This window comes from Micrococcus porci (assembly GCF_020097155.1).
Classification (GTDB): domain Bacteria; phylum Actinomycetota; class Actinomycetes; order Actinomycetales; family Micrococcaceae; genus Micrococcus; species Micrococcus porci.
Window position 1 is genome coordinate 112,890 of record NZ_CP083691.1, and the last position, 57,015, is coordinate 169,904.

The 57,015-nt window shown below is 74.2% G+C and carries 46 protein-coding genes, 1 tRNA gene, 1 other RNA gene, 1 pseudogene and 1 riboswitch (2 of these 50 running past the window's edge); of the genes and pseudogenes, 29 read left to right on the forward strand and 20 right to left on the reverse strand.

From position 1 onward, the window contains the following. Positions 1-475, forward strand: partial view of an L-serine ammonia-lyase gene (locus KW076_RS00505; RefSeq protein WP_224355691.1) — the end only. The gene continues 947 nt to the left of window position 1, outside the view; the window shows 475 of its 1,422 coding nt (coding positions 948-1,422); its start codon lies beyond the left edge, outside the window; its stop codon occupies positions 473-475. A 139-nt stretch (positions 476-614) separates the two neighbouring features. Next, positions 615-1,778 (forward strand): YihY/virulence factor BrkB family protein, encoded by a 1,164-nt coding sequence (locus KW076_RS00510; RefSeq protein ID WP_224355692.1) that lies wholly within the window; start codon positions 615-617, stop codon positions 1,776-1,778. 110 nt (positions 1,779-1,888) lie between these two features. Here the strand turns inward: KW076_RS00510 and KW076_RS00515 are convergent, their stop codons facing one another. From KW076_RS00515 to KW076_RS00525, 3 genes and pseudogenes are all read right to left on the reverse strand, one after another. After that, positions 1,889-3,394, reverse strand: coding sequence for a thermonuclease family protein (locus tag KW076_RS00515; RefSeq protein ID WP_224355693.1), 1,506 nt, complete (start codon positions 3,392-3,394; stop codon positions 1,889-1,891). A gap of 124 nt (positions 3,395-3,518) precedes the next feature. Then, positions 3,519-4,445, reverse strand: a complete 927-nt coding sequence (locus KW076_RS00520) for a TspO/MBR family protein (protein WP_224355694.1) — start codon at positions 4,443-4,445, stop codon at positions 3,519-3,521. Between the two features lie 320 nt (positions 4,446-4,765). After that, a pseudogene (locus KW076_RS00525) lies at positions 4,766-5,008 on the reverse strand (LysR family transcriptional regulator); the annotation flags it as partial. A 119-nt stretch (positions 5,009-5,127) separates the two neighbouring features. Between KW076_RS00525 and KW076_RS00530 the strand changes: the two are divergent. The 3 genes from KW076_RS00530 to poxB all read left to right on the forward strand — a co-directional run bounded on the left by KW076_RS00530 (position 5,128) and on the right by poxB (position 9,048). Next, entirely contained in the window at positions 5,128-6,024 is an 897-nt protein-coding gene (locus KW076_RS00530; RefSeq protein ID WP_224355695.1) for a haloacid dehalogenase, read from the forward strand. 131 nt (positions 6,025-6,155) lie between these two features. After that, on the forward strand, positions 6,156-7,205 hold the full coding sequence (locus tag KW076_RS00535; RefSeq protein ID WP_224355696.1) for an isopenicillin N synthase family dioxygenase: 1,050 nt from the start codon (positions 6,156-6,158) through the stop codon (positions 7,203-7,205). 127 nt (positions 7,206-7,332) lie between these two features. After that, entirely contained in the window at positions 7,333-9,048 is a 1,716-nt protein-coding gene (gene poxB / locus KW076_RS00540; RefSeq protein WP_224355697.1) for a ubiquinone-dependent pyruvate dehydrogenase, read from the forward strand. Between the two features lie 138 nt (positions 9,049-9,186). Here the strand turns inward: poxB and KW076_RS00545 are convergent, their stop codons facing one another. Then, the gene (locus tag KW076_RS00545; protein WP_224355698.1) at positions 9,187-10,764 is read right to left on the reverse strand and encodes an alanine/glycine:cation symporter family protein; all 1,578 of its coding nucleotides are present in this window, start codon (positions 10,762-10,764) and stop codon (positions 9,187-9,189) included. A 231-nt stretch (positions 10,765-10,995) separates the two neighbouring features. Next, positions 10,996-11,081: transfer RNA gene (locus tag KW076_RS00550), tRNA-Ser, on the reverse strand. Between the two features lie 121 nt (positions 11,082-11,202). Here KW076_RS00550 and ffs point away from each other — a divergent pair. Together ffs and gluQRS are read left to right on the forward strand one after the other, a co-directional pair. Continuing rightward, positions 11,203-11,299: signal recognition particle sRNA small type (gene ffs, locus KW076_RS00555), an RNA gene on the forward strand. A gap of 16 nt (positions 11,300-11,315) precedes the next feature. Further along, positions 11,316-12,302 (forward strand): tRNA glutamyl-Q(34) synthetase GluQRS, encoded by a 987-nt coding sequence (gene gluQRS, locus KW076_RS00560; RefSeq protein WP_224355699.1) that lies wholly within the window; start codon positions 11,316-11,318, stop codon positions 12,300-12,302. Between the two features lie 48 nt (positions 12,303-12,350). Here gluQRS and KW076_RS00565 read toward each other — a convergent pair whose 3' ends face one another. Further along, a complete protein-coding gene (locus tag KW076_RS00565; protein WP_224355700.1) occupies positions 12,351-13,016 on the reverse strand; it encodes a malonic semialdehyde reductase in 666 nt (221 codons plus the stop codon). Positions 13,017-13,094: 78 nt separating this feature from the next. Between KW076_RS00565 and KW076_RS00570 the strand changes: the two genes are divergently transcribed. Beyond that, the gene (locus KW076_RS00570) at positions 13,095-16,526 is read left to right on the forward strand and encodes a DNA polymerase III subunit gamma and tau (RefSeq protein WP_224355701.1); all 3,432 of its coding nucleotides are present in this window, start codon (positions 13,095-13,097) and stop codon (positions 16,524-16,526) included. A gap of 52 nt (positions 16,527-16,578) precedes the next feature. Continuing rightward, the gene (gene recR, locus KW076_RS00575) at positions 16,579-17,178 is read left to right on the forward strand and encodes a recombination mediator RecR (RefSeq protein WP_224355702.1); all 600 of its coding nucleotides are present in this window, start codon (positions 16,579-16,581) and stop codon (positions 17,176-17,178) included. Positions 17,179-17,181: 3 nt separating this feature from the next. Here recR and KW076_RS00580 read toward each other — a convergent pair whose 3' ends face one another. Both KW076_RS00580 and KW076_RS00585 read right to left on the reverse strand, forming a co-directional pair. Then, positions 17,182-18,327 carry an ABC transporter permease gene (locus KW076_RS00580; RefSeq protein ID WP_224355703.1) on the reverse strand — a complete coding sequence of 382 codons (1,146 nt, stop codon included), beginning with the start codon at positions 18,325-18,327 and terminating at the stop codon, positions 17,182-17,184. Continuing rightward, on the reverse strand, positions 18,324-19,352 hold the full coding sequence (locus KW076_RS00585) for an ABC transporter ATP-binding protein (protein ID WP_224355704.1): 1,029 nt from the start codon (positions 19,350-19,352) through the stop codon (positions 18,324-18,326). Before KW076_RS00585 ends, KW076_RS00580 begins: the two co-directional genes overlap by 4 nt. Positions 19,353-19,564: 212 nt before the next feature. On the opposite strand from KW076_RS00585, the gene KW076_RS00590 reads away from it, so the two are divergent. Continuing rightward, positions 19,565-20,851, forward strand: coding sequence for an aspartate kinase (locus tag KW076_RS00590; protein WP_224355705.1), 1,287 nt, complete (start codon positions 19,565-19,567; stop codon positions 20,849-20,851). 157 nt (positions 20,852-21,008) lie between these two features. Here the strand turns inward: KW076_RS00590 and KW076_RS00595 are convergent, their stop codons facing one another. Next, positions 21,009-23,960, reverse strand: coding sequence for a S8 family serine peptidase (locus KW076_RS00595; RefSeq protein ID WP_224355706.1), 2,952 nt, complete (start codon positions 23,958-23,960; stop codon positions 21,009-21,011). A 186-nt stretch (positions 23,961-24,146) separates the two neighbouring features. On the opposite strand from KW076_RS00595, the gene KW076_RS00600 reads away from it, so the two are divergent. Together KW076_RS00600 and KW076_RS00605 are read left to right on the forward strand one after the other, a co-directional pair. After that, a complete protein-coding gene (locus KW076_RS00600; RefSeq protein WP_224355707.1) occupies positions 24,147-25,214 on the forward strand; it encodes a 3-methyladenine DNA glycosylase in 1,068 nt (355 codons plus the stop codon). Then, the gene (locus KW076_RS00605; RefSeq protein WP_224355708.1) at positions 25,207-25,356 is read left to right on the forward strand and encodes a hypothetical protein; all 150 of its coding nucleotides are present in this window, start codon (positions 25,207-25,209) and stop codon (positions 25,354-25,356) included. Before KW076_RS00600 ends, KW076_RS00605 begins: the two co-directional genes overlap by 8 nt. A 6-nt stretch (positions 25,357-25,362) precedes the next feature. On the opposite strand, the gene KW076_RS00610 is transcribed toward KW076_RS00605, so the two are convergent. After that, complete coding sequence (locus KW076_RS00610) at positions 25,363-25,827, reverse strand: YchJ family protein (protein ID WP_224355709.1); 465 nt, start codon at positions 25,825-25,827, stop codon at positions 25,363-25,365. Continuing rightward, positions 25,824-26,051 (reverse strand): hypothetical protein, encoded by a 228-nt coding sequence (locus KW076_RS00615; RefSeq protein ID WP_224355710.1) that lies wholly within the window; start codon positions 26,049-26,051, stop codon positions 25,824-25,826. The genes KW076_RS00610 and KW076_RS00615 overlap by 4 nt, the downstream gene beginning before the upstream one ends. 212 nt (positions 26,052-26,263) lie before the next feature. Here KW076_RS00615 and purS point away from each other — a divergent pair, with 212 nt between their 5' ends. The 3 genes from purS to purL are packed head-to-tail and all read left to right on the forward strand — an operon-like array spanning position 26,264 to position 29,621. Next, positions 26,264-26,524 carry a phosphoribosylformylglycinamidine synthase subunit PurS gene (gene purS / locus KW076_RS00620; protein ID WP_224355711.1) on the forward strand — a complete coding sequence of 87 codons (261 nt, stop codon included), beginning with the start codon at positions 26,264-26,266 and terminating at the stop codon, positions 26,522-26,524. Beyond that, positions 26,524-27,318 carry a phosphoribosylformylglycinamidine synthase subunit PurQ gene (gene purQ / locus KW076_RS00625; protein ID WP_224355712.1) on the forward strand — a complete coding sequence of 265 codons (795 nt, stop codon included), beginning with the start codon at positions 26,524-26,526 and terminating at the stop codon, positions 27,316-27,318. The genes purS and purQ overlap by 1 nt, the downstream gene beginning before the upstream one ends. Further along, the gene (purL, locus tag KW076_RS00630) at positions 27,315-29,621 is read left to right on the forward strand and encodes a phosphoribosylformylglycinamidine synthase subunit PurL (protein WP_224355713.1); all 2,307 of its coding nucleotides are present in this window, start codon (positions 27,315-27,317) and stop codon (positions 29,619-29,621) included. Before purQ ends, purL begins: the two co-directional genes overlap by 4 nt. A 79-nt stretch (positions 29,622-29,700) precedes the next feature. On the opposite strand, the gene KW076_RS00635 is transcribed toward purL, so the two are convergent. Continuing rightward, positions 29,701-30,618 carry a hypothetical protein gene (locus KW076_RS00635; RefSeq protein WP_224355714.1) on the reverse strand — a complete coding sequence of 306 codons (918 nt, stop codon included), beginning with the start codon at positions 30,616-30,618 and terminating at the stop codon, positions 29,701-29,703. 196 nt (positions 30,619-30,814) lie between these two features. On the opposite strand from KW076_RS00635, the gene KW076_RS00640 reads away from it, so the two are divergent. Further along, entirely contained in the window at positions 30,815-33,331 is a 2,517-nt protein-coding gene (locus tag KW076_RS00640) for an HAD-IC family P-type ATPase (protein WP_255612617.1), read from the forward strand. Between the two features lie 121 nt (positions 33,332-33,452). Next, positions 33,453-33,812 (forward strand): YtxH domain-containing protein, encoded by a 360-nt coding sequence (locus KW076_RS00645; RefSeq protein WP_224355716.1) that lies wholly within the window; start codon positions 33,453-33,455, stop codon positions 33,810-33,812. 97 nt (positions 33,813-33,909) lie between these two features. Here the strand turns inward: KW076_RS00645 and KW076_RS00650 are convergent, their stop codons facing one another. The 3 genes from KW076_RS00650 to KW076_RS00660 form a co-directional block, all read right to left on the reverse strand. After that, positions 33,910-34,680 (reverse strand): hypothetical protein, encoded by a 771-nt coding sequence (locus KW076_RS00650; RefSeq protein ID WP_224355717.1) that lies wholly within the window; start codon positions 34,678-34,680, stop codon positions 33,910-33,912. Next, positions 34,680-35,381 carry a Tat (twin-arginine translocation) pathway signal sequence gene (locus KW076_RS00655; protein WP_224355718.1) on the reverse strand — a complete coding sequence of 234 codons (702 nt, stop codon included), beginning with the start codon at positions 35,379-35,381 and terminating at the stop codon, positions 34,680-34,682. The genes KW076_RS00650 and KW076_RS00655 overlap by 1 nt, the downstream gene beginning before the upstream one ends. Positions 35,382-35,490: 109 nt before the next feature. Then, the gene (locus KW076_RS00660; protein ID WP_224355719.1) at positions 35,491-36,918 is read right to left on the reverse strand and encodes an LLM class flavin-dependent oxidoreductase; all 1,428 of its coding nucleotides are present in this window, start codon (positions 36,916-36,918) and stop codon (positions 35,491-35,493) included. A gap of 472 nt (positions 36,919-37,390) precedes the next feature. Then, positions 37,391-37,500: riboswitch (SAM riboswitch) on the forward strand. Between the two features lie 162 nt (positions 37,501-37,662). Here KW076_RS00660 and KW076_RS00665 point away from each other — a divergent pair. From KW076_RS00665 to KW076_RS00710, 10 genes are all read left to right on the forward strand, one after another. Next, entirely contained in the window at positions 37,663-38,853 is a 1,191-nt protein-coding gene (locus KW076_RS00665) for an LLM class flavin-dependent oxidoreductase (protein ID WP_224355720.1), read from the forward strand. After that, positions 38,850-39,920 carry an LLM class flavin-dependent oxidoreductase gene (locus KW076_RS00670; RefSeq protein ID WP_224355721.1) on the forward strand — a complete coding sequence of 357 codons (1,071 nt, stop codon included), beginning with the start codon at positions 38,850-38,852 and terminating at the stop codon, positions 39,918-39,920. The genes KW076_RS00665 and KW076_RS00670 overlap by 4 nt, the downstream gene beginning before the upstream one ends. Continuing rightward, the gene (locus KW076_RS00675; RefSeq protein WP_224355722.1) at positions 39,917-41,263 is read left to right on the forward strand and encodes an LLM class flavin-dependent oxidoreductase; all 1,347 of its coding nucleotides are present in this window, start codon (positions 39,917-39,919) and stop codon (positions 41,261-41,263) included. The genes KW076_RS00670 and KW076_RS00675 overlap by 4 nt, the downstream gene beginning before the upstream one ends. Then, on the forward strand, positions 41,260-42,918 hold the full coding sequence (locus KW076_RS00680) for an ABC transporter substrate-binding protein (protein ID WP_224355723.1): 1,659 nt from the start codon (positions 41,260-41,262) through the stop codon (positions 42,916-42,918). The genes KW076_RS00675 and KW076_RS00680 overlap by 4 nt, the downstream gene beginning before the upstream one ends. Before the next feature lies 1 nt (position 42,919). Beyond that, complete coding sequence (locus tag KW076_RS00685; RefSeq protein ID WP_224355724.1) at positions 42,920-43,864, forward strand: ABC transporter permease; 945 nt, start codon at positions 42,920-42,922, stop codon at positions 43,862-43,864. A 33-nt stretch (positions 43,865-43,897) separates the two neighbouring features. After that, a complete protein-coding gene (locus KW076_RS00690; RefSeq protein ID WP_224355725.1) occupies positions 43,898-44,782 on the forward strand; it encodes an ABC transporter permease in 885 nt (294 codons plus the stop codon). Between the two features lie 34 nt (positions 44,783-44,816). Beyond that, complete coding sequence (locus tag KW076_RS00695; RefSeq protein WP_224355726.1) at positions 44,817-46,550, forward strand: dipeptide ABC transporter ATP-binding protein; 1,734 nt, start codon at positions 44,817-44,819, stop codon at positions 46,548-46,550. A gap of 166 nt (positions 46,551-46,716) precedes the next feature. Then, positions 46,717-47,565: an ABC transporter ATP-binding protein gene (locus KW076_RS00700; RefSeq protein ID WP_224355727.1), complete on the forward strand. Its 849-nt coding sequence runs from the start codon at positions 46,717-46,719 to the stop codon at positions 47,563-47,565. Beyond that, complete coding sequence (locus KW076_RS00705; protein ID WP_224355728.1) at positions 47,562-48,581, forward strand: aliphatic sulfonate ABC transporter substrate-binding protein; 1,020 nt, start codon at positions 47,562-47,564, stop codon at positions 48,579-48,581. Before KW076_RS00700 ends, KW076_RS00705 begins: the two co-directional genes overlap by 4 nt. Continuing rightward, entirely contained in the window at positions 48,578-49,444 is an 867-nt protein-coding gene (locus tag KW076_RS00710; RefSeq protein ID WP_224355729.1) for an ABC transporter permease, read from the forward strand. Before KW076_RS00705 ends, KW076_RS00710 begins: the two co-directional genes overlap by 4 nt. 109 nt (positions 49,445-49,553) lie before the next feature. Here the strand turns inward: KW076_RS00710 and KW076_RS00715 are convergent, their stop codons facing one another. Continuing rightward, positions 49,554-49,916 (reverse strand): winged helix-turn-helix transcriptional regulator, encoded by a 363-nt coding sequence (locus KW076_RS00715; RefSeq protein WP_224355730.1) that lies wholly within the window; start codon positions 49,914-49,916, stop codon positions 49,554-49,556. Positions 49,917-50,028: 112 nt separating this feature from the next. Here KW076_RS00715 and KW076_RS00720 point away from each other — a divergent pair, with 112 nt between their 5' ends. Continuing rightward, a complete protein-coding gene (locus tag KW076_RS00720; RefSeq protein WP_224355731.1) occupies positions 50,029-50,430 on the forward strand; it encodes a nuclear transport factor 2 family protein in 402 nt (133 codons plus the stop codon). Here the strand turns inward: KW076_RS00720 and KW076_RS00725 are convergent. Then, complete coding sequence (locus KW076_RS00725) at positions 50,421-51,671, reverse strand: acyl-CoA dehydrogenase family protein (RefSeq protein ID WP_224355732.1); 1,251 nt, start codon at positions 51,669-51,671, stop codon at positions 50,421-50,423. The genes KW076_RS00720 and KW076_RS00725 overlap by 10 nt on opposite strands. 211 nt (positions 51,672-51,882) lie before the next feature. Between KW076_RS00725 and acs the strand changes: the two genes are divergently transcribed. Then, complete coding sequence (gene acs, locus KW076_RS00730) at positions 51,883-54,033, forward strand: acetate--CoA ligase (RefSeq protein WP_224355733.1); 2,151 nt, start codon at positions 51,883-51,885, stop codon at positions 54,031-54,033. 115 nt (positions 54,034-54,148) lie between these two features. Here acs and KW076_RS00735 read toward each other — a convergent pair whose 3' ends face one another. The 3 genes from KW076_RS00735 to KW076_RS00745 form a co-directional block, all read right to left on the reverse strand. Beyond that, a complete protein-coding gene (locus KW076_RS00735; protein WP_224355734.1) occupies positions 54,149-54,928 on the reverse strand; it encodes a hypothetical protein in 780 nt (259 codons plus the stop codon). Positions 54,929-55,068: 140 nt separating this feature from the next. Next, positions 55,069-56,445: an LLM class flavin-dependent oxidoreductase gene (locus KW076_RS00740; RefSeq protein ID WP_224355735.1), complete on the reverse strand. Its 1,377-nt coding sequence runs from the start codon at positions 56,443-56,445 to the stop codon at positions 55,069-55,071. Further along, a protein-coding gene (locus KW076_RS00745; protein WP_224355736.1) for an MFS transporter crosses the window boundary here: on the reverse strand, positions 56,442-57,015 show its end. The gene runs 806 nt beyond the window's last position; only the last 574 of its 1,380 coding nucleotides appear in the window; its start codon lies beyond the right edge, outside the window; it ends in the stop codon at positions 56,442-56,444. The genes KW076_RS00740 and KW076_RS00745 overlap by 4 nt, the downstream gene beginning before the upstream one ends.

Sequence of the window (57,015 nt, forward strand, 5' to 3'; positions counted from 1 at the left end):
CGTGCTCCCCCCCGGCACCCCCGCCGAGGAGCGCCGCGCGAAGATCCTCGACTTCCTGTTCACGGCCGCCGCCATCGGCATCCTGTTCAAACGCAACGCATCCATCTCCGGCGCGGAGGTCGGCTGCCAGGGCGAGGTCGGCTCGGCCTGCTCCATGGCGGCCGGCGCGCTCTGCGCCGTGCTCGGCGGCACGCCGCTGCAGGTGGAGAACGCCGCGGAGATCGGCATCGAGCACAACCTCGGCCTGACCTGCGACCCCGTGGGCGGGCTGGTGCAGGTGCCCTGCATCGAGCGCAACGCCATCGCGTCCGTGAAGGCCATCAACGCGGCCCGGCTCGCCCTGGTGGGCGACGGCGACCACCGCGTCACCCTCGACCAGGCCATCCAGACCATGCGCGAGACCGGCGCGGACATGAAGTCCAAGTACAAGGAGACCTCGCGCGGCGGCCTCGCCGTGAACGTCATCGAGTGCTGACGTGGGGCGAGACGGCGCCGCGGGCTCGGCCGGCGCGGCCGACCCCGCCCCCGGACGGAGCCCCTCGTCCCTCCCCGAGCCTCTCGGGCGTGCGCTAGGTTGTCCCGGAATCACCGCACCCCGCCTCGGAAGGACAACTGTGGCCATTCATCCCGTCGACGCGACCCTCGAGGCCGCGCGCATCGATCCCGAGGAGCGCACCCGGCGCCTCAAGGGCGTGAAGCTGGACGGCGCCGGCTGGAAGTACGCGTTCACCCGCGCGCTCAAGGAGTTCGGCAACGACGGCGGCACCGACCTCGCCGCGAAGCTCACCTACTTCATGGTGCTCTCCTTGGCGCCCGCACTGCTGGCCGTCTTCTCGATCCTCACGCTCGTGCTCTCCTCCAACCGCTCCGCGGTGGACGACGTCGTCCGCCAGCTGACCGAGCTGGTCCCGGCCGACTACCAGGGCGTGGTGGGCGACGTCGTGGACAACCTGCTGGGCCAGGCCGGCGGCGGCGTCCTCGCCCTGATCATCGGCATCCTGACGGCCCTGTGGTCGGCCTCGGCCTACGTCAAGGCGTTCAGCCGCGCCTCGAACCAGGTCTACAACTACTCTGAGGGCCGCGGCTTCGTGAAGCTCACCCTCACCAACCTGGTGACCACCGTGGTGATGCTCGTGGGCATCGTCCTCGTGCTCATCTCCCTGGCCCTGAACCGGTCGCTGGTGGACGGGTTCCTCGCGCCGATCGCCGGCCCGCTGGGCATGACCGACGCGGTGAACTTCCTCTCGGACACCTTCCTGCCGATCTGGGCGTGGCTGAAGTGGCCGGTCGTCGTGGCGCTGCTGCTCGTGCTGATCGCGACCCTGTACTACTTCGCCCCGAACGTGAAGAAGCCGAGCTTCCACATGTTCGGCCCCGGCAACATCTTCGCGCTGGTCGGCATGGCGCTGGCCGCCGTGGCCCTGTACTTCTACTTCACCACGCTCGCCGGCTACTCGGCGTACGGCGCGATCGGCGGCGTCATGGCACTGCTGTTCGCCCTGTGGATCTTCAACATCGTGCTGCTGCTCGGCCTGGAGATCGACACCGAGGTGGAGCGCGCCAAGCAGCTCACCGCCGGCATGCCCGCCGAGGACGCCGTCAAGCTGCCCCCGAAGGACGTCTCCGCCCTCGAAAAGAAGGTCGAGAAGCAGGAGGAGCTCGAGGAGAAGGGCTACGAGCTCCGCGCCCTCCACGACGACGGCTCCGACTCGGACTCCGATGAGGGGAAGGGCGTCTCCCGCGCTCCGCGCCACGCGGCCGGCAGCCACGGGGCCTGACCTCACAAGAGACGCCGCGGGGGCGGTTCCCGACGGGATCTCCGTCGGGAACCGCCCCCGCCGTGTTCCCCGGGCGTGCTCCCAGGACCCGGAGGTCAGCGCCGGAAAGATCAGCGCTTCGACGCGACGGCTCCGTCCGCCGCCGCCGCGGCGGTGGAGGCGTAGCAGCGCTTGGCGCTGGTGTCGTCGTAGTACTGGCCGCCCGGGACGTGGTACTTGCCCGAGCTGCTGACCTTGACCGGGTAGCCGGCCGGGCAGACGCCGTCGGCGCCGGAGACGGGACCGCCGGCCCCGCCGGACGAGGTCCCGGCGCCGCTGGAGGAGGCGCCCGCGGAGGCGCTCGAGGAGCTGCCGCCGGAGGACGATCCGGTGGACCCCTCGCCGCAGTAGACGAACGTCTCCCCGCCCGGGGCGTAACAGCGGTTCGGGGCCTTCTGCGACGTGCCGCCCGAGGACGACGGCGAGCCCGAGGAGGTGTCCCGGGCGGAGGTGTCCGCGAAGCCCTTCGCGGTGGACGAGCCGGAAGAGGCCCCCTTCTGCTTCTCACGCGCGGATGCGGCGGCCTCCGCCTCACGGGACGCCTGGGCGGCGCGCTCCCGGGCCTGCACCTGCTCCTGCGCCTGGGCCTGCCTCTGGGCCTCGGCACGCGCCTCCGCCTGGCGCTTGCGCTCGGCGCGGTCCGCGGCGGCCTGCGCCTCGGCAGCCCGCTGCCGGTCCCGCTCGGCGGCGTCGGATCCGGCGCCGACGGCCGGCGCCTGCGGTGCCGCCGGCACAGCGGGGGCCGTGCTCGCCCGCGGCGCCACGGACGCGGCGCCCGCCGAGGGCACGTCCGCACGACCGCCGTGCTGCTGGACGAGGCTCACGGCCAGCGGGATGACGGCGGCGTAGTGGACCTTCATCCACTCCTGGCCCTCGGCCTCGACGGCCTCCAGGGCTTGGGCCAGCTCGGAGACGGCCGCCGGAGCGGGATCCTGGGCGACGGACTCCTGCAGGGTCTGCAGGGAGCACTCCAAGCCCGGCTGGTTCAGGCCGGCCCCCTCACGCTGGGCCTCGGCCCACGCGGCCTCCACCGGAGGCAGGAACCTGCGGTTCGGCTCGAACACCACCGGCACGCCGAGCCCGGCGCGGACGATCTCCGCGTTCACCAGGGTCTCCCCCTCGACGACGCCCGCGAGGGTGCGGCCGTAGCGGTCGAAGCGCTCCTCGTCGTACTGGAGCACGACCTCGTCGCCCGGGCGCAGCAGCTCCTCGAGCTTCCGGGTGGCCTCCGGGCCGAGGCACTCCACGGGCCTGCTCGGATGCTTGGTCTCCGGGGTGTCGATGTTGAGCAGCCGGACGCGGACGTCCTCCGCGCCGCGGCGGACGTCCACGGTGTCGCCGTCGACCACGCGGACCACAGTGGCGGCGTCGCCCTCGACCGCGGCCGCGGAGGACGCGCCGGAGGCCGGCGGGGAGGCCGACGCGGCCAGGGCGGCGGGGGCCGCGGACGACGTGGACGACGTGGACGAGGACGTCGCCGGGGAGGCGGTGCAGCCGGTGGCGGCGAGCAGCACGAGGGCGGCGGACACGAGCAGGCGGGTGCGCACGCGCGGCGCAGGAGGGCGCGAAGAGGGCATGGAGGCTCCAGGTCACGAGGGCGGAGATGACGACGGCCCCGCCCGAGGGGCGGGGCCGTCATCCATCCTGGCCTGGATTCAGCTCAGAGCAAATTCATGCGTGAACCAGCGCCGACCAGCGCGCTCAGCGGACGCCGTCGACGGGATCGCCGCCGCCGTCGAGGGCGTCCAGGACGAGGTCGCGCGCCTCGCCGGTGGCGGAGCGGGAGGAGAGCCACAGGGAGACCAGCCAGCACAGCATGACGATGGCGGCCGCGCCCCACGCCGTCAGGGCCACGGCACCGGAGAGCAGGCCGGAGCCGTCGGAGCGGCCCACGCCGACCCACAGCAGGCCCCAGGCGAGCGCGGCGGCCGGGGCGAACCGCCCGCCCGAGTAGACGGCCGTGAACGCGCCGACCAGCACGGCCACCACGATCATGATCTGCGCCCAGCGGGTGGGCTCCAGCGGTGCGCCGAACCAGCCCAGCGAGGCCAGCCACGCCGCCACGTTCGTCACCGCCGCGATGGACACCCAGCCGAGGTGCAGGCCCTGGACGCCGTCCAGCAGGATCCGGGCGGCCCACCCGCGCGGGCGGCCGGTCTCCAGCAGCACGAGGATCCGGCACAGCACGGCCAGGAGCAGGAAGATCACGACGACGCTCAGGCCCAGCCAGCCGACCTGCACCACCCAGAGCCAGGCCACGTTCAGCACGATCGAGGCCATGATCCACGTGCGCAGCGCGTCATGCCGCGCGGACTGCGCGGAGCCGGCCAGCTGCCACACGCCGTAGGCCAGCAGGCCCAGGTAGATCACGGACCAGATCCGGAACGCCGGCGTGGCCGGGGCGATCCACGTGGAGTCGGCGCCGAGCCAGCCGCCGGCCGCGTCGCTCGTGGGCGTCATGCCCGGCAGGACGCCGGCACCGAGGAAGGCGCCCACCAGCCCCAGCACCACGACGGCGAGCATGGCCCAGCGCCCGCCCGGGGAGGCCAGGCCGCGGCCGGAGCTCGGTGCCTGCGCGGCGTCGATCGGGACCGTGCCCTGCGGGCCGGCGTCGATGGCGGTGCTCATGGGACCTCCCAGGTCGGGGTCGGGTGCCCGCCGCCCGCGGGCGCGGACGGCGTCGTTGCGCCCAGCGTAGTCAACGCGGCGCCGGACACGGCGGGACCCCGCCCGGAGATGGCCTCCGGGCGGGGTCCCGCGGGCGGACGCCGGGGCGTCCGGGAGCACGACGCGCGGGCGCCGGGCCGGGGCGATCAGTCGCGGATCGCGGTGGGGTGGGTCTTCTCGGAGACCGGGTCCAGGACGAAGTCGTAGACGGTGGAGTTGCCGTCCGCGCCCTGCTGGACGTCCAGCAGCAGCTCCGGCTTCACGGCCGAGGCGATGTCGTCGTCGTGCTCGAGGGAGGCGAGGTCCGCGAGGAGGCTGCGGGTGCGCTCCAGCATGAGGCGGCCGGCCTCGGTGAGGTCCACGCGGCGGGTGGTGCGGTCCAGCAGGCGGACGCCGAGCTCGGCCTCCAGCTGCTTGATCTGCTGGGACAGCGGGGGCTGGGCGATGTGGAGGCGCTCGGCGGCCCGGCCGAAGTGCCGCTCCTCGGCGACGGCCACGAACGAGCGCAGGTGTCGGATCTCCACCCGGCCAGAGTAGTGACGCGGCGCACGGCAGGGGAAAGACCGCAGACACCCCGATTGAGAGCGTGGGCGCCTGGATCCCCCGTGGTCCAGACGACGAGGGCGCCGCCTAGGCTGGAGCCATGACCTCCCCCTCCCCCATCGGACTCCTGCTGGACGTGGACGGCCCCGTGGCCTCCACCGAGACCCGGGCGGTGCCGGAGGGGATCGTCACCACCCTCGTGCGCCTGGCCGCGGCGCGCGTGCCGGTGGGCTTCAACACCGGCCGCTCCGCCGACTTCCTCCTGCACAGCGTGATCGGCCCGCTGCGCGCCGCCGGCCTCCCCGAGGACGCCCCGTTCTTCGCGATCTGCGAGAAGGGCGCCGTCTGGTTCCCCTTCTCCGACGTCCCCGCCGGGGACCTCCCGGCGGTCACCGTGGACGCCCCGACGCCGGGCTGGGTCCGCACCGACCCGGCCATGGCCGTCGACGCCGACGTGCGGGACGCGATCTGGGAGATCAACGGCGAGCGGGCCGGCGACCTGCAGTTCGTCGACCGGACGAAGCTGCTCATGGTCTCCCTGGAGAAGACCGTGGGCGCCGACCAGGACGCATACGTGCAGGTGCGCGACGACGTCGCAGCAGGCATCGAGGACCTCCTCCGCGAGCGCGGGCTCGCCGAGGACGTCCGCGTGGACCCGACGGTCATCTCGATCGACGTGGAGCACCGCACCTCGGGCAAGGACCTGGGCGTGGACCGCTGCCTGGGCATGCTCGCCGAGGTCGGCGTCGCGGTCCCGGAGCGTTGGTTCACCGCCGGCGACTCCCGCACGGACTACGCGATGGCGGACGCGCTGCATGCGATGGGCGCCCCGGTCGAACACATGGACGTCCGGCCCGCGGACGGGATCCCGGAGCGCCCCTACCGGGTGCTGACCGCCGCGGACCTCGCGGAGCGCGGGGTCGGGCAGGCGGAGGACGTCCACGAGCGGGCCGGCGAGTCGCTGCTGCGCTGGGTCGAGCGAGACCTCCTCGCCTGAGCCCGGGGCATCTTACGCGCCTCCCCCGCCTGCGTCACGCCGATGACGCCACGGCGTCACGGGGCGTCACGCGGGTCCATCCGGCGACACCGGAAGTGGCGGGCGGAGCGGTTCACGGGTGAACTGGACGGATGACCGCTCCGAGCCCTGACTCCGCCACCCCCGCACGGGTCGTCCCCGTCCTGGACCTGTCCATCATGCGCCGCCCGGACGGGTCCTTCGACCCGGACTTCCTGGACGCGCTGCGTCACGCCGCCCACCACGTCGGGTTCTTCCAGATCGTGGACTACGGCGCCGCCCCCGGCCAGGTGGACGAGCTGTTCCGCGCGACCGCCGAGTTCTTCGCCCTCCCGGAGGAGCAGAAGCAGGCGCTGCACAATCAGAACTCCCCGCACTACCGCGGCTGGTCGGCGATCGCCGCGGAGCGCACGCAGGGCCGTCCGGACTCCCGCGAGCAGCTGGACTTCTCCCCGGACCGCGAGCCCGTCCCCGTCGAGCGGATCGGCGAGGGGCAGGAGTACTGGCACCTGCAGGGCCGCAACCAGTGGCCTGCGCAGATGCCGGAGCTCGAGCGCATCGCCATGGACTGGACTGCCCTCATGGACCGCGTGGGCGAGGACCTCCTCAAGGCCCTCAGCGTGTCCATCGGCCTGGACGAGGACCACTTCTCCGCGGCCTTCGACGGCGACCGCGCCTGGATGGCCAAGCTCGCCCACTACGTGGGCGGCGTCGCGGAGGCGGGCGCCCAGGGTGTCGGCCTGCACGCCGACTACGGCTTCATCACCCTGCTCCTGCAGGACCAGGTGGGCGGCCTCGAGGTGCGCCCCTACGGCCAGGACGAGTGGCTGCCCGTCGAGCCGATCCCGGGGGCGCTCGTCGTGAACCTGGGCGAGATGCTCGAGGTGGCCACGGACGGCTACCTGATGGCCACCATCCACCGGGTGCAGTCCCCGCCGGAGGGCGTGGACCGCTACTCGGTGCCGTTCTTCTTCTCGCCCCGGCTGGACGCGGTGATCGAGGAGGTGACGCTGCCGGACGAGTACGCCGCCGAGGCCCGGGGCGTCTCCGACGACCCCACGAACCCGATGCTCGCCTCCTTCGGCTCCAACATGCTCAAGGGCTTCGCCCGCGCGCACCCGACGGTGACGAAGAAGTTCCACCCCGAGCTGCTCCCGCGCTGACAGGGGCGGCCCCCGCGCAGGCCGCGCGTGACTGCTGTCCCTCCCGTCCTCAACGGGCCTACCGTGGTGGACGACGCCGCGCCCGGCGGATCGGTCCGGGCGCAATCGAGACCGAAGAGGTACCCCCGTGGCGACCGTCGCCAAGCACATCGTCGAGACCCTGTCCGCCTCCGGCGTGCGCCGTATGTACGGCGTGCCCGGCGACTCCCTGAACGCCCTGACCGAGGCCCTGCGCCAGCACACCGACATGGAGTGGGTGCACACCCGGCACGAGGAGGCAGCGGCCTTCGCCGCCTCGGCGGAGTCCCAGCTGACGGGCGAGCTCGCCGTCTGCGCGGGCTCGTGCGGTCCCGGCAACCTGCACCTGATCAACGGCCTGTTCGACGCGCAGCGCTCCCGCACCCCGGTCCTGGCGATCGCCGCGCACATCCCCTCGGAGGAGATCGGGTCGGGCTACTTCCAGGAGACCCACCCGCAGGAGCTGTTCCGCGAGTGCTCGGTGTTCGTGGAGCACGTCTCCGACGTGTCCCAGATGCCGCAGCTGCTGCGCATCGCCATGCGCGCCGCCGTCGAGCAGCGCGGCGTGGCCGTCCTGGTGATCCCCGGCGACGTCGCCCTGCAGGACCTCGATGCGAAGCCCGAGGTCATCCGCGCCACGCGCTCCCACGTGGTTCCGGACGAGGACTCCCTCCGCGAGGCCGCCGAGGCGCTGAACTCATGCAAGCGCATCACCATCCTGGCCGGCTCCGGCGCGGCCGGGGCGCACGACGAGGTCGTCGCCCTCGCCGACAGGCTCCAGGCGCCGGTCGTCCATGCGCTGCGCGGCAAGGACCACATCGAGTACGACAACCCGTTCGACGTGGGCCTGACCGGCCTGCTCGGCTTCGCGTCCGGCTATCACGCGATGAAGGAGGCCGAGACGCTGCTGATCCTCGGCTCGTCCCTGCCCTACCGGCAGTTCTACCCGGAGGACGCCACCGTCATCCAGGTGGACGTGCGCGGCGAGCAGATCGGCCGCCGCGTCAGCGTGGACATCCCGCTCGTGGGCGGCGTCCGGGAGACCGCCCAGGCCCTGATGCCGCTGCTCAAGGGCAACTCGTCGTCGGCGTTCCTGAAGAAGGCCCTCAAGCACTACGACAAGTCCCGCAAGGGCCTCGACTCGCTGGCGACCCCGAGCCGGGGCACCATCCATCCGCAGTACGTGGCGCGCCTGCTGGACGAGGCCGCGGATGACGACGCCGTGTTCATCCCGGACGTGGGCTCCCCCGTGATCTGGGCGTCCCGCTACCTGACGATGAACGGCCGCCGCCGGATCATCGGCTCGATGGTGCACGGCTCGATGGCGAACGGGATCACCCAGGCCCTCGGCGCGCAGGCGATCGACCGCAGTCGCCAGGTCGTGGTGATGGCCGGTGACGGCGGCCTGGCCATGATGCTGGGCGAGCTGCTGAGCTTCGTCCAGAACCGGCTCCCGGTGAAGACGGTGGTGTTCGACAACGACTCCCTGAACTTCGTGGAGCTGGAGATGAAGGCCGCCGGGTTCGTCCCCTTCGGCACGGGCCTGCAGAACCCGGACTTCGCGCAGGTGGCCGAGGCGATCGGCATCAAGGGATTCCGCGTGGACCGCGCCAAGGACCTGCCGGACGTGATGCGCGAGTTCCTGGCCCACGACGGCCCGGCCCTGCTGCTGGTCAAGACCGAGCCGCAGGAGCTGACCATTCCGCCGAGCATCGAGCTCGAGCAGGCCAAGGGCTTCGCCCTCTACGCGCTGCGCACCGTGCTGGACGGCAAGGGCACCCAGCTGATCGACCTGGCCAAGGCGAACCTCCGTCAGCTGTTCTGAGCGCGGGCCGGGGCCGCGTTGCGCCGCGGCTCGGCCCCCGGTGAGGCTGCGCACCTGGCCCGGCGACGACGGCGGCCCGGACGCGTGTGCGTCCGGGCCGTCGTCGTGGGTCAGATGCGGGGTGGCCGCCGAACGGGCTCAGGCCCGATGCGAGCCGGCCCCGTCCGCGGTGTCGGCGCGGACGTCGGTGGAGAGGCCGCCGACGCCCTGCGTGATCAGGCCGTCCGCGCGGTGCTCCCAGAAGTCGGCGTTCTTGATGCCGAGCGGGCGCGGGTCGAACTGCGGGTCCAGGCCCTGCTTCTTCTGGGCGCGGTAGTCCTTCAGGGCCTTGAGGGCCGGACCCTGCAGGACGAGGATGCCGAGGATGTTCAGCCAGGCCATGGAGCCCACGCCGATGTCGCCCAGGCCCCATGCCGCGCCGGTGGTGGCGACGGCGCCGTAGGCCACCGAGACGAGGATCAGAGCCTGCAGGAGCCGCAGCGCGACGCGGCGGACCGTGCCGTTGCGCAGGGTGCGCGTCAGGTACACGAGGTTGACCTCGGCCATGTAGTAGTAGGCCACGATCGTGGTGAAGGCGAAGAACGCGAGCGCGATCGCCACGAAGGTGGGGCCGAAGCCGGCGAACACGGCGTCGAAGCCGGACTGGACGAAGGCCGGGCCCACGGAGGCGGTGACCGGCAGGGTGCCGCCCTCGAAGAGCACGCGGCCGGTCTCGGACTCGCCCTCGAACACGCGGTAGGCGCCGGTGGAGATGATGATGAACGCGGTGGCGGAGCAGACGAACAGGGTGTCGATGTACACCGCGAACGCCTGGACGAAGCCCTGCTTGGCCGGGTGGGAGACCTCGGCGGCGGCGGCCGCGTGCGGGCCGGTGCCCTGGCCGGCCTCGTTGGAGTAGACGCCGCGCTTGACGCCCCACTGGATGGCGAGTCCCAGGATGGCGCCGAAGACGGCGTGCGTGCCGAACGCGCTGGAGAAGATGGTGCCGAAGACCTCGGGGATCTGCTCCCAGTTCATGAACAGCACCACGAGCGCCAGGATGATGTAGGCGATGGCCATGATCGGCACGACGTACACGGCGAAGGTGGCGATGCGCTTCACGCCGCCGAGGACGATGAAGGCGAGCAGGATGACCATCCCGACGGCGGCCACCCACGGGGGCAGGCTCCACGCCTGCTCCATGGCCGCGGCCACGCCGTTGGCCTGCACGCCCGGCAGGAAGTAGCTGGTGGCGAAGACGGTGACGATCGCGAAGAGGATCGCGTAGACCTTGAAGGCGCCGCCGGCGGCGGTGTGCCGGTAGGCCTTCTCGAAGTAGTAGGCGGGGCCGCCGCGGTACTCGCCGGTGTCCGGGTCGCGCTCCTTGTAGATCTGGCCGAGCGTGGACTCGATGAAGGAGGTGGCCGCGCCGAGCAGGGCCATGACCCACATCCAGAACACGGCGCCGGGGCCGCCGAACGCGATGGCCGTGGCGACGCCGCCGATGTTGCCCATGCCGACGCGGCCGGCGAGCGACATCATGAGGGACTGGAGCGATGAGGTGCCGTCCGCGGAGTCCTCGCCCTCGCGGAGCTGCTTGACCATGTCCGGGATGTTCACGAACTGCAGGAACATGGTGCGGACGGTGAAGTAGAGGCCGACGATCAGGCAGAGCCAGATCAGGGCCGGGGACCAGATGACGTCGTTGATCTCTGTGACCAGATCGGCGAAGGACATGGGATGCTCCCGGTGCGATGAGGGACGATTCCCGGATGCGTGTCATATGTCACATCGCGCCCGGATGAGTGAAGAGTACACGGGCGCTCGGCCGGGCCGTTCCGGCGCGCCGTCAGAGCCCCGGGAGCGCGACGGACCAGGGGGCGGTTCGGAGGCGGTGGACGGGGCACGACCCGCCTGAGGACGACGGAAGCCCCGGGACCGACTGGTCCCGGGGCTTCCGATCTTCCGCGGAGGATGGGGGATTTGAACCCCCGAGGGCTGTTAACCCAACACGCGTTCCAGGCGTGCGCCATAGGCCGCTAGGCGAATCCTCCTTGGTGCGCCCTCATGCGGCGAACCGCGCAAGGGCAGGATCCATCATAACCAGATCCCCGCGCCGCGTGCCAATCCCCGCCGGGCGAGGTGCATCCGCCCCTGTCCACTGGTAGAGTTCCGGACGGCCCCTCACGTGGTGTCATCTCGCTGAACTCCCCCAGGACCGGAAGGTAGCAAGGGTAGGTGGGCTCTGGCAGGTGCGTGAGGGGTCTTCGACTTTCACAGGAGGTCCCATGCCCGCCGGCCGCTACGCCCCCTCCCCCACGGGCACCCTGCACCTGGGCAACCTGCGCACCGCGCTCGTCGCGTGGCTCGCCGCCCGTGCCACCGGCCGCACCTTCCTGCTGCGGATCGAGGACCTGGACCGGGTCTGCTCCGGCGCCGAGGCCGGCCAGCTCGCCGACCTCGCCGCCGTCGGCCTGGACTGGGACGGGGAACCCGTCCACCAGTCCGAACGCACCGCCCTGTACGACGCCGCCGTGGCCGCCCTGCGCGCCGCGCACGGCGCGGACGCGGTCTACGAGTGCTTCTGCTCGCGCAAGGACATCGCCGAGGCGACGTCGGCCCCGCACCCGAGGCCCGACGACGGCGCCCCCGCCTCCGGCGGCACCGTGCCGCTGCGTCCGCCCGGCTTCTATCCGGGCACCTGCCGTGGCCTGACGGAGGCCGAGCGGGCCGAGCGGCGGCGGGTGCGCCCCGCCGCCCTGCGGATCGACGCGGCGAAGGTCGCGGGCCTGCCGGCGGGCGAGATCCCGCGCGCGACCGCCGTGGACGTGCTGCACGGCGAGGTCACGGGCCTGGTCGACGACCTGGTGCTGCGCCGGAACGACGGGGCGTACGCGTACAACCTGGCCGTCGTCGTGGACGACCTGGCGCAGGGCGTGGACCAGGTGGTCCGCGGCGACGACCTGCTCGACTCGGCCCCGCGCCAGCGCTGGCTGGCCGAGGCGCTGTGCGTCGCACGCGGAGAGCCGACGCCCGCGGTGGAGTACCTGCACGTGCCGCTCGTGCTGAATGCGGAGGGGCGGCGGCTGGCCAAGCGGGACGGCGCCGTGACCCTCGGGGACCTCGCCGCGCAGGACCCGGCGTGGACCCCCGCGCGGCTGCGGGACCGACTGCTGGAGTCCCTCGGCCTGCCCGCGGGACCGCTGGCGGTCGCCGTGCGCGCGTTCGACCCGGCCGCCCTGCCGCGCGATCCGTGGGTGTTCACCGGGCTCTGAGTCTGAGCGGGCCTGCGGCGTCCCGGCCCGCCGCAGGCCCGGCCCCGGTCAGAGGACCTGGGCGGCCTGGTCGAAGTCGAGGCGGCCCTGGCGGGGCTGCTGCGCCTTCTCGTCGTCCGCGGCGGCGTGGCCCACGTTGATCACCAGGAGGGACTTCCAGGCACGGTCCGCGTGGAACGCGGCGTCCACGGCGGCGGCGTCGAACCCGGCCATGGGGCCGACCTCGAGCCCGTGCGCGCGCAGGGCCACGAGCAGGTAGCCCACCTGGATGAGCGCGTTCGTGCGGCCCATCCCCTCGCGCATGCCCGCCTTGCCCTCGGCATCCTCTTCGAAGCCCTCCCGGAACGGGGCGAGGTGGCCCATGTGGCGGTGCCAGTCGAGGTCGTAGGAGGCGATCAGCGTGAGCGGGGCGCGCTCCGTCTTCTCCCGGTTGAACTCGATCATGAGCGGGGCCAGGCGGGCGCGGGCCTCGGGGCTGTCCACGACGTCGAGCCGCAGCGGCTGGTTGTTCATGGCGGTCGGCGCCCAGCGGAGGTCCGCGTAGGCCCGCTCGATCAGCGCGAGGTCGACGGGCTCGTCCGAGAAGAGCTGCGTCGTGTGGCGGTCCGCGAAGAGGCGGTCGATCTCCGCCTGACTCAGCGGTCCCGCGTCCGGGGCCGGCTGCGTGGAGTGGATCGTGTCCTCGGCGTCGGTGTGCATGTACGTGGTGGTCATGGGCCAGGGAACGAGCCGGCGGGCGTGCGCATTCCCCGGCTCCCTTAGCCCGTCCGCCCGCCGGATAGGCTTTCGAGGGTGAGCACCGCCCTGTATCGCCGCTATCGCCCGGACCGTTTCGAGGACGTGATCGGGCAGGACCATGTCACGGTCCCGCTGCGCACCGCACTGGCGAAGGACCGCGTGAACCACGCCTACCTCTTCTCCGGCCCGCGCGGCTGCGGCAAGACCACGTCCGCCCGCATCCTGGCCCGCTGCCTCAACTGCGCCCAGGGCCCCACGCCCACGCCGTGCGGCGAGTGCGACTCGTGCCGGGACCTGGCCACCGGCGGGCCGGGCTCGCTGGACGTGCTGGAGATCGACGCGGCCTCGCACGGCGGTGTGGAGGACGCCCGTGGCCTGCGCGAGCGGGCCACGTTCGCCCCGGTGCGGGACCGCTACAAGATCCTCATCATCGACGAGGCGCACATGGTCACGGCGGCGGGTTTCAACGCGCTGCTGAAGATCGTGGAGGAGCCGCCGGAGCACCTGAAGTTCATCTTCGCCACCACGGAGCCGGAGAAGGTCATCGGGACCATCCGCTCCCGCACCCACCACTACCCGTTCCGGCTCGTGCCGCCGGAGCCGCTCATCGCCTACCTGGAGAGGCTGTGCCAGGAGGAAGGCGTCCGCGTGGAGCCCGGCGTCCTGCCGCTCGTGGTGCGCGCCGGCACGGGCTCGGTCCGGGACACGCTCTCCGTGCTGGACCAGCTGATCGGCGGCGCCCAGCAGGGGCAGGTCTCCTACGACCTCGCCGTGAGCCTGCTCGGCTTCACGCCGGAGGCGCTGCTGGACGACGTGGTCGACGCGATCGCCGCGGACGACACCCCCACCGTGTTCCGCGTGGCCGACCGCGTGGTGCAGTCCGGCCAGGACCCCCGCCGGTTCGTGGAGGACCTCCTGGAGCGGTTCCGGGACCTCGTGATCGCCCGCGCCCTGCCGGACGAGGCCTCGTCCATCCTCCACGGCATGCCGGAGGACCAGGTGCGTCGCCTGGCCGCGCAGGCCTCCCAGCTCTCCCGGGCGGAGCTCTCGCGCCTGGCGGACGTCACGAACCTCGCCCTCACGGACATGGTGGGCGCCACGAGCCCCCGCCTGCACCTGGAGCTGCTCATGGCGCGGCTCATGCTGCCAGCCACGGACGACACCCACCGCGGCCTGGCCGCCCGGCTCGAGGCCTTGGAGCGCCGCGTCGCCGGCGGCGCCGCGTTCTCCCCCGACGACGACGCCTCCTCCGGCGCCGAGGGGCCCGCGGCGGGTGGCGCCGGCCAGGGCGGCGCCGCCCTGAGCGGTGCGGCGCTCGCGCGCGCCGCCGCCCGCCGCGCCGAGCCCGAGCAGGCACGGGAGCAGGAGCCCGGGGCCGGGAGTGACAAGCGGGCCGCGGAGCCCGCGACGCCGAAGCCCGCGACGCCCGAGCCGGTGGCCGCCGCCCCGGCCCCCGAGCGCCCAGTGGAGCGTCCAGCGGAGGCTCCGGCGCCGTCGTCGTCCGCGCCGGCCGCCCCTGCTGCGCCCACCGCGCACACCCCGAGCCAGGTGGAGAAGGTGCGCCGCGCGTGGCCGGACATCCTGGCCGCTCTCGAGAGCGACTCGCGCCTGATGTGGATGCTCGTGAAGGACAACGCCACCGTGGCGGGGTACGACGGGGAGCTGCTCACCGTCGCGTTCCCGCAGGAGGGCCCGCGCCGCACGCTCCAGTCCCGCAACGGCGAGCAGGTGCTCGGCGAGGCCGTGCACCGCGTGCTCGGCATCCGCCCGAGGCTGGACCTGATCCTCGGCGGCGACACCCCGCGGGGTGAGGAGCGCCCAAAAGCTGAGGGCCGCCCCGCCGCGGCCGTGAGCGAGGCCCCCGCCGCCCCGTCCACGTCCGCTCCACCGCCCGCCCCGCAGGGCCAGCCGACTCAGGCCCAACCGCCGCGGGCCCAGCCCTCCCCCGAGGACGGTCGACGACCCGCCGCGTCCGCACCGCGCCCGCAGGACGTCGCCGTCGCCACGTCCTGGGACCAGGCCCCCGCACCCTCGGCGGCTCCCTGGCAGCCGGCTCCCTCGCGGCCCGCCGCGGCCTCGCCCGCCCCGCAGACCGGCCCCGCCGCCCCGTCCACCCCCGACCCGCGCCAGGACGCCCACCCGGGCACCCGCCCGGGCCCGGCGGACACCACGCCCCCGGCCGCACCGCCGTCGGACGGCTGGGGTCACGTCGACGAGGAGCCGCCCGCCTGGGACGACGCCCCGCCGCCGCCCGAGGACCCGTGGGACTCCCTGCCCGAGTTCGACCCGGACGCGGACATGGAGGACTCCCCCGGCCCCGAGGGCTGGACCCCCGGGGCCGGCGACGACGCCGTCCACGGCTCCGCCGGCTCGGCACCGACCTCCGCGCCCGAAGCGTGGGGCGGTGCGGTGCCCACCCCGCAGGACTGGGGCGCCCCGCGCCCGCAGGATCCGGTCGAGTCCCCCGCGCCGCAGGGCCCGGAGGCGGGCACGCAGGGCACGGCACCGGACGCGGCCGCGCAGGGCGCGCCGTCGCCCGCGGCCCCCGCCGAGGCGGTCCCGGAGGACCCGGAGACCGCGCGTCGCGCCTACGACCCCGGCCCCCTCGTGCGCGAGGAGGAGCTCACCATCCCGGTGTTCGCGAAGCCCGAGGCGCAGCTGCGCGCCGAGTTCGCCGCCCGGTTCGGCGGCACCCGCCCCGCCGGGTTCGACTCGACGGCCGCCTCGGACGCCGCGGCCCCGGACGCACAGGGCCCCGGCGCCGCGGCGCGCGCGGCCGCCCACGGCGAGCCCGTGCGCGGCGGGCAGGACGCCGCCGAGCCCGCCGCGGACCGTGAGGCCGAGCCCGAGGAGGACCCGCAGGCCGCCGCCTCCGCCCCCGAGCACCCGGTGCGCCCGAGCCCGGCCCGCCCCACCGCGGACGACACCCCCGACCCCGGCGTCCCCCAGGAGGACCACGCCGAGGACGCAGCGCCGCCGTCGGCGACCGCACCCGACGACCGCGGATCCGGCCACCCGGACTCCCACTACCCCGCCCTGATGGAGCGGCTGCGGGCCAGCGGCCCGCTCGAGCCGCCCGTCAACGCGCGCCCGGCCGGGCAGGGCGGTGCCCGCGAGGAGCAGGTCCCCGCACCCGTCGACGCCGCGCCCTCCCCCGGCCGCCCCAGCGCCGCCTCCCTCGGCCGCCCCACCGGCGACCCGCAGGCCGCCATCGCGCCCCCGGCCGAGGACCCCCGCGCGTCGGGCGCCCGCGCCGCCGCCATCCAGGCGGCCCGCGAGGCCGCCCGGGGCGCCGGGCCCCGACCCGCGGACGGCGCCCCGGGCGGCCCCGCTACGGCGTCCGGGCCGTCCGTAGACTGGCAGGACGAGGTGGCCAGCGACGACGACGTGGCCCTCGAGGACTCCGGCCTGGTCGGCCGGCCCGTGGTGGAGCGCCTGCTCGGCGCCCGGCTGCTGGAGGAGCGTCCGCTCGAGCCCGGACTCTGATCCGCATGCACACAGACACGGCCCCACGAGGGCGGGGAAGGCACGGTGAGACGTGTACGAAGGCGCCGTCCAGGACCTGATCGACGAGCTCGGCCGGCTGCCGGGCATCGGCCCGAAGTCCGCCCAGCGCATCGCGTTCCACGTGCTCGAGGCGGACGCCGCGGACATGCTCCGCCTCGCCGACGCCATCCGCACCGTGAAGGACAAGGTGCGCCTGTGCTCGGTCTGCTTCAACGTGTCCGAGCAGGAGGTCTGCCACCTCTGCCGGGACGCCCGCCGGGACGACTCGCAGATCTGCGTCGTCGAGGAGTCCCAGGACGTCATGGCCATGGAGCGCACCCGTGCCTTCCAGGGCCGCTACCACGTGCTCGGCGGCGCCATCAATCCCATCGCCGGGATCGGCCCGGAGCAGCTCCACGTGCGCGAGCTCCTCACCCGCCTCCAGGACGAGGCCGTGCAGGAGGTCATCCTCGCCACGGACCCCAACCTCGAGGGCGAGGCCACGGCCACCTACCTCGGGCGCCTGCTCGGCGCCACCGGCATCCGCGTCACCCGTCTGGCTTCCGGCCTGCCCGTGGGCGGCGACCTCGAGTACGCGGACGAGGTCACCCTCGGCCGCGCCTTCGAGGGCCGCCGCCTCATCTCCGGCTGAGGCTCAGGCCACCCGCGTCCCCGTGGGCAGCCGCCCGGCCGGGGTGTCCAGGCGGCGCCGCCCCCACCACAGGAGCGCCGCCAGGAACCCGCCCTGCAGGAGCATGCCCAGCGGCCACGTCGGCCAGGTGCGGTCGACCAGCGTGACGGGCGAGTCGGTCACGGAGCCCTCGTTGACCTGACCGTCCACGCAGTCCGTGTACTCCCGCGGGTCGATCTGGGCCACCCGCATGCCCAGGGAGATCAAGTTCAGCGCGCCGAACTCCTCCCCGGCCGAGTCCTCCCGCAGCTCCGGCAGCGGCACGGCGTCGGCGACCACCACGTAGGGGTTGCCGGCGAGCAGCCAGGCCACCCGACGCGGGTCCGGCACGGTCGTGTCCCGCAGCGGTCCGGCGCAGGACTTCGTGGACCCCGCGTCCTCCGCATAGCCGTAGGTGACCTGGTTGGTCTGCAGGCGGGTCTCGATGAACTGCAGGGAGATCGTGAACGCGATCAGCGAGCCGATCGTCATCATCGCGACCAGCAGGTACGTCACCACCACGGCGAACAGGGTGCGGCCCGTGATCGCGGAGACCGCCACGCCGATCCCCGTGACCACCGCGAACTCCACGAGGATCATCGCCAGGCCCGCGAGCACCGCCAGCGGGGGCACCTGCCCCACCACGGCCGCCACGATGAGCCACGGCGCCGCCGCCACGAGGAACGCGACCGCCGCGATCCACGCCGCCAGCCACTTGCCCAGCATCAGCTGCCAGGTGGACACCAGGGTCACCTGGGTGATCGCCAGGGTGCCCGCCGACCGGTCGCCCGAGATCGCGTTCGCCGACAGGGCCGGGGACACCAGCAGGCAGAGCGTCAGGACGAACAGCAGCACGCCGTCGTACAGCCAGCGCCCGAAGACCATCGTGGAGTCGGGGCTGTTGCCCCCCGTCCACGCGTGCAGGCCCAGCGCGCCGAGGGTGACGCCGCCGACCAGCAGGAAGAACACGCCGAGCAGGATGTACCAGCCGCGCGAGCGCAGCCGCTGGCGCAGCTCCATGCCCACCAGGGTGCGCAGGGCGTCCACGACGCCGAGGCGCCCGCTCCCCAGCGGGGTCGGGCCGCCCGCGGGGGCGGCGGCGGGCGGCGGGGTGTGCAGGACGGCGCTCATGCGCGGCCTCCTTCGACGGTCGGAGCGGGGCCGGCGGCCGTGACGGGTCCGGCGGCGTGAGGGGCGGGGCCCCCGAGGGCGAGGTCCAGGTAGGCGTTCTCCAGCCGGGAGCCCTCCGGGGCCAGCCGGCTCACGGGGACGCCGGCGGCCACGAGGTCCGCCAGCAGGGCGGCCGCGGCGTCCTCGCCGCGCAGCCGCACCACGACGCCCGGCCGGTGCCCCTCCAGGGGCGCGGCCAGGGGCACGCCGCGCGCCTGCAGGGCGCGGACCAGCTCGTCGCGGCGGGACGGGTCCGGTCCGGCGATCCGGTACGGACGCTCCCGGCCGGCGTCGTCCGCGCCGGAGAGGTCCCGCACCGCCACCGTGGCACCCTCGCTCACGAACACGGCCCGGTCCGCCATCTCCTCCAGCTCCGCGAGCACGTGGGAGGAGACCAGCACCGCGACGCCGGCCGCGGCCATCGCGCGCACGTCGTCCCGCAGGCGGATCCGGGAGGTCGGGTCGAGGCCGTTGGCCGGCTCGTCCAGCATGAGGACCGCCGGGCGGTGCACGGTGGCGCGCGCCAGGGAGAGCCGCTGCTGCTGGCCGCGGGAGAGCACCCGGGCGGGCCGGTCCGCGAACGGCTCCAGCTGGACCCAGGCCAGCTGCTCGCGGGCACGCGTGGCGGCCTCCGCCTGCCCCATCCCGTACAGCCGGCCCAGGCTCGTCAGGATGTCCGCGCAGGTCAGCGAGTCCCACACGCCCAGGGTGTCCGGCATCCAGCCGAGCAGCCGGCGGGCCTGCCCCGGGTCCGCCATGGCGTCCACCCCGGCCACGGACACGGAGCCCCGGTCCGGACGCAGCAGCGTGGCGAGCAGGAGCATGAGGGTCGTCTTGCCGGACCCGTTCGGGCCGACGAGGGCGGTCACGGACCCGGCAGGGGCGGTCAGGGAGACGTCGCGGACGGCGTGCACGGACCCGAAGGATCGGGCCAGGCCGTGCGCCACGATCCCCGAGGGCGGCTGCGGGAGGACGGAGCTGGTCATGTCCCCATCCTGGCCGCGCCGCCGTCGGCGCCCATCCGACCACGGGATGACCTTGCCCCCGCCGGGGTGGTCCACCAAGCGGACGCGGGAGGTCACCCGCGTCACTCCCACCCGAGGCGCCGCCTACAATCGGGCCAGCCGCGCGTCGCCGTGCCGCCCTGGGGGTGCGCCGGACGGCCGCCCCGCCCCGCCCCCGTCCGGAAGGATCCTCCGTGCGCCTGATCGTCCAGAAGTTCGGCGGCTCGTCCGTCGCCGACGCCGAGGGCATCCAGCGCGTCGCCCGCCGCATCGTGGCCACCCAGCAGGCCGGGAACCAGGTGTGCGTCGTGGTCTCCGCCATGGGCGACACCACGGACGAGCTGCTGGACCTCGCCGCCGAGCTCACGGCCGACGCCCCCGCCCGCGAGATGGACATCCTCCTCTCCGCCGGCGAGCGCATCTCCATGTCCCTGCTGGCCATGGCGATCGACGCGCAGGGCGTCCCGGCCCGCTCCTTCACCGGGTCCCAGGCCGGCATGATGACCGACGCCGCCTACGGGCGCGCCCGCATCATCGAGGTCAACCCGCACCGCGTGCGGGCGGCCCTGGACGAGGGTGCGGTCGCGATCGTCGCCGGCTTCCAGGGCATGAGCCGGGAGTCCAAGGACATCACCACCATGGGCCGCGGCGGCTCGGACACCACCGCCGTCGCCCTGGCCGCCGCCCTCGGCGCGGACGTCTGCGAGATCTACACGGACGTGGACGGCGTGTACTCGGCCGACCCGCGCGTCGTGTCCTCGGCCCGCAAGCTCCCCCAGCTCTCCTCCGAGGAGACCCTGGAACTGGCCGCCTCCGGCGCGAAGGTCCTGCACCTGCGCTCCGTGGAGTACGCCCGCCGCTTCGGCGTGCCGATCCACGTGCGCTCCTCCTTCTCCGACCATGAGGGCAGCTGGATCATGCCCGACCCGAACGACACCATCCACCTCAAGGAAGGCGCCCCCATGGAACAGCCCATCGTCGCCGGCGTGGCCCACGACCGCTCCGAGGCCAAGGTCACGATCGTCGGCGTCCCGGACGTCCCCGGCAAGGCCGCCGAGATCTTCCGCGTGATCGCCGAGTCCAACGTGAACATCGACATGATCGTGCAGAACGTGTCCCGTCAGGACTCCGGCCGCACGGACATCTCCTTCACCCTGCCGATCGTGGAGGGCAAGGCCGCCATCGAGGCGTTGCGCGCCGCCCAGGAGTCCATCGGCTTCGAGGAGATCGTGCCGAACAAGGAGATCGGCAAGCTCTCCCTGATCGGCGCCGGCATGCGATCGAACCCGGGCATCTCGGCCACCTTCTTCAAGGCCCTGTCCGACGCCGGTGTGAACGTGGACCTGATCTCCACGTCGGAGATCCGCATCTCCGTGGTCACCTCCGAGGACAAGCTGGACGACGCCGTCCGCGCCGTGCACACGGCGTTCGGCCTGGACACGGACGTCGAGGCGACGGTCTACGGCGGCACCGGCCGCTGACCCCCCCCCTTTCGCTGAGGAGACCGTCGCTTCCATCCCGCCTCTCCGGGATGGAAGCGACGTCTTTCTGAGCGGAAGTCGGCCCGGGCGGAGCCCCTCACGACGACGCCCCCGCACCTCCACGTGGAGGTGCGGGGGCGTCGTCGTCAGCCGGAGGTCACGGCACGGTGACCTCGACCTGCGTGGCCGTGCCCTCGGCCCAGGTCACCTGGCCGCGCCAGGTGCCGGAGGTGAGGCCGGTCCAGTTCACGGTCGCGGAGGTCTCCTGGCCCGTGGTCACGGGGATCGGGTTCGGGGTGACCGTCATGTTGCCGGCGTCCGAGCGCAGCTGCACGGTCTCCAGGGCCGCGGTGTCCGCGCCCGCCGGGTTCGCGTAGAGCTGGGTGAGCACCAGGTAGGTGCCCGGCTCCGGGTCCTGGATGGTCACGGACTCGTCCGAGGACTCCGTGGCGGAGGTGAACTGCTTCTTGGACGGGGTCTGCACCAGCATGTCCCAGTCGGCCGTGTCCACGCCGGAGTCCACTGCGAAGGTCACGGACTTCGTGCCGGGGGCCACGGTCACCGGGGTGACCTTGGAGCCGCCGGGCTGCAGCGTCACAGCCTGGGACTCGACCTTGTTCAGGCCGAGCACGGACGGGGTGAGCTGACCTGTGAAGCCGGGCTGGACGGCCACGGCCGCGGAGCCGGAGGCGCCGGTGCCGGTCACGGAGGCGTCCGCGGTGGCGGGCACGGACTTCAGGGTCACCGGGGAGGTGACCGACGGGACGGCCTTGCCCTTGGCGGTGGTCCAGGAGAAGGAGCCGTGCGTCCACTGGCTCAGGGCGGCGTCGGTGCGGGTGAAGGTCAGGGTGACCTCCGCCTTCTGGCCGGCCTTGAGGTCCAGCACGGACGGGGACGCGGTCACGGTGTAGCCGGGCACGGAGCCGGAGAACGTCCAGCGGCCGTTCTCCAGGGCGGTGACGGTGCGCTTCACGGAGGCGGTGCCGAGCACGTCCGGCAGGGCCACGGAGGGCACGTTGACCTCGCGGCCGGCGAGGTCGCCCAGGATCAGTGCGTTCCACTGCGTCGCGTCGGACTCGTAGACGAGGCCCGGGCGGTTCGCGGCGGCGACATCCGCGGAGCCGGCACCGGTGGCGAAGTTGTCCTGGTTGACGGTGCCGTCCGCGTTGTAGACGTCGCCGGCGGTGGTCATCAGGGCGGACTTCACGGCCATCGGGGACCACTCGGGGTGCTTGCCGATGAGCAGCGTGGCCATGCCCGCCAGGTTCGGCGAGGCCATGGAGGTGCCGGACATCAGGCCGAACACGTTGCCGTGGTAGTCCGAGTCGTACTCGGAGACGCCGGCGATCACGTTCACGCCCGGGGCGGCCACGTCCGGCTTGAGGAACTCCTGGTTCACGGCGTTGGACGGACCGCGGGAGGAGAAGCCGGCGATCTGCGGCAGCGGGTCCGGCGCCTGGCCGGTGGTGTCGCCGGGGACGATCGTGGCCTGCAGGCCGCCGGCCTTGGCCTTGGCGATCAGCGAGGCGTCGTTGGTGTGCACGGTGGGCACGGCGTGGATGTCCGCGTCCAGGGAGCCCGGGGTGACGTTCACCAGGATCATGCCGACGCCGCCGGCGTCCTTGACCACGGCGGACTTCTCCACGCGGGCGTTCACGCCGCGCTCGCAGAGCACGATCTTGCCGGCGGCCTTGGCCGGGTCGAGGGCGCCCGGCTTGCAGAGGCGGGCGTCGTCCGCGGAGACACCCGCGGCGGCCGCGTCCGCGGCGTGGATCACCGGGGCCGGGCCGACGCCGGTGCGCGCCGAGGAGGCGCCGCGCACCTTGGTGCCGTCGGAGAGCTCGAGGGTGCCGGTGAGCTCGTTGGAGAAGGTCTCCGCGGCCACGGTGGTGACCCACGGGGAGGAGTGGTTCACGGTGCTCGGCGTCGGGCCGGAGTTGCCGCCGGACGCGGCGACGAAGATCCCGGCCTCGGCGGCGGAGCGGAAGGCCAGGGCCACCGGATCCACCACGGAGGTGTTGTTGCCGGAGATGGAGTAGTTCAGGACGTCGACGTTGTTCTCGATGGCCTTCTCCACGGCGGCCACGGACGCGGAGGAGTAGCAGCCGCCGGTGTCCGGGTCGGTGTCCTCCCAGCAGACCTTGTAGGAGATGAGCTTCGCGGCCGGGGCGACGCCCGAGCCGAGGCCGAAGGACGCGCCGTCGATGGTCTGCTCCACGTCCTTGGCGCCCACGATGGTGGTGGCCACGTGGGTGCCGTGGGACTTCACGCCCAGCGGGGAGATGCGCTCGGCGGGGTCGCGCTTCTCCACGGGGGTGCCCCGGACGAAGTCGTCGGAGAACGCGTAGGCGCCGATCAGCTTCGAGTCGCAGGTGGAGGCGGGGAAGTCGGGGCCGGACTGGCACTCGGCGGTGGCGAGGGTGCCGTCGGCCTTCTGGACGGCGATCCTGCCGTCCGCGGTGCGGAAGGTGTCGCCGGCCTTGAGCTTCCCGTTGTTGGTGCGCGGCCCCACGGGGGTGCCGTCGAGGAAGGGGCTGTCCGGGTAGATGCCGGAGTCGATCACGCCGACGACGACGCCGCGGCCCGCGTTCTCGGCCTTGCCGAAGGTGGTGTTCCAGGCCCCCTTCTTGCCGTTCAGCCCGAGGAAGTCGGTGGAGGTGTAGTCGGGGGCGACCTGCTCGTCGGCGGTGACGGCGAGGACGGCGGGATCCTCCGCGTAGGCCTGGGCCTGCTCCGCGGAGAGCTCGGCGACGAAGCCGTTCAGCGCGCGCTGGAAGGTGACCTTGGGGGTGACGCCCTGCTGCGCGGCGACCTTCTCCTGCTGGCGCTTGAGCTTGGCCTCGTAGTTCTTCACGCGGGGGTGGTTCGCGTCGAACTTCGCGGAGGGGGCGGCGCCAGGGGCGGTGGCCTGGCTCTCGGCGACGGCCGAGGGGGCGTCCTTGAGGATCACGAAGTAGCGGCCTGCCTTGAGGGGCGTGGCGGCCTGCACGCCGACGGCGTGCTCGGCCTGCGGGGCGGCGAAGGCCGGGGCGGCGAGGGGCGCCGCCATCAGGCCGACGGCGGTGACGGCGGCGCCGAGCAGGCGCAGACGCTGGGGGTGACGGTTCATGGGCTCGTCTCTCTGGTGCGGCGAAGGTCCGGCCGGGTGAGGCCGTCGGGCGGCCCACGCGGGCCCGAGATCCGGAGCCGCGGAGTGATCTGGAACACGCCCGTGGCGAGTAGACTACCTGGCCGCTTCCTGGGAAGGCGAGCGGATCCTCCTGGGCGCGCCCGCACCCGGGAGAATGGTGCCGCCATGACCTCCGCTGCCCCCTCACCCGTCCCGCTCGTCCTCGCGCCCGAGGACTGGCGCGCCCGCGCCCGTGCCCACCGCGAGCGCATCGCCGCGCGCACCGCACCCCTGATGGCGCGGCGCACGCGCGGGGAGCCGCACCCGGTGCAGGACTTCCTGTTCGGGTACTACACGCTCACCCCGGGCGCGCTGCAGCGCTGGCACCCGGGGGCCGGCGTCGTCCTGGCCGACGACGACGGCGCCGCCGCCACGGCCGAGGCCGCCGAGCTGGGCACGGCCCCGCGAGGCGAGTGGCGGCACTGGCGGCGCGTGGAGCCGGGCGAGGTGGTCGGCGTCGTGCTGGACGGGCGCGAGGTGGGTGGCTGGACGGTCGACGTGCCGGCGTTCCTGGCGGACCGCGCGTCCGGGGTGGCGTTCACCCGGGAGCTGCTGGAGCGCACGGCAGGGCGGCCGGCGCGGCTGGGCTGCTTCGGGCTGCACGAGTGGGCGATGGCCTACCGCTCGGACGTGCACGGGGTGCGGCACTCGCAGCTGCCGCTGCGCCTGGGCGCGGCAGGCACGGACGCTGTGGTCGAGGACCAGCGGATCCGCTGCACGCACTTCGACGCGTTCCGGTTCTTCGCTCCGGAGGCCGTGCCGCTGAACGAGGGCGCGGAGGGGGTGCAGCCCACGCGCGCGGGCATGCGGGACATGGAGCAGCCCGGCTGCCTGCACGCGGGCATGGACCTGTACAAGTGGGCGCACAAGCTGCTGCCGCTGGTGGACTCGGACCTGGTGGCGGACTGCTTCGACCTGGCCTGGGACATCCGCCGCCTGGACATGGAGGCCTCCCCCTACGACCTCACCGGCGTGGACGACCTCTCCGACGGGCTCGGCGGGTACACCCCGGTGCGGATCGAGACCCCGGAGGGGCGGGCCGAGTACGCGCGGCGCCAGCGCGGGTTCGCCGAGCGCGGGCAGGCGCTGCGGGCGCGACTGCTGGCGGCGCTGGAGGCGGGCGCGCGAGCCGCCGGGGACCGCCGACCGACCGAGGACCCGTCCACCCCCGACCCCGAGGAGCACCATGGCTGACCTTCCCCCCGAGCTCGAGTTCGCCGAGTTCGACGACGACCCCCGCCCGTCCGCGCCGAGCCCCTGGGTGCGGGTGCTGGCCGTGGTGGTGCTGCTCGGCCTGGTCGGGAGCCTGGCCGCCGGGCTGTTCGGCGGGATCTGAGGCCGCTCAGGCGGTGACGTCCCCGTCGACGTAGAGCCACACGCCGGACTCACGGCGGAACCGGCTGCGCTCGTGCAGGCGGAACCGCCCCTCCGGCCCGCGGCCGACGGCCGCGAACTCGACCTCGCCGACGTCCTGGAACGGGCCGCCGCCCTCCACCGCCAGCACGGCCAGCCGGGTGAACGCCGGGGCGGGGTCACCCGGCCCCGGGGTCAGCTCCGCCGTGGACGGCCGGTGCTCCGGGGCCCACGTCGCCCGCAGATAGGCGACCGTCGCCGCCACGTCCGCGGCGCCCGTCGCCCCGGCCCCCTCCACCTCGCCGAGGCGGGCGAACGCCGTGTACCGCGAGCGCATGAGCGCCTCGGCGGTCGGCGCGGTCAGGGAACCGTCCGCGGCGTGGGCGGCGTGGAGCCGGCCGCAGCACTCCGGGTACGGGAGACCGAGCCCGCAGGGGCACGGGGCCTCGGTCACGCGTCGGCGTCCCGAGCGACGCGGGCGCGGTCGGCGGCCTCCGCGCGGCGGGTGCGGGCGCGCAGGCCGCGCGCGGCGGCGGCGACCACGCCGCCCAGGGCCACGGCGAGCGCCGGGCCCAGGGGGCTGACCTCGCGGGAGCGGTCACGGACGGGGGGCTGCGTGGCCTCGACCACGGGGACGGCGCGGCGGGCGGAGCGGCGGGGGATGCGGGCCAGGATCATGGCGCCAGGCTAGCCCCGTCCACCCGGCGGCCGGCGTCGCCGCGATGCCGGCGGCCGGGGAGCCCGTCACCGCCTGAACCGCGACGGGATCCGGCGTCCGGGCCCCCGGTAGACTGGCGGGGCAAGCTCGCGGAGCGCCCGAATCCGGCGTGAGACGGCACCGGACGCACCCGGCGAGCACCCGCGCGGCCCACTCACCCCAGGAGCGTCAGTTGCCCATCATCGTCGTCGACGTCATGCCCAAGCCCGAGATCCTCGACCCGCAGGGCAAGGCGATCAACGGGGCCCTGCCCCGCCTCGGCTTCACCGAGTTCAGCCAGGTCCGCCAGGGCAAGCGCTTCGAGCTCACCGTGGAGGGCGAGGTCACGGAGGAGGTCCTGGCCGCGGCCCGCACGGCCGCCGAGGAGATGCTGTCCAACCCGGTGATCGAGGACGTCGTGAACGTCGCCGTGCTGGACGAGGACGCGGCCTGATGACCGAGATCCCCCTGATCGGCGACTACTCGACGCCGTCCACCCCGCTGAACGGGGCGCGGATCGGCGTCATCACCTTCCCCGGCACCCTCGACGACGTCGACGCCCTCCGCGCCGTGCGCCTCACCGGCGCCGAGCCCGTGTCCCTGTGGCACGCCGAAGCGGACGCCGCGGCGACGCTGGCCACCGTGGACGCCGTGGTCATCCCCGGCGGCTTCTCCTACGGCGACTACCTGCGCGCCGGTGCGATCTCCCGCTTCGCTCCCATGATGGGCGCCGTGGCCCAGGCCGCGGGCGGTCCCGAGGGCTCGGAGGACGGCCTGCCGGTGCTCGGCATCTGCAACGGCTTCCAGATCCTCACCGAGTCCCACCTGCTGCCGGGCTCCATGATCAAGAACGACCACCTGCACTTCATCTGCCGCGACCAGCAGCTGGCGGTGGAGAGCACGGACACCGCCTGGACCCGCGACTTCGAGCAGGGCGAGGTCATCACCGTCCCGCTGAAGAACCAGGACGGCCAGTACGTGGCGGACGAGAAGACCCTCGACGCCCTCGAGGCCGAGGGCCGCGTGGTGTTCCGCTACGTGGGCTGGAACCCCAACGGCTCGCGCCGGGACATCGCGGGCATCGCGAACCCGGCCGGCAACGTCGTCGGCCTCATGCCGCACCCGGAGCACGCCGTGGAGGCCGGATTCGGCCCGGACACCGAGGCCGGCCCCCGCTCCGGCACGGACGGCCTGGGCTTCTTCACCTCCGTCCTGACCACCCTCGCCACCCGTGGAGGCGCCGCATGAGCACCCAGTTCACCATCGAGACCGTCGAGCAGGCCGCGGCGAACCCGGACGTCGCCCAACCCTGGGCCGAGCTGGGCCTCAAGGAGGACGAGTACGCGCGCATCCGTGAGATCCTCGGCCGCCGCCCCACCGCGGCGGAGCTGGCCATGTACTCCGTGATGTGGTCGGAGCACTGCTCCTACAAGTCCTCCAAGGTGCACCTGCGCCAGTTCGGCGACACGCTCACGGAGGAGATGAAGGAGCACATGATGGTCGGCATCGGCGAGAACGCCGGTGTGACCGACCTCGGCGACGGCTGGGCCGTGACCTTCAAGGTGGAGTCCCACAACCACCCGTCCTTCGTGGAGCCCTACCAGGGCGCGGCCACCGGCATCGGCGGCATCGTGCGCGACATCATCTCCATGGGCGCCCGCCCCGTGGCCGTCATGGACCCGCTGCGCTTCGGCGCGGTCGACCACCCCGACACGGCGCGCGTCGTCCACGGCGTGGTCGCCGGCATCGGCGGCTACGGCAACTCGCTGGGCCTGCCGAACATCGGCGGCGAGGTCGCCTTCGACCCCTCCTACCAGGGCAACCCGCTGGTGAACGCCCTCGCGGTGGGCGTGCTGCGGCACGAGGACCTTCGCCTGGCCAACGCCTCGGGCGTCGGCAACAAGGTGGTCCTCTTCGGCGCCCGCACCGGCGGCGACGGCATCGGCGGCGCCTCCGTGCTGGCCTCCGAGTCCTTCGACGACGGCGGCAAGCCCGCCAAGCGCCCCTCCGTGCAGGCCGGCGACCCGTTCGCGGAGAAGGTGCTCATCGAGTGCTGCCTCGAGCTGTTCCGCGACTCCCTCGTGGAGGGCATCCAGGACCTGGGCGCCGCGGGCATCTCCTGCGCCACCTCGGAGCTGGCCTCCAACGGCGAGGGCGGCATGCGCGTCGAGCTCACCGACGTGCTGCTGCGCGACTCCACGCTGACCCCGGGCGAGATCCTCATGTCCGAGTCGCAGGAGCGCATGATGGCCGTCGTGACCCCGGAGAACGTGGCCGCGTTCGAGGCCGTCATGGCCAAGTGGGACGTGGAGCACTCCTGGCTCGGCGAGGTCACCGGCGACGGCCGCCTGGTCATCACCTGGGACGGCGAGACCATCGTGGACGTGGACCCGCGCACCGTGGCCCACGACGGCCCGGTCTACGAGCGCCCCTGCCACCGCCCGTCCTTCCAGGACGCGCTGCAGGCGGACACCTTCCGCTCCTCCGCGGCCGGGCAGGACCTGCCCGCCACCGGCGAGGAGCTCAAGGCCGCCGTCGTCGAGCTGATGGCGTCCCCGAACATGGCGGACGTCTCCTGGATCACCCGGCAGTACGACCGCTACGTCCGCGGCAACACCGCCCTGGCCTCCCCCGACGACGCCGGCGTGGTCCGCGTGGACGAGGAGACCGGCATGGGCGTGGCCGTGGCCACGGACTGCAACGACCGCTACGCCTACCTGGACCCGTACGCGGGCGCCCAGCTCTCCCTCGCGGAGGCGTACCGCAACGTGACCACCACGGGCGCCGTCCCGCTCGCCGTCACCGACTGCCTGAACTTCGGCTCCCCCGAGGACCCGGAGGTCATGTGGCAGTTCGCGGAGGCCGTGCGCGGCCTCGCCGACGCCTGCCAGGTGCTGGGCGTGCCCGTCACCGGCGGCAACGTCTCCCTGTACAACCAGACGGGCGGCGTCGCGATCCACCCGACCCCCACCGTGGGCGTCCTGGGCCGCTTCGACGACGTCCTGCGCCGCACCCCCTCGGGCTTCGGCACGGACGCCGACGGCCAGGCCGTGTACCTGCTCGGCGTCACGGCCGACGAGCTGGACGGCTCCGAGTACGCGAACCTGCGCGGCCACCTGGGCGGCGTTCCGCCGAAGGTGGACCTGGCACAGGAGCGCCTGCTGGGCGAGCTGCTGGTGAACATGTCCCGGGACGGCATGGTCGACGCCGCCCACGACGTCTCCAAGGGCGGCCTCGCCGCGACCCTGGCGGACATGGTGCTGCGCTTCGGCGTGGGCGCCCGGATCGTGCTGGACGAGGTCGTGCGCCGCGACGGCGTGGACGTGTTCACCGCGCTGTTCTCCGAGACGCAGGGCCGCACCGTGGTCTCCGTGCCGCGCACCGAGGAGGTCCGCTTCACGGACATGACCACCGCCCGCGGCTACACGGTCACCCGCATCGGCGTGGTGGACGCGCAGTCGGACGCGCTCGAGGTGCAGGGCCAGTTCACCCTGCCGATCGCCGAGCTCCGGGAGGCCTGGGAGGCAACGCTGCCGAAGCACTTCGGCTGAGCCCGACCCGCCCCGACGACGGCCGCTCCCCCGCGCAGGGGGGAGCGGCCGTCGTCGTGTGCGGCGTGAGGCGGTGCGGTCAGCCGTCCACGGTGGCGGACGCCGTGGCGCCTGCGGAGGAGCCGGCGCCGGAGGAGGCGATCTCCTGGGAGAGCTCGTCCATGGTCACCTGCTCGGCGGCCGGCGGGGCGGCGGCCGGGGTGACCTGGTTCCACCGGTCCATGGTGACCGTGCCCTCGCCCGAGGACTTGGTGTCCCGGAACTCGCGGACGTGGTTGTCCTTGTCCACGGTCATGGTCCAGGAGGAGTCGTCCGAGTAGCGGTACATCTCCTCGCCGTCCACCTGCACGACCTCGCCCTCCATCGCGGCGAGCTCGGCGTCGGTGACGGTGGAGAACTCCTGCTTCATCTCGTCGAGGAAGACCTGGGGGTTCATCTCGTCCACGGGGATCATGCCCTGGGTGTCCACGAGCCAGCGGCCGTCGAGCGCCTCGGCCATCCTGCTGGCGTCCCCGCCGCCGGAGCCGTCCATCTTGAGGTAGGTCTGGCCGCCCACGTGGATGAAGTCCATGGTGCCCGTGAAGTCGGCGGAGTCGCCCGTCACCGAGCCCTGCACCGTGGTCCCGGCGACGTCGCCGGCAAGGTCCACCCGCTGGACCTCCGAGCCGGAGCCGCCGTCGATCTCCGCGAGGATGTGCACGCTCTCCGCCTCGTCCAGCCCCTGCTGGATGTCCTTCCAGACGACCTCGGCCTCGGGGGCCTGGCCCGCGGGGACGTCGGAGGCGGAGGACTCGGACGCCGCGGACTCCGAGGACGACGACGCGGCGGCGTCGGAGCCGTTCGGGGAGGTGCTCACCGTGGGGCCGGCGGCGGAGGACGAGGCGGCCTCCGCGGAGGAGGAGGCGGCAGGGGCGGGGTCGCCGCCGCACGCGCTCAGCGCGAGGGCGCCGGCGCCGAGGAGGGCGGTGAGGGAGGCACGGGACAGGCGGGGGGTCATGGGGTCCGCTTTCTCTGCGAGGGGAGTGGGTGGGGGCGGTGGGGATCCCGCCCGGGGCCCTGAGGCGTACAGACGCCGTGCCCCCACGCTAGCCTTCCGCCCGAGCCCGGGGGCAGGTGCGGTCGCCCCTGAGGACGACGGAAGATCATCCCCCGGGTGGAGTCCGGCCCCTCGGAGCCCGGGCTACGGTGACCCTGTGACGCACACCCCGCCGAGCCCCGCCCCCGCCGCCGACGCCGGCCCCGCGGCCCTGGCCGGGCTGACCTCGGCCCAGGTGGCCGAACGCGTGGCCGCCGGCCGGGTCAACGTGCAGCCGAAGGACACCTCGCGCTCGTTCGGCACGATCCTGCGCTCCCACGTGCTCACCCTGTTCAACCTGGTCATCGCCCTGTGCGCCACGGTGATCGTCGTGCTCGGGCGCTGGTTCGACCTCCTGTTCAGCCTCGCCGCCGTGGCCAACGTGGTGATCGGCGTCGTGCAGGAGAACTCCGCCCGCCGCGCCCTGGACCGGATCGCGCTGCTCCACCAGGACGGCGTCCTCGTGGTCCGCGACGGCGCCCGCCGCGAGGTGCGGATCGAGGAGGTCGTCCTGGACGACGTCGTGGTGCTGCGCCGCGGGGACCAGGTCCCGGTGGACGGCGCGGTGCTCACGTCGGAGGGCCTGGACGTGGACGAGTCCCTGCTCACCGGCGAGTCCGACCCGGTGCCGAAGGCTCCCGGGGACGCGGTCCTCTCGGGCTCGGCCGTCGTCGCCGGCACCGCCCTGGTGCGGGCCACGGCGGTGGGCGCGGACTCCCACGCGGCCAAGCTGGCCGTGCAGGCCCGCCGGTTCACGCGCGCGCACTCCGAGCTGCGGGCGGCCCTGGAGAAGGTGGCGCGCTGGCTCACGATCGCCCTGGTGCCGATCGTCGCCGTGATCCTCCACGGCCAGGTCACGGCGGCCGGCGGCTGGTCCCGCGTGCTCGGCAGCGAGGACCAGCCCGCGCTCGAGGCGGCCCTCGTGGCCACCGTGGCGGCCGTGACCGCGATGATCCCCCAGGGCCTGGCCCTGATGACCACCATCTCCTTCGCCCTGGCCGCCCTCAAGCTGGCCCGCCGCGCGGTGCTCATCCAGGAGCAGCCCGCCGTGGAGATCCTCGCCCGCGTGGACACGGTCTGCCTGGACAAGACCGGCACCCTCACGGAGGGCGGGATCGTCTTCCACGGCGCCCACGCGCCCGTCGGCGCCCCCGCCCTCCCGCACGACGACGACGCGGCCGTCGCGCTGGACCCCGGCGCGCGGGCGGTGCTCGCCTGGTTCGGCGCGGACCCGGACGCCAACCCCACCGCCGCGGCGCTCCGGGAGCCGTTCCCGGCGGCCCCGGCCTCCTCTCCGACCGGCGTCGTGCCGTTCTCCAGCGTCCGCCGCTGGTCCGCCGTGACCTTCGGCCCCGACGCGGACGCCGCGCACCCCGGCATGGCCGGGACCTGGCTGCTCGGCGCCCCGGAGGCCCTCGCGGACGCCGCGCACCTGGGCCCGGAGCGCACCGCCGCGCTCACGGAGGCGTGCACCGCGCCTGCCGACCGCGGGCTGCGGACCGTGCTGCTGTGCCGCGCGTCGGACGCGCCCGCCGGGGAGACCCTCCCGGCCGGCCGCGAGCCCGTCGCCGTCCTGACCTTCGCGGAGGACGTCCGTCCGGACGCCGCCCAGACCCTCGGCTACTTCCGCGAGCAGGGCGTGGCCGTGAAGGTGATCTCCGGGGACAGCCCGCGCACGGTGGCGGCGGTGGCGCGCGCCGTCGGGATGGAGGTGCCCGGCGACGCCGTCGACGGGCGGACCCTGCCCGCCGACCCCGCGGAGCTCGCCGACGTCCTGGAGTCCCACGAGGTGTTCGGGCGCGTGGCCCCGGAGCAGAAGCAGGCCATGGTGGCGGCCCTGCAGTCCCGGGGGCACGTGGTGGCCATGACGGGCGACGGCGTCAACGACGCCCTGGCCCTGAAGACCGCGGACCTGGGCATCGCCATGGGCAACGCCGCCCCCGCCACCAAGGCGGTCTCCCGGATGGTGCTGCTGGACGGGCGGTTCGACCGCCTCCCCGACGTGCTCCGCGAGGGCCGCCAGGTGATCGCCAACATGGAGCGCCTGGCGCACATCTACCTGACCAAGACGTCCTACGCGCTCCTGTTCGGCCTGGTGTTCTCCCTGCTGGCCTGGCCGTTCCCGCTGCTGCCGCGGCAGGCGTCCACGGCGGACTTCCTGATGATCGGCGCCCCGACGTTCTTCCTGGCCCTGCTGCCGAACCCGCGCCGCTACGTGCCCGGCTTCCTCCGCCGCGCCCTGCTGTTCGCGGTGCCGGCGGGCGTGACGATCGTGGCGGCGATGCTGGCGGTCTCCTGGTACGCGCGGCACCTCTCCTCGAAGCCCGTGGACACGGCCCAGCTGCAGACCGCGTCCCTGATCACGCTGACCCTGCTGGGCCTCTGGGTGCTGACGTGCATCTCCCGGCCGCTGCGCCCGCTCATGTGCGGCGTGGTCGCCGGCATGTACGCGCTGCTGGCCGCGGCCGTGCTGGTGCCGGCCTCCCGCTGGTACCACCAGATGGAGCTCCCCGCCCCGGACCTGCTGGCCGCGTCCCTGGCGATCGCCCTGGGCGGCTGCGTGGTCGTCGAGGCCGTGCACCGCATCCACCACGCCCGGGTGACCGTCCCCGGCCGACGCGCGGCGGAGGGCTGAGGGGCCGCCGACCATTGACCGCCGGACGCCGAGTCGCCACAGTGGTGTCCACGAAAGCGCAACAGCGCGCCGGCCGCCCCGGAAGGGGGCGGGCCCGGTACTCGACGAAGGAGCACACCCCATGCGTTGGTTCACCCTCGCCGTCGGCGCCGCAGCCGGCTACCTCCTCGGCAGCGCCGAGGGCCGTCAGAACCTCCAGAAGATGACCGCGAACGCGCAGAAGGTCTGGAACGACCCGAAGACCCAGGACAAGGTCGGCGTCGTGAAGGACAAGGCCCAGGTCGTGGCCTCCGACGCGAAGGACAAGGCCGCCTCGGCCGCGTCCGACGCCAAGCAGGCCGTCCAGGAGAAGACCTCCTCGAACCAGCCGTCCCCGGCCTCCAACAACGAGACCGTGACCACCGGCAACGCCCACGGCGCGGATCCGGACGTGGTCTCCGACCCCTCCACCCCGCTGGCCGACGAGGGCCCCGCAGCCTGATCGACCCCGCACGACGACGGCGGCCCGCCTCCCCCACGGGAGGCGGGCCGCCGTCGTCTGCGTGTGGGGCCGGGGTCCCCGGCCCCACACGCCGGGCTCACTTGGCGGTGGCCGTGTCCTGCGCCATGTCCTCGGTGGCGGGCGCCGTGACGGGCTCCACCGCGTTCCAGTCGGAGAACGTCACCGTGCCGCGCGTCCCGGGGCCGGTGGTCTCGACGGTGAGGAGGGTGCCGTCGTCGTCCGCCACGGTGAACGCGGTCAGGCTCGAGTCCGTGGTGCCGCCCTTCACCGGGGTGTCCAGGACGTAGCGGGTGGCGTCCCGTCCCTGGCGGCGGATGTCCGTGGCCCGGACGTCCGCGCCCTGCAGGGCCCCGGCCTGGGGGACGGCGGTGAGCACGCCGTCCAGGATGGAGCGCATGCTCGCGTCCCCGGGCAGGGGCTCGGCCTTCTTCCACTTCTCCGCGAACGCGGGGCGGCCCTCGCCCGAGACGCCGCCGGGCTGCTCCAGGGTGAACCGCTCGTACCGCTGGCCGCCGACGGTGCGGGACTCGTCCCGCGTGATGTAGCCGTCCGTGCGGAACACGCCCGTGTAGGACAGGTCGGAGCTGTGGACGTCGCCGGCGATCTCGACGCCGTCCGGCGTGCCGGGGGCGGCGCCGGAGTCGTTGCGGGCCTCCGTGGTCAGCCGGACCGAGGACGCGTCCTGCAGCTGCGTGCGGGCGGCGTCCCAGGCAGCCGAGGCGTCCTCGCCGGAGGCGCCGCACGCGGAGAGGGAGAGGGCGGCGGCCGCGCCGAGCGCGGCCAGGGACAGCGCCCGACGGCGGGCGCCGCCGTGCGGGGCGGGGGTGCGGGGGGTGGTCGGTCGCATCAGTGCTGCGCCTCCTCCGGCGCCTCCGCCGGCTCGATCTCGTTCCAGTCGCTCAGGGCGAACTCCTGGATCACGCCGCCGTCCTCGACGCGCAGGCCCACGAGGTCGCCGTCCTCGTCCACGGTGAACGCGCGCACGGAGAATTGGCTGTCTCCGCGGGCGGCGGAGGCCACGTCCCCGGGCATCGCGTAGCGGTAGGCGGTGCCGCCGGACCAGTCGACCTTCTCGGGCTGCACGTCGACGCCGTCCAGGGCGTCCGCGGCGGGCAGGCCCACGGCGTCGAGGGTGGCGCGCAGCGCGTTCTGCCCGGACTGCTGCGTCTCCGTCCAGCCGTCCGTGCGGTACATGGAGGCGATCTGCTCCGGCACGTCCTGGCCCTCGGTGTCCACCCTGGCCCAGGTCTTGCCGTCCGCGCTGACGGAGCGGACGGTCATCCAGGAGTCCCGGCCGACCTGCATGCGGCCGGTGGTCGTCCCGTCCGCGCCCTCCAGCGGCCCGGCCACGTCCCACGCGACCACGCTGGGGCCCTGGGAGTCGTTGACGGACGCCATGGTCATGCGGACGGACTCGGCGCCGTCGATCTGGGCGCGGGCGTGCTGCCACGCCTCCCCGACGTCCTGCTGGTCGGTCCCGCACCCGGCGAGGGTCAGGGCCGCCACGACCCCGAGCCCCGCCGCGTGCACGGCACGTCTGCGCTGCATGTGCTCCTCCTGCCAGGCGGGCGGCCGCGGCCGCCCGCCCACGTCTGTCGACCTGGTCGGGGCCACCCTACCGAGGCCGCCTGGACGCGCAGGCCGGAGCGGCGTCCGCTCAGCCCCGCCGGTTCCGGAAGGCGAAGGACGCGCCGTGGTGGTTCTGCGGCAGGTGGTCGCCGCGGCCGAAGAGCTTGTGGCGCAGCGTGCCGTCCGTGTACGCGGTCTTGTAGCGGCCGAGCTTCTGCAGCTCCGGGACCACGAACTCCACGATGTCCTCGAAGGTGCCCGGGGTGATGTGGTAGGCGAGGTTGAAGCCGTCCACGTCGGTCTCGTCGGCCCACTCGACGAGCTGGCGGGCCGCGGACTCGCCGCCGCCCACGATCACGGGGCCGAAGCCGCCGATGCCCACCCACTCGGCGAGCTTGCGCACGGTCCACCCCTCGTCCGTGCCGGAGGCCTTCTGGAAGGTCTCCACGGCGGACTGGATGGCGTTCGACTTCACGTCCCCGATCGGCTCGTCCAGGTCGTACTGGGACAGGTCGATGCCCATCCAGCCGGACATGAGCACGAGGCCGCCCAGCGGGTCCACGTACTGCGCCAGGTCGTCGTACTTGGCCCGCGCGTCCTCGTCGGTGGCCCCGGTGACGATCGTCTGCATCGCGAAGATCTTGACGTCGTACGGGTCACGGCCGGCGTCCACCAGGGCCTGGCGGATCTTCTTCACGGTGGCGGCCGCCAGCTCCTTCGTGGGGGAGTTGATGAACACGGCCTCGGCGTGCTTGCCGGCGAAGGCGCGGCCGCGCGTCGAGGCGCCGGCCTGGTAGATCACGGGGGTGCGCTGCACGGACGGCTCGGTGACGGCGTGGCCGGGGACCTTGAACCACGTGCCCTCGTGGGCGATGTCGTGGACCTTGGCCGGGTCCGCGAACACGCCGGACTCCTTGTCGTAGACGACGGCGTCGTCCTCCCACGAGCCCTCGAGGAGCTTGTAGACGACGTCGAGGTACTCGTCGGCGTGCTCGTAGCGCTCGTCGTGCTCCATCTGGTCGTCCTGGCCCATGTTCTGGGCGGCGGAGGGCAGGTAGCCGGTGACCACGTTCCAGCCGACGCGGCCGCCCGTGAGGTGGTCGAGCGTGGCGAGGCGGCGGGCGAACGGGTAGGGGTGCTCGTAGGCGGTGCCGGCGGTGACGCCGAAGCCGAGGTGCTCGGTGACCGCGGCCATCGCGGAGACGAGCAGGAACGGGTCGTTCACGGGGGTCTGCGCGCCGGTCCTGATGGCGGCCTCGGAGGTGCCGCCGTACACGGAGTACGGGCCGAGGACGTCGGCGATGAACAGGCCGTCGAAGAGGCCCTTCTCCAGCGTCTGCGCCAGGCGCGTCCAGTAGCCGAGGGTGTTGTAGTCGCGGGCGTGGTCGTCGGGGTGACGCCAGAGCCCCGGGGACTGGTGGGCGACGCAGTTCATGTCGAATGCGTTGAAGAGGATCTCGCGGTGCTCGTCCGGGCGGGTGGGTGCTCCGGCCCCGGCGTTCTCGGCGGTGCTCATGGGTCTCCTTTCCAGGGCCGCCCGGTCGCAGGGGCGCGGCCGGGCGGGCGACGGTTCCGCACCATGCAACGCCGACGCGACCGGCGGTGGAAGTCGGTCCGGCCCAGGGGTTCATGACGGCCTCGCCGGGCCCGGCCACGCGTCCGGCGCCCGGTTCGTGACGTGCCCCGACCGTGACGACATGCCCTGACCGTGACGGAGGACACGTCCGTGGGTGGCGGCCCTGTCGCGGCCCAGCGGCACCCCAGCGCTGAGCCAGAGAAACCTGCTTCCTCCACCCTGCGGAGACGACCGAAACGTCTGGCTCGGCCCTGGGCCCTGCGCCGGTTGCGTGCCGGACCCCGTCACCCGCTCCGACGCCCGCCTCGTGTCCGACGCCGCCGCAGCCGGAGGGTGCCGCGGCGCCGCGGAGATGACCGCTCACCGCCGCCCCGTGGATCCCACGCCCACCTCTTCCTACGGTGAGGGCAGCGATCAAGAGAACCGACTCCCTACGGCTCTGGCCGAGTCGGTCGGCAACCCCTTCACCGTGACGGGGTGCCCCAGATGACGATCCGGCCGCGACAGCGGCAAGCACGGCCCAGGGGTGCACGCCCCCGGCGCCGGTGAGGACACCCGCCCACCGACCCTGAGAGCGATCCGCATGCACCCGCTGACCCCCACGGCACCGTCGTCTGCGGTGCCGGCCTCGACACCGCAGCATCACCGCACATCCGGACGAGCTCACCCACTCAGGAGGAACCGATGAGCATCCCTCTCAGCGTCTTCGACCCCGTGCTGCTGCCGGCCGAGACCGATCCCCGCGAGGCGATCGACGACGCACGCACGCTGGCGGCCGCCGCCGACGCCCTCGGCTACCGGCGCCTCTGGCACGGCGAGCACCACCTGAACCCCGGGGTGCTGGGGTCGAACCCGGCACTGACCCTCGCCCTGGTCGGCCCCGTCACCCAGCACATCCGGCTGGGGTCGGCGGCGTCGTTGGTGGGGCCGCGCACCCCGCTGGTCCTGGCCGAGGACTTCGGGCTGCTCGCCGCGGCCTTCCCCGGCCGGATCGACCTCGGCCTGGGCCGCGCCGCAGCCCCCGGCGGTCCGCCGCCGGGCACCCGGGCCGAGACCCCGACGGGCGACGGCGGACCCGCACAGGACCCGCAGCGTGAACCCGCCGGAGCCGGCGCCTCCTCCGGCCAGGACCCCGCCGCCGGTCCGAGCGAGGTCGACGGCGTGGTGATCCCCGCCGCCCCGGACCTGTCCGCGGCCCTCGGCTCTCCGCTGCGCGCGGCCTCCCGGGCCCTGCTGCCCACACCGTCCACCCCGGCCCTCGACTACGGGGCCCAGGTGGACCTGCTGCTGGGCCTGCTGGACGGGACGGCGCAGCACGACGGCGCCGCGCTGGGCCAGGTCGTCGCCCGTCCGGCGGTCGACGTCGAACCGTGGGTCCTCGGCTCCGGCCCCGGCGTCTCCGCCGAGGTCGCGGCCCGCCGCGGGCTGCGCTTCGGCGCGAACTACCACGTCAGCCCCGCCGGCACCGTCGCCGCCGTCCGCCGGTACCGGGAGCTGTTCCGCCCCTCGCCCGAGGTGCCCTGTCCCGTGGTGTCCGTCTCCGCCGAGGTCCTGATCGCAGACACCGCCGCCGAAGCCCGCCGACGGGCCAGCGGCTACGCCGCGTGGGTGCTGTCGATCCGCTCCGGCGCCGGCGCGGTCCCCTACCCCTCGCCCGCGCACCCCGAGCCCTCCCGCACGCCGCAGGAGGAGGCCCTGGTCGCCGACCGCCTCCAGACCCGTTTCGTCGGCACGGCCGAGCAGGTCGCCGAACGACTCGACGCGCTGGCCCGGCTCACCGGAGCGGACGAGCTGCTCATCAGCGCCTCGGCCCACCGGGTGGAACACCGCGTCGAGACCCTGACCCGACTCGCCGAGATCTGGAGGACCGCATGAGCACCCCCACGCCCACCCTGGGCATCGCCCTGACCACCCAGACCCCCGCCGACGCCCGCGGCCACTGGACCCGGCTGTCCCAGGCCCTGGAGGAGACGAGCCTGGACTGGGCCGTCCTCACCGACCCGCTCGGCACCGCCCCGCAGGCGGGGACGCACCGGATCGACGCCGTCCTCGCGGCCTGCTGGACGGCCACCCGCACGCACCGGATCGGCCTGGTCCCGGAGGTCACCACCACCCACACCGAGCCGTTCCACGTGTCCATCGGGCTGGCCACCCTCGACCACGTCTCCCACGGCCGGGCCGGCTGGCTCGCGACCGTCTCCGCCGCGCCGGAGGTCTCCGCCCTGTTCGGCCGCCGCCGGCACCCGGCCGAACGGACCCCGGGGCTGCAGGCGTCGCGGGTGGACCTCGAGCTGTGGGAGGAGCTGCAGGACGCGGTGGCCGCCGTCCGCGACCTCTGGGAGAGCTGGGAGCCCGACGCCGAGATCCGGGACATCGCCACCGGCCGGTTCATCGACCGCGAGCGTGTGCACCACGTCGACGTCGAGGCCGAGCGGTTCAGCGTGCGCGGCCCCTCCATCACCCCGCGGCCGCCCCAGGGCCGGCTCCCCGTGCTGGTGGAGGCCGCAGGACCGGCCGGCCTGGAGGCTGCCCGCCGCACCGCCGACGTCGTCCTGCTCCCCGCCGCCGAGGTCGGCCGCACGGACGCCGCGCGGCTGCCGGATCGGCGTCGACGAGGCGCCACCCCGGCCGTGCCCGTGGAGCCGACGCGCATCGTCGCCGACGTGACGCTCGAGGGCGACGGCGCCCGCGTGGCCGACGCCGTCCGTCACGCGCTGCAGGCCGGCGCCGACGGCGCGCGCCTGGTCCCGAACCCCACCGCCGACCCGTTCGACGCCCTCGCACTGGCCGCGGACGTCCACGACCGCCTCGACGACATCCGGCCGCCGGACACCGGCACGGTGCCCCTGCGCGAATGCCTGGGCCTCGCCCCCGCCCTCAGCCCCTGGCGACACCCCGAGGACCCCACCGCCCGACCGACCGACGAGGAGGCCACCGCATGACCGGCACCCACCCCTCCACCCCCCGTCCGCGCACCGCCGACCGTCAGCTCATCCTGGGCGCCCACTTCCCCGGCGTGAACAACACCACGGTCTGGAGCGACCCGGAGTCCGGGAGCCAGATCGCCCCCGAGTCCTTCATCCGCTTCGCCGAGATCGCCGAACGGGGCCGCCTCGACTTCATCTTCCTCGCCGAAGGGCTGCGGCTGCGCGAGCAGCGCGGGCTTCTGCATGACCTCGACGTGGTGGGCCGGCCGGCGACCCTGCCGATCCTCGCCGCGCTCGCGGCCGCCACCGAGCACATCGGGCTGATCGGCACGCTCAGCACCACCTACAACGAGCCCTACGAACTCGCCCGGCAGCTCGCCGGACTCGACGCCCTCTCCGGCGGGCGCGCAGGCTGGAACGTCGTCACGAGCCCGGACGCCTTCACCGGGGAGAACTTCCGACGCGGCGGCTACCTGCCCCGCGAGCGGCGCTACCAGCACGCCGGCGAGTTCCTCGCCACAGCCCAGCAGATCTGGGACGCCGCGTCCGGCCGACCGCCCCACGTCGACGTCGACGTCGAGGACTTCAGCGTGCACGGGACCGTCGACGCCCCCGCCCCCGTCCACGGCAGGCCCGTGATCCTCCAGGCGGGGGACTCGGATGAGGGGCGCGATCTGGCCGCCCGGGAGGCGGACGCGGTGTTCACCCGCCACGGAGACTGGGAGGCAGGACAGGAGTTCACGGCCGACATGCGCCGTCGTGCGGCCGCCGCCGGACGCCCCGACGGGGCCGTCCGCGTCCTGCCCGGCGTCACGGTCGTGGTCGGGGACACGGACGAGGAGGCGGCGGCGGAGGCCGAGCAGATCCGCCGCGCCCAGGTCAGCGGTGCCACGGCGGTGCTCACCCTGGAACGGATCTGGAACCGCGACCTCTCCGGATGGGACCCGGACGGCCCGCTGCCGGACGTCGAGCCCGTCCTGGAGGACACGGGCCTGTCCCAGGGCCGGGTGCGGCATGTGGCGGACCCGCATGCGGAGGTCGCCCGACTGCGGGAGATCTCGCAGCGGCAGGGGCTGACCCTGCGCGAGACGGTGATCGCCACCGGGCAGCGACAGGACTTCGTCGGCTCGCCGGAGACCGTGGCGCAGGAGCTGATACGGCACGTCGAGCACGACGTCTGCGACGGCTTCATCCTGATCCCCCACCTCACGCCGGGCGGCCTCGAGCCGTTCGTGGACCGGGTGGTTCCGCTGTTGCAGGAGCGCGGGGCCCTGCGCACCGACTATCCGGAGGACGGCGGCGGGCTGCGCGGTCTGCTGGGCGCCGCCGTCCACCCCACCGCAGGGAGGGCATCATGAGCCGACCGCCGCATCCGGCGCGGCGCCGCCGCCGGGCCCTGCGCGTGTCCGTCGCCGCCGCGGCGGCGCTGGTGCTGGCCTCCGGCGCGGCCGCCGTCGCTCTTCCCACCGGCCCGGACGGGCCGTCGGACGGGCAGGTCCTGCGCGTCGCGCTCGGCTCGGACCAGGGCTGCCTGGACCCGCAGCAGGTCTCCTCGAACGACTCCATCTACGTGGCCCGGCAGGTCGCCGACTCGCTCACGGACCAGGACCCGGAGACCGGGCAGATCGTTCCGTGGCTGGCCGAACGCTGGGAGGTCTCCGAGGACGCCCGGGCCTACACCTTCACGCTCCGCGACGGGGTGACGTTCTCCGACGGCACCCCGGTGGACTCCGAGGCGGTCGCCGCGAATCTGGACAGCCTCGCCGAAGGTCTGGGCCCCCGGGCGTCCCTCGCCACCGGCTACCTGGCCGGCTACGCCGAGACCGACGTCCACGACGCGCGCACCTTCACCGTGCGCTTCCACCGGCCCACCGTGCAGTTCCTGCAGGCCACCTCCACCGTCTCCCTGGCCGTTGTCTCCCCGGCGAGCATCGCCGCCGGCGCAGAGCAGCGGTGCGCCGGCGTGGTGGGTTCCGGGCCCTTCGTGGTGGACGCCTACTCCCCCGGCGCGGGCTCCACCCTGTCCCGGCGCGACGACTACGCCTGGGGGTCGAGTCTCTGGAAGGAGACGGGCCGGGCCGGAGTGGACCGGGTGGAGTTCTCCATCGTCCAGGAGTCCGGGGTCCGGGCGGGGCTGCTGCAGTCGGACCAGGTCGACCTGATCGGTTCGATCGCCCCGCAGGACGAGGACCCGCTGGCCGCCTCCGGGGCGCGCCTGCTGCAGCGGGCCAACCCCGGCACCCCGTTCGGGCTGCTGCTGAACCACGAACACGAGCCCTTCACCGACCCCCGCGTCCGGCAGGCGGTCTCGGCCGCCCTGGACCGGCAGGAGATCGTGGACGTCGCGTTCTTCCGGGACTCGCAGCCGGCCACCAGCATGGTCTCCCGGACCACTCCGGGCTACGCCGACCTGTCCGGGCGGCTGCAGCACGACCCGCAGCGGGCCGCCGCCGCGCTCCAGGAGGCCGGCTACACCCGCGACCCGGACGGGTACTGGACCAAGGACGGGACGCCGCTGACGTTCACCGTGACCTGGTCCGCGGTCTCCCCGCACAACGCGCCCGCCCTCGAGATGCTCCAACAGCAGCTGGACGACGCCGGGATCCGGGTGCGGCTGCGGGAGATCTCGACCGATCAGGCCGGCCAGATCCTGGCCGAGAGCGACTTCGACGCGTTCTGGACCAACACGACCCGGGCCGACGTGGACATCCTGCGCACCAGCTACCACACGGGCCTGGCGAACCGCAGCAACGCCGCCGCCTCGCCCACCGACGGGCTCCTCGAACAGATCGACGCCACCACGGACTCCGCCGCCCGTGACCGGCTGGCCGCCCGCGCCCAGGACGAGCTGCTGACCTCGCTGCCGGTCATCCCTGTGGCCGAGCTGGACACCCAGCTGGCCGCCCGTCCCGAGGTGTCCGGCGTCCTGTTCGACTCCGGCTCCCGCCTCATCCTGCACGACGCCCGGGTGGACGCGGAACAGAAGGAACAGAAGGAACAGGAGGAGCACTGACATGGCCCGCCGCATCCTGCTGCGCCTGGCGCTCGCGCTCGCCGTCCTGCTCGGCGCCTACACGGCCGCCTTCCTGATCCTGTACGTGATGCCCGGAGACCCGGTGACCGCCATGGCCGCCGGCGGCCTCGAGGCCGGCGCGATCTCCGACGCCGACCTGCAGGCGCTGCGGGCCGAGCACGGGCTGGACCGCCCTCTGCCGGTCCAGTACCTGTCCCAGCTCGCGGCCGCGGTCACCGGAGACCTCGGCACCTCCGTCCAGACCGGGCAACCGGTGACGGAGGCGATCCTCGACCGGCTGCCGACCACGCTGCGGCTGGCCTGGGCCGCGCTGCTGGTGGCGGTCGTCGCCGGACCGGCGATCGCCCTGGTCGCCGCGGGGACCCGCCGCCGCTGGGTCCGTGCCACGGCGTCGGCGATCCCTGCCCTCGGCGCCGCCCTGCCGACCTTCTGGACCGGGCTGCTGCTGGTGCAGGTGTTCAGCTTCGGCCTCGGCTGGCTGCCGGCGCTGGGCGACGACGGCCTCGCCGGCCTGGTCATGCCGGCCCTGACCCTCGGGCTGCCGCTGTCCGCGCTCATCGCCCAGGTCATGCTCCGTGCCCTCGACGAGTCCGGCACCCAGGAGTACGTGGAGACGGCGCTGGCATCCGGGCAGTCCCGGCGGCGCGTGCTCATCACCCACATGCTGCCCAACGCGGCGCTGCCCACGCTGGCCATGCTCGGCGTCATCACGGGGAACGTCGTGGCCGGCGCCGTGGTGGTGGAGACGGTCTTCTCCCGCCCCGGCGTGGGCCAGCTGACCGTCCAGGCCGTCACCGCGCAGGACCTGCCGGTGGTCCTGGGGGTGGTGCTGCTCAGCTCCCTGGTGTTCGTCCTCGTCACCCTCACCGTGGACCTCCTCTCCCCCCTCCTGGACCCGCGCGTCGGCCCCGCCGGCGCCGTGTGACCGGCGTCCCGCCCTCCCAGAAAGGCCTCGTCCATGACCTCCGCCCCCGCTGTCGCCGCCGAGCCGACGCCGGCCGCCTCCGCCACCCCGTCGGACCCCGCGGGCGCGCGGCGCCGTGCACGGCCCCGGCTGGGCCTGCTGCTGAGTGCAGGCTTCCTGGTGGTGGTGCTCCTCGCCGCCCTGTTCCCCTCCCTGTTGGCCCCCGGCGACCCGTTCGCCGGCGCCAGCGGCGCCACCCTCGAGCCGCCGGGGCCGGGGCACTGGTTGGGCACCGACCACCTCGGCCGGGACCTCTACACCCGCGTGGTCCACGGGACGGGCCTGACGGTCGCCACGGCGGCCGCCGCCGTCGCCGGGGCCCTGGTCGTCGGCGGCACCCTGGGCCTGGCCTCCGGCTATGTCGGCGGAGTGGCGGACACCCTGCTGATGCGTGTGGTGGACGTGCTGCTGTCCATCCCGTCCCTGCTGCTGTCGCTCGCCGTGGTGGCCGGCCTCGGCTTCGGACCGGTGCAGGTGGCGGTGGCCGTGGGCATCGGGTCGGTCGCGTCCTTCGCCCGCATCGGCCGGGCCCAGGCGCTGCGCATCAGCCAGGCGCCGTTCGTCGAGGCCGCCCCGTCCTTCGGCACCCGGCGCATCCTCGTCCTGCTGCACCACGTGGTCCCGAACGCCGTCGGCCCGCTGGTGTCCCTGGCCGTCCTGGAGTTCGGCTCCGCACTGCTGGCCGTGTCCGCGCTGAGCTTCCTCGGCTACGGGGAGCCCCGCCCGGCCGCCGAGTGGGGCGGGCTGATCTCGGACGGACGCAGCTACCTCGCGGTCGCCCCGTGGCTCACCGCCCTGCCCGGCCTGGTCATCGCCGCCACCGTGCTCGCGCTGCAGCAGGTGGCGACCTCGCCGGCCCCCGCGGACGCCCCCCGCTGACCGCCGCCGACCGCCCACCCGTCAGGAGTCCCCCATGAGCATCCCGAAGAGCCCCACCTCGACACTCCCGTCCGCCGTCGCACCGGCCCCCGCCCTGTCGGTGCACGGGCTCGACGTCGACTACGCCGGCCGGCACGGCCAGGCCCCCGCCCTGCGCGACGTCCGCCTCGAGGTGCCCGCCGGCGGCACGCTGGCCGTCGTCGGGGAGTCCGGTTCCGGCAAGTCCACCCTGGCCCGGGTCCTGCTCGGCCTGTCCGCCGCGAACGCACGCATCCGCTCAGGCAGGATCCACGTCGCCGGGCAGACCGTGGACGCCGCGGACACGGACGCGCTGGCCCGGCTGCGCGGCCGCTGCATCGGGTTCGTCCCGCAGGACCCCGTGACCGGCCTGAACCCGGTGCGCACCATCGGCGAACAGGTGGTCGCGGCCGTCCGCACGCACACCCGCCTGCGTGTGGACGACGCCTATGGGCGGGCCGAGGCGCTGCTGGCCGAGGCCGGGGTGGACCGGCCCGGGCACCGGCTCGGACAGTTCCCCCATGAGCTCTCCGGCGGACTGCGGCAGCGGGTGCTGATCGCCCTGGCGCTCGCCGGCGATCCGGAGGTGATCGTCGCCGACGAGCCGACCAGCGCCCTGGACGCCACTGTGCAGCAGCAGGTGCTGGACCGGCTGGGCCTGCTGCAGGAACGCACCGGCGCGGCCCTGGTGCTGATCACGCACGACCTCGCCGTCGCCGCCGGCCGGGCCGAGCGCATCGTCGTGATGCGCCAGGGACGCATCGTGGAGGCCGGGCCCGCCGAACAGATCGCGCAGTCCCCGCAGGACTCCTTCACGCGTCGGCTGGTGGCCGCCTCCCCGGGCCGCCGCCCGACGGCGCGCGTGCTCGCCGCCCCGGACGTCGAGGCCGGCCCAGGGGCGGATCCGGCGCCGGTGGTGCGGGTCCGCGGGCTGCGCCACGAGTACCCGGGCGTCCACGGGTCCGCCCCGCACGTGGCGGTGGACGGGGTGGACCTGGACATCCGGGCCGGCGAGACCCTCGCCCTGATCGGCGAGTCCGGCTCCGGGAAGACGACGACGGGCCGGCTCGTGCTCGGGCTGGAGACCGTGCGTGAGGGCTCGGTGCAGATACGCGGCGTCGAGACGGCGGGCGTGGGCGGTCGGGCCTGGCGGCGGGCGCGTCGGCATCTGCAGACCGTGCACCAGAACCCCTTCGCCTCCCTCGACCCTCGGCAGACGGTGGAACGGATCGTCGCCGAACCCCTGCGGGCCTTCTCCGTGGGGTCCCGGACCGAACGCCGTGATCGCGTCACCGAGCTGCTGGAACGCGTCAGCCTCCCGGCCGCCACGGCCTCCCGACGTCCCGGCGAGCTCTCCGGCGGCCAGCGCCAGCGGGTGGCCATCGCCCGGGCCCTGGCCCTCGACCCCGACGTCCTCGTCTGCGATGAGCCCACCAGCGCCCTGGACGTCTCCGTGCAGGCCCAGGTGCTCGAGCTGCTGGCCCGGCTGCAGGACGAACAGGGCCTGGCCTGCCTGTTCATCACCCACGACCTGCGCGTGGTCTGGGACATCGCCCACCGGGTGGCGGTCATGCGGGACGGCCGGATCCTGGAGACCGCGGCCACGGAACGGCTCTTCCGGGCCCCGGAGCACCCCTACACGGCGGAGCTGCTGGCCGCCGCCGGGGTTACCGCACCCCTGACGGGGACGCAGACCTCGGCCGGCACGATGACTCCGGCGGGGGCACGGGCCCTGGTGGGCCGGCCGTGACGGCCGGTCGGGCCGGGAGCGGCGGCGCCCCCGGTGTGACGCCCGTGTGACCCCTCCGGCGCCGGCGGCCGGACGGACGCGCGGCCGACCGGGCCCGCGGTGGTCTACTGGCATCCGTGTCCGTCCGGCGCCGACACCGACGACGAAGCGACGATGGGAGCCCTCCATGAGCGTGCACGCGCCTTCCCGTGCCACCGCCTCCACCCCGGTCCGGGGCGAGGACCGCAACAGCCTCGACGTCGTCTTCCGCGGCGTCGGGCGCACGTTCCCCACCGCGGACGGACCGCGCGTCGTCCTGCGCGACGTGGACCTGACCGTGGCACCCGGCGAGGTGCTCGCCGTGATCGGCGCCTCCGGCTGCGGCAAGTCCACGCTGCTGCGCGCCGTGGCCGGCCTGGACCCGGACTTCGACGGGGAGCTGCTGATCGACGGTTCGCCCGTGCGCCCCTACGACGAGCGCACCGCCGTCGGCTTCCAGGAGCCGCGCCTGCTGCCCTGGCGCACCCTGCGCCGCAACGTGGAACTCGGCCTGCCCCGGGGGCTGGACCACGCCGCGGGCCGGGACCGCGTGCAGGAGCTGCTCGAGCTCGTGGGCCTCGCGCCCTTCGCGGAGCACCGCCCCCGGGAGGTCTCCGGCGGCATGGCCCAGCGGGCCTCGCTCGCCCGCGCCCTGGCCCGCCGTCCCGGCGTGCTGCTGCTCGACGAGCCCTTCGGCGCCCTCGACGCCCTGACCCGCCTGAAGATGCAGGACCTGCTGCTGGACGTGCACGCCGCCACCGGCACCACCGTCCTGCTCATCACCCATGACGTGGAGGAGGCCCTGCAGCTCGCCGACCGCGTGCTGCTGCTCGCCCGTGACGTCCCCGCGCCCGACGGCGCGGCCCGCCCCGGAGCGACCGTGGGGCGGATCGTGGACGTGCCGGGGGCCCGGCCCCGCGACCGCGCGGACGCCCGCCTGGCCCAGTTGCGCTCCGAGCTCCTCGAGGGCCTCGGCGTCGAGAGCCACGCCCGATGAGCGGCGCCGGCTCCGCCCGCCTGACCCGTCGCACGGCGCTCGGCCTGCTGGCCGCCTCCCTGCCCCTGGGCCTGAGCGGATGCGTCCTGCAGGGTGAGGCGGGGGCCGGCCCGGTGAATGACCGGGACACGCTGAGCATCGACTACGCCACCTACAACCCGCTCTCCCTCGTGATCCGCCACCAGGGATGGCTGGAGGAGACGCTCGCGCCCCGCGGCGTCCGGGTGAACTGGGTGTTCTCCGCCGGCTCCAACAAGGCCAACGAACTCCTGCGCTCGAACTCCGTGGACATCGGGTCGACGGCCGGCTCGGCCGCGCTGCTGAACCGGGCCAACGGGGCCCCCACGCGCATCGTGGGCATCGCCTCCCGACCGGAGTGGTCCGCGCTCATGGTCCCGCCCGGCTCGGACATCACGGACGTCGCCCAGCTCGCGGGCCGCACGGTGGCCGCCACGCGCGGGACGGACCCGTACTTCTTCGCCGTGCAGGCGCTCGAGGCAGCCGGGGTGGACCCGGCCGACGTCGAGATCCAGAACCTGCAGCACGCCGACGGCCGCGCCGCCCTCGCCGGCGGATCGGTGGCCGCGTGGTCCGGGCTCGACCCGATCATGGCGAAGGCCGAGGCCGAGGGCGCCCGCTTCCTGTACCGCGACCTCGCCCTGAACACGTTCTCCGTCCTCAACGCCACGGAGTCCTTCCTCGAGGAGGACCCGGAGACCGCCCAGACCGTCCTGGACACGTACGAACGCGCCCGCGCCTGGGCGCTCGAGCACCCGGACGAGACCGTCGGGATCCTGGCCGAGGCCGCGAAGATCTCTCCCGACGTCGCCCGCACCGTGATCCTCGAACGCACCAACGCGGACGTCAGCCCCGTGCCGGGCCAGGAGCTGCTCGACGCCCTGACGGGGGTCGGACGGATCCTGGTCGACACCGGGTCCGTCGACTACCAGCACCAGGTGGACGCCGCCCTGGCGAGCATCCTGGACACCCGTTTCGCCGAGGAGGCCATCCGATGAGCACCGCCCTGACCACCCCCGCCGCGACGACGGGCCCCGAGGCACGCGAGCGGTCGGGTCACGACGACGGGGGGACGGGGGCGCGCCGACGGCAGCGGTCCCGGGTGCTGGACCGGCCCGGCGCCCGGGCGGTGGTGGGGCTGGCCGCGCCCGCCGTCCTCCTGGTGCTGTGGTGGGCGGTGACGGCCGCCGGGCTGCTCTCCGCGGTGCAGCTGCCCTCCCCCGGCGCGGTGCTCAGCGCCGGCGTCAACCTGCTGGAGCGGGGCGACCTGTGGCTGCACGTGGGGATCTCCACCCAGCGCGTGCTGCTGGGCTTCCTGCTCGGCGCCGCGCTCGGGCTGGCCGTGGGGTCTGCGCTCGGGCTGTCCCGGTGGGCGGACGCGCTGTTCGCCCCGCTGATCGGGGCGCTGCGCGCGGTGCCCTCGCTGGCCTGGGTGCCGCTGCTGATCCTCTGGATGCAGATCGGCGAGGAGTCCAAGGTCACCCTCATCGCGATCGGCGCGTTCTTCCCGGTGTTCACCACCGTCTACGCCGCCCTGCGCCACGTGGACCCGCACCTGGTGGAGGCCGGACGGGCCTTCGGCTACCACGGGCTGTCCCTGCTGCGGACGGTGCAGCTGCCCGCCGTGGTGCCGGCCGTGTTCTCCGGCCTGCGGCTGGCCCTGGCCCAGGCCTGGCTGTTCCTGGTGGCCGCGGAGCTGATCGCCTCCTCGATGGGCCTGGGCTTCCTGCTCACCGACTCGCAGAACAACGGACGCACGGACCGCCTGATCCTGGCGATCATCCTGCTCGCCGTGCTCGGCAAGCTCACCGACTGGCTGCTCGGCCTGCTGGAGCGCCGGGCCCTGCGCCGCTGGGCCTGAGCCCGGCACGTCCGGCCGCCCGGCCGCGCGGACGGCACGTCTGCGCTGCATGTTCTCCTCCTGGGGCTGCTGCCGGCCGAGGCAGGGCGCCGCGGCCACTGGCGTCACCCTACCGGCGCTCGTCGTAGTCGACGCGCGCGGCCTCCACGGCGTCGTGGTGCTCGGCCGCCCAGTCCACCAGCGCGGCCAGCGGCGTCTCCAGCGTCCGCCCCAGAGCGGTGAGCTCGTACTCCACGCGCCGCGGCACACCGCCGTGATCCGTGCGCGCGACGATGCCGTCCCGCTCAAGGTCGCGCAGGGTGTCCGTGAGGACCTTCCGGCTGATCCCGTCGACGCCGTCGTGCAGCCCGCCGAACCGCAGCGGCCCCTCGGCCAGCGCGATGACGATCAGGGCCGTCCACTTGTTGGCGATGCGCGCCAGGGAGGTGCGGGACGGGCAGCTGGCCAGCAGCGGGTTCCATGAACGGTTCATGACGATCGTCTGAACTCCCCTCGTAGGCACGTTGAGGTGACCAGCGGCCCGCCGCCCACCATGGAAGGGCGACGGAGAGGTCGCGTTACCACCCACTGTAGGAGAGATGAGAATGAATAACCTCACCCCCGCCGAGGTCGTCGGCGCCTACTTCCAGAACCTGGCCGACGGCAACGTCGAGCAGGCGATGTCCGCCCTGGATCCGAACATCGAATGGCACCAGCCCGGTGAGAACCGGTTCGCCGGAGTGCACCGCGGGCCGGAGGCCGTCGGTGCGCTGATCGGCGGGATGATGGAGGTCAGCCAGGGCACCTTCGCGGTGGCCCCGGCCGGCCCGCTGATGACGAACGGCGACGTCGTCGCCGCCCCGGTCCGCTTCACGGGCCGCCGCGACGGCGAGGTGCTGGACCAGGACGGCATCGACCTGCTCACCGTCACGGACGGCCGGATCTCGCAGGTGCGGCTGTTCTCCTCGGACGGGCCGGCGGAGGACCGGTTCTGGGGTCAGTCCTGAGCGTCGCCCGCGGACGTGTAGGCGGTCGGCGGGGTGCCGTTCACGAGCCAGTCGCCGGCCATGCGCACCTTGAACGCCGCCGGGTCGTGGGTGGCGAGGGTGCGGGCGTTGCGCCAGTGCCGGTCGAGCCGGAGCGTGGCCGACGTCGCCGACGCGCCGAGCGTGTCGAAGATGCGGGTGCACACCTCGAGGACGGCCTCCGGCACCACGGCCTGGGCCCGGTACGCGGCGGCCATCGCCTCGGCGGACGCCGCCACGACGTCGGCCTCCGCCAGGCCGGCCCCGTCGGCGCCGTCCTCCCCCTCGTCGAGCAGACGCCCGATCTCGCGCACCATCAGCTCGGCCGCGGCCTGCCGCCCGGCCAGCTGTCCCATGATCTCGAGGAGCTGCGGGTCGTCCTTGGGCAGCGCGGCCGTGCCGGTGTTGAAGGTGCGGCGCCGCTTCCGCAGCAGCTGCGTGCCCTCCGTGAGCGCCGCCCGACCGATCCCGGCCTGCAGCGCCAGCAGGGTCGCCTCCATGAGCACGGGCACCGGCCCGTCCTGCCGCGGCACCTCGAGCAGCTCCTCGGCCGCGGCGTCGTCGAGCACCACGGACCCGGTGGCGGTCAGGCGCTGGCCGAACCCGTCCCAGTCGTCCTTGATGCCCACGCGCGGCTGACGCACGCGCACGACGGCGACGGCCCGGTCCGGCTCGCGGACCGCGCCCCCGGCCCGCTTGGAGTTCCGGCGGGAGACGAGGTCCGCCCCCTCGATGCCCACGGTCGCGGCGGTCCACGTCGCGAAGGCCGAGCCGGTCGCGTAGTACTTCTGCCCCCGCACGACCCAGGTGCCGCCCTCGTCCCGGCTGGCCAGGGTGGCGGCGCGGCCCGGCGCGGCCCCGCCGGCGCGTTCGGCCAGGGCGGAGCCGGCCCAGTCCCCCGCGACGATGTGCCGCAGCCACCGGTCCCGGCGGGCGGGCGCCTGGTCCATGGCCGTGGCGATGAACACGAGGTGGGAGCGCCAGACGTGCGCGGTGTTCACGTCCCGGGCGGCCAGATCCATGAGCAGGCGCAGCACGGTCTCGCTGCCGCCGCCCTCGCCGCCCGCGTCCACGGGGACGCCGACCTTGCCGAACCCGGCGGCCTGCAGCTCCCCGAGCGCGGCGAACGGCAGGTGCCGACCCGCCTCGCGGGCCCGCTCGCCGTGAGCGACGGAGTCGAAGGCGTCGGCGTACCGGGCGGCGAGGGTGGCGTAGGTGGTCATGGACCTACTCTGACACGCGCGGGCGGCCAGGGGGCCGGGACGCCCCGGCCGTGGGACGGGGTCCACACCGGCCGCCGTCGCCCTGGCCCGCGCCGGACGCCCGCGGGGCCCCGGCGGGCCGAGCATGACCGCCGGTGACGACGGTGGGCGCGGCGCCGTCATCGTCGTCCCTACCCTGGTCGGACCCGCCGACCAGGAGGAACCGCCGCCCATGACGCCCACCGAGGACCCCGCCCGCCCCGACCCGGCCGAGGAGGGCGCCTCCGGGGCCGTCCGCGGACCGAACGACGGCGTGCCCGCCGCGGCCCTCGCGACGCTGCCCGGCCCCCTCCCGCAGGCGCTCGTCGACGCCGCCGACCCGGACGTCCACCCCGGTCGCCCGGCGGACCGGCTGCACGGCGGGCGCGGCGACGGCCGCCCGGTGGCCGAGGCGGACCGGCTCGCGTTCTGGGAGGCGGCCGGCCGACGTCTGAGCTGGGAGCGGCCCTTCACCCGGACGCGCTCCCTCACCGCCCCGGACCCGGCCGCCGAGCGCGGCCCGGAGATCCGCTGGTACGAGGACGGCACCCTGAACGTGGCCGTGAACTGCGTGGACCGGCACGTGGCGGCGGGGCGCGGGGAGAAGGTCGCCCTGTACTTCGAGGGCGAGCCCGGCGACCGCCGCGCCGTCACCTACGCGCAGCTGCAGCGCGAGGTCGCCCAGGCCGCGAACGCCCTCGAGGAGCTGGGCATCGAGGCGGGCGACCGCGTCGTCGTGTACCTGCCCGTGCTCGTGGAGACGATCGTCATCACGCTGGCGTGCGCGAGGATCGGCGCCGTGCACTCGCTTGTGTTCGGCGGGTTCTCGGCGGAGGCGCTGCGGTTCCGCGTCGAGGACACGGGCGCCAAGCTGCTCGTCACCACCGACGGCCAGTTCCGCCGCGGCGCCGCCGTCCCCGTGAAGGCCAACGCGGACGAGGCCGTGTCCGGGGACAACGCGATCGAGCACGTCCTCGTCCTGGACCGCACGGGCCACCGGGACATCCCGTGGACCGAGGGCCGGGACCTGTGGTGGCACGACGTCGTGGACCGCCAGCCGGACACCCACACCCCGCGCGCCTTCGACGCGGAGCACCCGCTGTTCATCATGTACACCTCCGGCACCACGGGACAGCCCAAGGGGCTCGTGCACACCTCCGGCGGGTACCTCGCGGCGGCCTCGTGGACGCACGACTTCCTGTTCTCCCACCCGGACCCGGCGCGGCGCGACGGCGACGTGCACTGGTGCACCGCGGACCTGGCCTGGGTCACCGCGCACACCTACGAGATCTACGGTCCGCTCTCGAACGGGGTCACGCAGGTGATCTACGAGGGCGTGCCGAACGCCCCGCACCCGGGCCGGCACTTCGAGGTGATCGAGCGCTACCGGGTGACGAGCTACTACACGGCGCCCACCCTGATCCGCTCGCTCAAGGGCTGGCATCCGGACGGAATCCCGGCGCACGCGGACGGTGGCCCAGACCTGTCCTCGATCCGCCTGATCGGCACCGTGGGCGAGTCCGTGAACCCGGAGGCCTGGACGTGGGCCCGCACCCAGATCGGCCGGGACACCCCGGACCTGCCGATGGTGGACACGTGGTGGCAGTCCGAGACGGGCGCCACCGTGCTCTCCCCGCGCCCCACGGACACGGCCTTCAAGCCGGGCTGCGGCTCCCGGCCCCTGCCGGGGGTGGACGTGGCCGTGGTCGACGACGATGGCGCCCCCACGCCCGAGGGCCTGCAGGGCCGGATCGTGGTCACCCGCACCTCGCCGTCGATGGCGCGGACCGTGTGGCGGAACCCGGCCCGCTACTTCCACTCGTACTGGGAGGACTACGCGGACCAGGGCGAGGCGGGCTGGTTCCTCGCCGGCGACGGCGCCAAGCGGGACGAGGACGGCGACGTCTGGATCCTCGGCCGCGTGGACGACGTCATCAACATCTCCGGCCACCGGCTCTCCACCATCGAGATCGAGTCCGCGCTCGTGGCGCACCCGCACGTGGTGGAGGCCGGCGTGTGCCCCGTGCCGGACCCGAAGACGGGCCACGCGGCCGTCGCGTTCGTCGTGGCGCACGAGAGCTGGCTGGCCGGCGACGACGGCCCCGGCGCCTCCGCCGCCGACCGCGCCGAGGAGCTGCGGCGGCATGTGGGGCGGGTGATCGGGCCGGTGGCCAAGCCCGCCGAGGTGGTCTTCGTCCCCGACGTGCCCAAGACCCGCTCCGGCAAGATCATGCGGCGCCTGCTCACCCAGCTGCACCAGGGCACGACCATCGGCGACACCACGAGCCTGCAGAACGAGTGGTGCATCCCGCAGATCGCCGAGGTCGTGGCCGCCCGCCGCTGACGCCCAGCGGCGCCCGTCCCCCGCCCTCGGCTTTCGTTCGAGAAACGGACGGCGCGCCGCGCGCTTTCGTTCACGAAAGGCACGGCGCGCCGGACGCACTCGCGCGACGGGCCGGTCAGCCCGCGAGGCCCTCGGAGAGCTTCTGCATGTCGAACACCTCGTCCTCGGCGGGACGCTCCGGAGCCTGGACCGCGTTCCACTCGGTGAACGTCGCAGTGGCGTCCGCCTCGGACTCCACGGAGTTCACGTCCTCCAGGCGGTACAGCTCCTTGGTCTCCTTGTCGACGTACATGGTGCGCCCGAAGTCCTTGTGCTCCTCCGGGAGGGCGTACTTGAGGACCTTCCTGCCGTCCAGGTCCACCTCCTCGGCCTTGACGTCCTTGCCGTTGAAGGCGTCCGCGGCCGGCATGTCCTCCTCGAGGTCGTCCATCACGGTGCCGAGGGAGAGCTCGCCCATCCCGGAGGCCTGGTCGGCCGGCATGAGCATCCAGCGGTCGCCCACGATCTGCTGGAAGGCGTCCATGCCCTCCGGCGCCTGCCCGCCCTCCGCCTTGTTGATCCTCATGTAGACGTCCTGGCCCAGGCGCAGGATGTCCATGTTGACCTCTCCGTCACCCATCTTCGCGGCGACGGTGCCCTTCAGGTGCGAGTCGTCCGTGGCGCCGGCCAGGTCAATGGTCCCGGACTGGATGTCCGAGGAGGACGAGGCCGACGCGGAGCCCGAGGCGTCCTCCTTGGCGGTGCCGTCCATCTTCAGGTGAAGGCTCTGGGCGTCCACGACCTTCTGGCGGACCTCCGGCCAGCTCTCCTCCAGGGTGGGCTGGGTGGCGCAGGCGGAGAGCAGCAGCCCGCCGGTGGCGAGCAGGGCGGCGGCGGCGATCTTGGGGGACTTCATGGCGAGCTCCTGACTCGGGGCGGCGCCGCGGGAGCGCGGCGCTCAGTCGATGACCCCTCCACCATGCCGCCTCGGCGCGGGACCCGTCACGCGTCGCACGCCCCGGCCGCACGGATCCGCGCGGCCGGGGCGGATGCCGGTCAGCGGCGGAACCCGGCCCCCCGGTGGTCCTCCGGCAGCAGCGGTCCCGCGCCGGCCACGTTCTCGCGCAGGGTCCGCCCGGCCTCGGGCTCACGCAGCACGCCGCGCCGCCGCAGCTCGGGGCTCACGAGCCGGGCGAACCGCTCGAGGTCCGTCGGACGCACGGCCGCGGAGATGTTGAAGCCGTCCACGCCGGTCTCGCGGTGCCAGCGCTCGAGCTCGTCGGCCACGGTGGCCGGGGACCCCACGATCACCGGCCCCCGCCCGCCCACGCTCACGAACTCGGCCACCTCGCGCACCGTCCAGCGCCGGTCCGGCGACTGGGTGGTGAACGCGGCCAGCGCCGTCCGCGAGGCCTCGCTCTCCACGTGCTCCAGCTCGGCGTCCGGGTCCAGGCCGGACAGGTCCACCCCCGTCCAGCCGCCGAACAGCGCGAGCGCGGACTCCACGTCCACGTGCTCGTGGTACGAGGCCAGCCGCGCCTGCGCCTCCTCGTCCGTGTCCGCGACGACGACGGTCACCATCGCCAGCACGCGGATCGCGTCCTCGGGGCGGCCGGCCTCCCGCAGGCCCTCGCGGGTCTGCTCGACGAACCGCCGCACGTGCGCCGTCGTCGGGCCGATGTAGAAGACCGCCTCCGCGTGCTCGAGCGCGAACCGTCGCCCCCGCGAGGACGCGCCGGCCTGGAACAGGAACGGGGTGCCCTGCGGCCCGGGGTGCGCGAGCGCGACGCCGGGCAGGCGCACGTGCGGGCCCTCCACGTCGATCGGGTGCACCTTCGCCGGGTCCGCGAACACCCCGGACTCGCGGTCCGCCACGACGGCGTCCCGCTCCACGGACCCCTCGAACTGGCGGTACATGGCGTCGAGGTAGGCGTCGGCGCGGTCGTAGCGCTCGTCGTGCCCGGGCTGCCGGTCCAGGCCGAGGTTGCGCGCGGCCGAGTCCTGGTAGCCGGTCACCACGTTCCACGCGATGCGCCCGCCCGTGAAGTGGTCCAGCGAGGTCAGCGTGCGCGCCAGCAGGTAGGGCTGCTCGTAGGTGACGGACGCGGTGACGCCGAAGCCCACCCGCTCGGTGACGGCGGCCATCGCCGAGACCACCGTGAACGGGTCCAGCAGCGGCCACTGCACGCCGCCGCGCACCGTGGCGTCCACGCCGCCGCCGTGCACGTCGTACAGCCCGAGGATGTCCGCGAGGAACACGGCGGTGAACCCGCCCTCCTCCACCGTGCGGGCCAGGTCCGTCCAGAAGGACAGCCGGTCGAACTCGTGGGCGCGGGACTCGGGGTGCCGCCACAGCCCGGGCGACTGGTGCACGGGCGTCACCATGTCGAACGCGCTGAGGATGAACGGGGCGGGGGCGGGGGTCGCGGTCATCGGGTCTCCAGGGTCACGGGGGCACGGTCGGCCGGAACGACGGCGGCCGGCCCGTCCGCCTGTGGGGCCAGGATGGCGGCGTCGTCGGCCACGAGGTCCGTCTCGGGGCGGGCCACGGGGTCACGGGCGAAGCGCGTGGCGATCAGCGAGAGCGTGGCCAGCAGCGTCAGGTACGCGGCGATCAGCCACGGTGTGTGGCCGCCCGCCTCGTACAGCAGCGCCGCGATGAACGGGGCGAACCCGCCGCCCACCACCGTGCCGAGCTGATAGCCCAGGTTCACGCCCGAGTACCGCACGCGCACCGGGAACTGCTCGGAGAACCACGCGGCCTGCGGACCGTAGACGCTGTCGTGGGCCACGTTGATCACCAGCACGACGACGAGCGGCAACACCGCCAGCGCACCGGCATCCACGACGGCGAACAGCACCCAGCCCGCCACCGCCGTGAGCGCGTACCCGACCCGGGACACCCGGGCACGGCCCACGCGATCCGAGACCGCGCCCCAGAAGGGGGTGCTCAGCAGCCCGATGGCCGAGGCGACCATGATGGCGGAGACGAGGACGCCGTCG

Excerpts from the sequence above, each read along its gene's own strand:
- KW076_RS00515 (WP_224355693.1), bottom strand. The coding sequence starts at position 3,394 with ATGCCCTCTTCGCGCCCTCCTGCGCCGCGCGTGCGCACCCGCCTGCTC.
- KW076_RS00520 (WP_224355694.1), bottom strand. The coding sequence starts at position 4,445 with ATGAGCACCGCCATCGACGCCGGCCCGCAGGGCACGGTCCCGATCGAC.
- KW076_RS00530 (WP_224355695.1), top strand. The coding sequence starts at position 5,128 with ATGACCTCCCCCTCCCCCATCGGACTCCTGCTGGACGTGGACGGCCCC.
- KW076_RS00535 (WP_224355696.1), top strand. The coding sequence starts at position 6,156 with ATGACCGCTCCGAGCCCTGACTCCGCCACCCCCGCACGGGTCGTCCCC.
- KW076_RS00545 (WP_224355698.1), bottom strand. The coding sequence starts at position 10,764 with ATGTCCTTCGCCGATCTGGTCACAGAGATCAACGACGTCATCTGGTCC.
- gluQRS (WP_224355699.1), top strand. The coding sequence starts at position 11,316 with ATGCCCGCCGGCCGCTACGCCCCCTCCCCCACGGGCACCCTGCACCTG.
- KW076_RS00565 (WP_224355700.1), bottom strand. The coding sequence starts at position 13,016 with ATGACCACCACGTACATGCACACCGACGCCGAGGACACGATCCACTCC.
- KW076_RS00580 (WP_224355703.1), bottom strand. The coding sequence starts at position 18,327 with ATGAGCGCCGTCCTGCACACCCCGCCGCCCGCCGCCGCCCCCGCGGGC.
- KW076_RS00585 (WP_224355704.1), bottom strand. The coding sequence starts at position 19,352 with ATGACCAGCTCCGTCCTCCCGCAGCCGCCCTCGGGGATCGTGGCGCAC.
- KW076_RS00595 (WP_224355706.1), bottom strand. The coding sequence starts at position 23,960 with ATGAACCGTCACCCCCAGCGTCTGCGCCTGCTCGGCGCCGCCGTCACC.
- KW076_RS00600 (WP_224355707.1), top strand. The coding sequence starts at position 24,147 with ATGACCTCCGCTGCCCCCTCACCCGTCCCGCTCGTCCTCGCGCCCGAG.
- KW076_RS00605 (WP_224355708.1), top strand. The coding sequence starts at position 25,207 with ATGGCTGACCTTCCCCCCGAGCTCGAGTTCGCCGAGTTCGACGACGAC.
- KW076_RS00615 (WP_224355710.1), bottom strand. The coding sequence starts at position 26,051 with ATGATCCTGGCCCGCATCCCCCGCCGCTCCGCCCGCCGCGCCGTCCCC.
- purQ (WP_224355712.1), top strand. The coding sequence starts at position 26,524 with ATGACCGAGATCCCCCTGATCGGCGACTACTCGACGCCGTCCACCCCG.
- purL (WP_224355713.1), top strand. The coding sequence starts at position 27,315 with ATGAGCACCCAGTTCACCATCGAGACCGTCGAGCAGGCCGCGGCGAAC.
- KW076_RS00635 (WP_224355714.1), bottom strand. The coding sequence starts at position 30,618 with ATGACCCCCCGCCTGTCCCGTGCCTCCCTCACCGCCCTCCTCGGCGCC.
- KW076_RS00645 (WP_224355716.1), top strand. The coding sequence starts at position 33,453 with ATGCGTTGGTTCACCCTCGCCGTCGGCGCCGCAGCCGGCTACCTCCTC.
- KW076_RS00650 (WP_224355717.1), bottom strand. The coding sequence starts at position 34,680 with ATGCGACCGACCACCCCCCGCACCCCCGCCCCGCACGGCGGCGCCCGC.
- KW076_RS00655 (WP_224355718.1), bottom strand. The coding sequence starts at position 35,381 with ATGCAGCGCAGACGTGCCGTGCACGCGGCGGGGCTCGGGGTCGTGGCG.
- KW076_RS00660 (WP_224355719.1), bottom strand. The coding sequence starts at position 36,918 with ATGAGCACCGCCGAGAACGCCGGGGCCGGAGCACCCACCCGCCCGGAC.
- KW076_RS00665 (WP_224355720.1), top strand. The coding sequence starts at position 37,663 with ATGAGCATCCCTCTCAGCGTCTTCGACCCCGTGCTGCTGCCGGCCGAG.
- KW076_RS00670 (WP_224355721.1), top strand. The coding sequence starts at position 38,850 with ATGAGCACCCCCACGCCCACCCTGGGCATCGCCCTGACCACCCAGACC.
- KW076_RS00675 (WP_224355722.1), top strand. The coding sequence starts at position 39,917 with ATGACCGGCACCCACCCCTCCACCCCCCGTCCGCGCACCGCCGACCGT.
- KW076_RS00680 (WP_224355723.1), top strand. The coding sequence starts at position 41,260 with ATGAGCCGACCGCCGCATCCGGCGCGGCGCCGCCGCCGGGCCCTGCGC.
- KW076_RS00685 (WP_224355724.1), top strand. The coding sequence starts at position 42,920 with ATGGCCCGCCGCATCCTGCTGCGCCTGGCGCTCGCGCTCGCCGTCCTG.
- KW076_RS00690 (WP_224355725.1), top strand. The coding sequence starts at position 43,898 with ATGACCTCCGCCCCCGCTGTCGCCGCCGAGCCGACGCCGGCCGCCTCC.
- KW076_RS00695 (WP_224355726.1), top strand. The coding sequence starts at position 44,817 with ATGAGCATCCCGAAGAGCCCCACCTCGACACTCCCGTCCGCCGTCGCA.
- KW076_RS00700 (WP_224355727.1), top strand. The coding sequence starts at position 46,717 with ATGAGCGTGCACGCGCCTTCCCGTGCCACCGCCTCCACCCCGGTCCGG.
- KW076_RS00705 (WP_224355728.1), top strand. The coding sequence starts at position 47,562 with ATGAGCGGCGCCGGCTCCGCCCGCCTGACCCGTCGCACGGCGCTCGGC.
- KW076_RS00710 (WP_224355729.1), top strand. The coding sequence starts at position 48,578 with ATGAGCACCGCCCTGACCACCCCCGCCGCGACGACGGGCCCCGAGGCA.
- KW076_RS00715 (WP_224355730.1), bottom strand. The coding sequence starts at position 49,916 with ATGAACCGTTCATGGAACCCGCTGCTGGCCAGCTGCCCGTCCCGCACC.
- KW076_RS00720 (WP_224355731.1), top strand. The coding sequence starts at position 50,029 with ATGAATAACCTCACCCCCGCCGAGGTCGTCGGCGCCTACTTCCAGAAC.
- KW076_RS00725 (WP_224355732.1), bottom strand. The coding sequence starts at position 51,671 with ATGACCACCTACGCCACCCTCGCCGCCCGGTACGCCGACGCCTTCGAC.
- acs (WP_224355733.1), top strand. The coding sequence starts at position 51,883 with ATGACGCCCACCGAGGACCCCGCCCGCCCCGACCCGGCCGAGGAGGGC.
- KW076_RS00735 (WP_224355734.1), bottom strand. The coding sequence starts at position 54,928 with ATGAAGTCCCCCAAGATCGCCGCCGCCGCCCTGCTCGCCACCGGCGGG.
- KW076_RS00740 (WP_224355735.1), bottom strand. The coding sequence starts at position 56,445 with ATGACCGCGACCCCCGCCCCCGCCCCGTTCATCCTCAGCGCGTTCGAC.